Below are 57,671 nucleotides of genomic sequence, written 5' to 3'. Positions count from 1 at the left end.
CGTGCGCTCCGCGGCCTCGGTCATGTGCCTGGCCTTCTCGCGCATCTGCTGGGCTCGGCCGGTTTCTCCTGCAACGCTCATCGTCGCTCCTTGAACGGTAGGGAAGAGCGGGCCCTCCCAGAGAAGCAGCGCCGCGTGAGCAGTGCACCCCGAAGCGTCACGCACGGTGAGCGTGGCAGGTGGGGCGGGTGTGACGCCGGGTCGGCGCGATGCGGACACCGGGAGCGGAACCGGCGTGATCCGGGCCTCCGGACGCTGGCATGATCAGGGGTATGAACGAGCGCATGATCGCCGCGTGTGACGGGGCGTCGAAGGGTAATCCGGGGCCGGCCGCCTGGGCCTACGTGGTGGCCGACGCGGCGGGCAGGCCGCTGCGGTGGGAGGCAGGCCCGCTGGGCACCGCCACCAACAACGTCGCCGAGCTCACCGCCCTGCAGGAACTGCTGGAGTCACTCGATCCGGCCGTCGCGCTCGAAGTCCGGATGGACTCGCAGTACGCGATGAACGCCGTGACCAAGTGGCTGCCGGGCTGGAAGCGCAACGGCTGGAAGACCTCGGCCGGCAAACCCGTCGCCAACCGCGACCTGGTGGCCCGCATCGACTCCTTGCTGACGGGCCGGGCCGTGGAGTTCGTCCATGTGCCGGCCCACCAGGTGGACGGCGACCCGCTGAACGCCCTGGCCGACCAGGCCGCCAGTGAGGTGGCTGTCGCGCAGCGCGCGGCCGGCACCTCGCAGGGCTCCGCGGACCTGCCGGTTCCCGCACCCTCCCGTGCCACCGAAGGACGGCGGACCGGCGCCGCGGCCAAGAAGGCGGGGAGCACGCCACGGGCCGGAGCGACCATCCGCGCCAAGTTCTCCGGACGGTGCCACTGCGGAAAGCCGTACGCGGCCAAGGACATGATCGCCAAGAACGACCATGGCTGGGGCCACCCGGAGTGCCGTACCGCCACCGCCTGACGGGCACCCGGCGGGACGCCCTCCCGGCCGGTTCCCGGAGATCCCGCCCGCGCGGGGGGCGCGCGTGCCATGATGCGGCTCCGGCGGACGACTCCACGACGCCGCCGGAGCTGTGGGGAACGGCGACACGCTGGGGGGCGTATGGAAAGCACGGGCACGGTGCTGCGTGAACTGCGCGGGGCTCAGAAGTCGGCCAAGGGGGTGTCGCTCTACTCCCGGTACGTGAACCGGCCGGCCGGCCGGGTCTTCGCGGCGGTTGCGTACCGGCTCGGCATGACGCCCAATCAGGTCACCCTGGTGAGTGCGGCGTTCACCTTCGCCGCCATCGCGGCGGTGGCTCTGGCGCGTCCCGGCTGGGGGCCGGCGGCCCTGGTCTACCTGGGGCTCGCCGTGGGGTTCGCCCTCGACTCCGCCGACGGCCAGCTCGCCCGGCTGACCGGCCGCGGCGGCCCCGACGGCGAATGGCTGGACCATGTCGTCGACTGCGCGAAGATGATCCTCGTCCACACCGCCGTGCTGATCTCGTTCCACCGCTACTTCGGTCTCGGCTCCGACGCCTGGCTGCTGTTGCCGCTCGGCTTCCTGTTCGTCGCGGTGCTCACGTTCTGCGCCGGACTGTTGCGCGAGCAGCTGGGCAAGGCCGCTGCCCGGTCCGCGCCTGCCGGAGGAGCGTCGGCCGGGCCCGTCTCCCGGCTGCGGGCGGTAGTGCTGCTGCCGGCCGACTACGGCGTGTTCTGCCTGGTGTTCCTGCTGCTCGGCGACGAGACGGCGTTCCGGACCGGATACGCCGTACTCGCCGCCGTGCACGCGCTCTTCCTTGTGGCGTTCCTCGGCAAGTGGTTCAGGGAGCTGAGAGCGCTCCGGGCGGACTGACCAGCGTGTCCAGCGCCCGGCGCAGCTGGGTGCTGGACGTGTGCACGGTGTACGGGAAGTAGACGACCTCCACACCGACCTCGGCGAAGTCGCGTTCCAGCCGTTTTCCCTTCTCCGTGTCGCGCCAGTCGTCCCCCTTGAAGATGACGTCGAACCTGACCTGTTGCCAGGTCTCCACCTTGTCCGGGACGGTCTCGACGAAAGCGGCGTCCACGTATCGCACGCTCCGGACGATCTCCAGCCGCTCCGGCAGTGGTATGACCGGCTTGTGCCCCTTGGCGAGCGCAGCCATCTCGTCCGAGACAACCCCCGCTACCAGGTAGTCGCACTGACTGCGGGCATGCCGCAGGATGTTGAGGTGACCTATGTGGAACAGGTCGTAGACCCCCGGCGCGTAGCCGACCCTGTGCACCATCCGTTCTCTCCCCCCACGGTGTGAACGTGATGTCCGTGTCCCATCGGCTGGTGTCCGGACATGGCATCCGGTCCGGTGGGATATCGGTATCGGTGTTGATGGTGCAACGACCTTACTGTGAAGACCACTTGCGCATCACGTGAACGGATAAGCTCACTTTTGGGGCTGTTCCTTGGGGGGAACACAGGTGGCTCCGGGGGGAAGGCGATCGTCCGATGCCAGAAGAAGAGCACCACAAGCCGCTCGACGGCCGCCGTCTGCTGGTGGTCTCCACGAACTACGCGCCCGAGCTCACCGGTATCGGCCCGTATGCCGCTCAGCTCGCCGAGCACTGGGCCCGTTCCGGGGCCGACACGCATGTGCTGACCGGCATGCCGCACTACCCGTCCTGGCGGACGGAGGCGGCCTACCGGGGGGTGTGGCGCACCGAGGAGCAGCGGGCGGGCGTCACCGTCCACCGGCGAAGACACTATGTGCCGCCCCGCCAGAGCGCCCTGCGCAGGGCCGCTTTCGAGGCGAGCGTGCTCGCACACGGTCTCGCCGCCCCGCCCGCGCTGCGGCCCGACGCGGTGATCGCCCAGCTTCCGAGCCTGGCCGGCGGGGTCATCGGCGCCCGGCTGGCCCGCCGCCACGGCATCCCCTACATACCCGTCGTGCAGGACCTGATGGGCGCCGCCGCCGCGCAGAGCGGTATCCGGGGCGGGGGCAGGGCAGCCGCCCTGGCGTCGCGGGCCGAGCGGTACGCGCTGGGGGCCGCCACGCTGGTCGGCGTCATCCACGAGAGCTTCGTCCCCCGGGTCACCGCCTACGGAGTGGACCCGGAACGCATCCGGCTGGTTCCCAACTGGACCCACGTACAAGCCCCTTCGGCGGACCGCGCCACGACCCGGGCCCGCCTCGGCTGGCGCGAGGGCACACCCGTGGTGCTGCACTCCGGCAACATGGGGCTGAAACAGGGACTGGAGGTCCTCGTCGACGCGGCGCGGCTCGCCCCGGAGATACGCGTCGTCCTGATGGGGGACGGCAATCAGCGCGACGCCCTGCTGGCCCGTGCGGCCGGCCTGCCCAACCTCGATTTCCTGCCGCCCGCCGGCGCGGACGAGTTCACCGACGTCCTGGCCGCCGCCGACGTCCTCGCCGTGACCCAGCGCGCGTCCGTGCTCGACATGAGCGTGCCCTCCAAGCTGACCTCGTACTTCGTCTCGGGCCGCCCGGTCATCGCCTCCGTGGCCGACGGAGGCGGCACCGCCCAGGAGGTGCAGCGCTCGGGGGCCGGACTCCTCGTCGCACCGGAGGACCCGGCCGCGGTGCTCGCGGCGGTCCGCAAACTCGTCGAGGAACCCTCCGCCGCCGACGGAATCGGCTCCAACGGGCCGCGGTACGTGGCCCGCCATCTCGGCCGGGAAGCCGGTCTCGCCCGCTTCGACGCACTGATCACCGAGGTCCTTCAGGACGCCGAAGGGAGAGACCGCCGATGACCCACCCGATCCGCGCCCTGGAGGACCAGGACGAACCCGCGCTGCTGAGGGACCAGTTCCGTCAGCTCCTGCGCTACCGCACCCTGCTCGCGTGCGGGGTCGTCGTCGGACTGCTCGGCGCCGGCTGGCTGGCGCTGGGCGGCGAGGACACCTACACCTCCACCGGTGAGGTGTCCGTACGCTCCGCCACGTCCGACCCCTTCGCCGCAGGTGCCTCGGCCGACAAGGGCATCAACATCGGATCCGAGCGCCAGACCGCGGTCAGCGACGCGGTCGGCACCGTCGCCGTCGGCTCCCTCGCCAAGTCCGGCGACGCCGTGGACGTGGGGACGCTGCTCTCCGGGCTCCAGGTCACCAATCCGCCCAACACGCTGGTCCTCAGGTTCTCCTACACCGGCCGCACCCCCGAAGAGGCGAAGGCCCGCGCCCAGGCACTCGCCGAGGCCTACCTGGAGATACGCCGGGAACGCACCGAGAACAGCATCGACAACATGGTCGACGGCTATCGTGCCCAGCTGAAGCCGCTCACCGAACAGCGCGACAGGCTGGCCGAGCAGGAGACCGGCACAGTGGGCAACGACGTCACCAGCGCACGGGCCAACCTCATCGTCTCCATCTCCGAACTGAGCCAGAAGATCTCGGAGTTGCGGGCCCTGGACACCACACCCGGCTATCTCAACAAGAAGCCCGTCGCACCCGAGAAGCCCAGCGGCGCCGGACTGCCGCTGCTTCTCGGACTCGGTGGCGTCGTCGGACTCGCGCTCGGCCTGCTGCTGTCCTGGGTACGGCTCGTCTTCGACCCCGCCGTGCGCTCCACCCGGGAACTCGTCCGCTCGCTCGGTGCCCCGCTGCTCGGCACCCTGCCCAGGGAGCGTGCCGCGGCCGGACCCCTGCTCGCCATCGGACGGGGCGGCAGCAGACTGGCCGAGGAGTACCGGGCCGTGGCCTTCCGGCTCGCCTACGACCCCTCGTTCACCGAACGCCGCCGGATCCTCGTCACGGCGCCCCGCGGCGACAACGACATGGCGACGGCCGCGGCGGCCAACCTCGCAGCGGCCTTCGCCGAGATGGGGCGCGACGTCCTGCTCGTCGAGGCCGATCTGAGGGCACCGTCCCTGGCCGGGACGCTGGGCGCGGTGGGACGCGCGGGCAGGCCCAGCTGGGCCACCGAACGCGACGGGCGCGGCTGGCCGTCGGACAGCCGCACCAACGTGGACGTGCCCGGATCGGGGGCCTTCACCCTCATCGCGGGCCGCCGTACCGACAACGTGCCGCGCGCCCTGACCTCCGCCCCCGTCAGCCGCATCCTCGCCGAGGGCGGCAGGCCGGGAGCGGTCGTCATCGTGCTCGCCCCGCCCGTCCTCTCGTACGCCGACGCAGTGGCACTCATCGACCGCGTCGAGGGCGTCGTGGTGGTCTGCGACCCGCGTGAGGTGCACCGCAGCGACCTGGAGCGCATCCGCGAGATCATCGGCGCCGCGGGCGGAACCGTCCTCGGTACCCTGCTCCACCCCGGATACGGACGTCTGGAGCGCCGGGCCCGCCGGAAGGCGGCCAAACGCCGGGGCCGCGGCCGGCCGGCGCCCCCGGACGGCCGTGACGCCCACGACGACGCGGAGGCGGACGGCCTCGACCGGGCGGACGACGTCGCCCGCACCGGCGACCCCACCCAGACGCTCGGCCTGCGCACGCTGGACGGCGGCGGACACGGCGGCAACGACCACAGCAGCACCGCGGGACACAGATGAGGGCACGCACCGCCGTCCTCTGCTCGGTCGCGGACCAGGGGGTGGCGGCACTCACCAACATCCTGGTCCTGGTGGTGGCCGCCCGGCTCTCCACCGTGGCCGACTTCGCCCGCTTCTCCGCCGTCTACCTCGTCTTCTCCGTACTGCTCGGGGTGTCCGGCGCCTACACCGGACAGCCCCTGGTGCTGCGCCGGAACGCGGCGAGCGACGAGACGCGCGGAGCCTGCCGGTCCGCCCTCGGCTTCACCCTGCTCGTCTCGGCCGTTATCGGGGGCCTGCTCGCCGCGGTCTGCGCACTGCTGCCCGGGGAGACGGCACGCGCCGCGGCGATGCTCGGACTCGTGCTGCCGGTCGTCCTCGCGCAGGACACGGCCCGCTACGCCTTCGCCACACTGCACGCCCAGCACCTGGCGCTGGCCTCCGACACGCTTCGCCTGGTGTGCGTCCTCGGCGCGCTGGCCGTGCAGCCGCACGGCACCCCGGCAGCCCGGCTGGTCATCGTCTGGGGCCTCTCCGCCCTGCCCGCGCTCCTGCTGTCCGCGGCGGTACTGCACCGCAGGACGGCCGGCACCCCGGTGCGGCTGTGTCCCCTGCTGGGGAAGGGGCACCTGGGCCGCCGGTTCGTCGTCGAGTTCGGCGTGGGCAACGCGACCAGCCAGCTCTCCGTGCTCGGGCTCGGCGCCGTCGGCAACCCCCTCGTCGTCGGCGCCCTGCGCGGCGCCACCACGCTCTTCGGCCCGCTGAACGTGCTGTACACCTCGGCCACCGGCTTCGGCCCCCCGCTCCTCGGGCGGCTCGCCACCGACCGGCTCAGGGTGCGGGCCACCGCTGCCCTGGCCGCCGTCCTGGCGCTCACCGCCGCGTGCTGGGCCACCGTCCTCGCCCTGCTCCCCGGATCGGCGGGCCGTCATCTGCTCGGCGACACCTGGCCGACGGCGGCGGCGCTGCTCCCGGCGACCGGAAGCCAGTACGCGGCGATGGCCGTCGGGACCTGCGGACTGCTGGCGCTCAGGCTCCTCGACCCGCGCACCACGCTCTCCATCCAGGTGGTGTTCTCCCTCGCCGCCGTCGTCTTCCTCGCCGGCGGCTATCTGACCGGCGGAGTGACGGGCGCCGCCTGGGGGCTGTGCCTGGGATCCGTCTGCAAGGCGGTCGCCACCTGGACCCGGGTGGCCCGGCTCACCCGACGGGGCCGGCGCGGGCGCGCCCCGGTCAGTGCGACCGCCGTCGGCTCCGGCCCGTGAAACTCGTGATCAGTGCCAGGCACAGCGCCGCGATGGCGAGCTTCCCGACGGCTTGGAGCAGGGGACCGCGCAGCAGGATGAAGGTGTATCCCGCGATCAGTGGCGCCGTGATCGCCAGTACGCTGCCGGGCCCCGGGCCGTCCCGCGACACCGCCCGCGCATAGCGGCGGTCGGTGCGCGCCGTCGCGTAGCCGATCAGGGCGAACCCGCCGATCAGGCCCGGTGCCCCGAAGTCCACCCACAGCTCGGTCCACATCGGCGCGGAGAGATTCGTCATGTTCATCCCCATCCACTGCCCGACGCGCACCCCGGTGTCCTCCGGCTTCCCGCTCCACACCGCCCGGGGCACGAAGAAGAAGGCGGAGCCGGCGAGTTGGCGGCCGTACGTGTGACCGCGGGTGTCGACCCACGAGATGGTGTTGGCGAACATCACCGTCTGGTCGTAGTCCTTGGTGGCCAGCGGCTCGAACACCGATGACGACTGGACCGGGCGGTACCCGGAGTCGTCGTAGCGGAACCTGTCCGCGTACGGGAACAGCACCAGGGCGCCGACCACTCCCATGGCAAGCACCGAGCGGTACATGGCCGCACTGCTCGGGAACGCCGTGAACAACAGCGAGACCAGCACCGTCAGGAACCAGTAACGGGCATTGGATATGGGGTTGTTCACGACCAGGTTCACCACGGCCAGTGCGGTCCACACGAGGACGGTGGACGGCGAGCGCCGGGCCCGGCGCGAGGTCACCAGCCGGCGGGTGTAGAAGAGCAGCGCCAGCAGGGCCGGAACCGTGCCGAACCCCTTCAGGAACGCCGAGCCCACATTGGACTCACCGGACGCGACGCCGCTCTCCGCCACCGAGGCGCTGATCTCCTGTCGGCTGGAGAAGAACACGGCGGGCCCGCCGAGCTTCAGCACGTAGTAGCCGCTCGCCGCGAAGGCGAGCAGCACCAGCAGCCGCAGCCTGACCGGATGTGCCGTGGCCGGGCCGCCGCCGCCCCCGCGGGCCGTGGTGCGCCGTCGCAGCGGGCGCCGGGACGCCAGCAGCGCCCCCAGGTCGAAGGCGGCGCACCCGACCAGGATCAGGGCGATCGCCATGACCAGATCGGAGCGAGGCCCGACCACCGGCGTCGGCGTCTGGCCGATGACCGCCTGGGCGAACGGCGCCACCCCCATCGCGATGTACACGAACATCCAGAAGACGCCCTGCAGCAGCCGCCGCCGGGTGGAGAGGATCATGGTCGAGAGCCGGGCCCCGGCGTAACACGTCAGCACGAGCTGCAGCCAGTACGCCGTGTCCCGGGAACCGGTCCCGGGCTGGGCGGCGATCAGGGCCGGCAGGAAGCAGACCAGCCCCAGGATGAGCGGCACGGCCATCGCCCGCGACAGCATCGCCCAGGACATCGGCCTGGCGGGCGGCTCGACCGGATGGCGCGGACCGTCCCCCCGGAAGGGCGCGGACGGCGGTGCCTGGTGCACGGACGTCATCGTCTCCCCGTTCCGTGAGCCTGCGCGCCTGTGAACACCTTAGCGAATCAACCCACTTGAGGTGATGTGATGACTAGTCTGTGAACAGCCGGCCGAGGTCGAGGGGAACCCTGGTGAAGATCCTGCACATCGTCACACTGCACACCCCGGACCACGCCTTCGGCGGTCCGACCCGAGTGGCCCTGAACCTGTCGAAGGTCCAGCGCGCAGGGGGCGACGACGCCCGGATCATGGCCCTGGGCGACGGCTTCGACGGCCCGCTGCCCGGTGAGGTGGAGGGTGTGCCCGTCCACCTCTTCCAGGCCCGCCACGTGCTGCCGATGTTCGAGGTCAGCGGCATCACCTCGGGAGCCCTCCTGCGGACCGCGGTCCGCATGATGCGCGGCGCCGATCTCGTACACGTCCATCTGATGCGCGACCTGGTCACGCTGCCCGCCGCGCTCCTCGCACTGGCCACCCGGACCCCGCTCGTCGTGCAGACGCACGGCATGGTGGACCCCACCGAGAAGCGCGTGGCGCAGTTGACGGACCTGCTGGGCGTACGGAAGGTCCTGCGCGGCGCGGACGCGGTGCTCCATCTGACCGAGGCCGAACGGGCAGATGTGAACGCCGTCGCGGCCCCCGTCGCGCTCACCAGGACCGTGCGCCTGGTCAACGGCGTGCGCCCGCAGGAGTTCAAGCCCGCCCGCGACCCGGCCCGCCCGCCGACCGTGCTCTTCCTCGCCCGGATCCAGGAGCGCAAGCGCCCGGAGGACTTCGTGGCCGCGATGCCCGCGATCCTCGCGAAACACCCGGAGGCGCGTTTCGTCCTGGCCGGGCCCGACACCGGCGCACTCCCCGGCACCCTGCGACTGGCCGGCAGCCTGGGCGTGCTGGACTCGCTCGACCACGTCGGGCCGCTGGGCCACGAGGAGGTACTGGCTGCCGGACGGCAGGCCGATGTGTACGTCCTGCCCTCGATCGAGGAGCCCCTGGGCGTCTCGGTCCTCGAGGCGATGTCCGTCGGCACCCCCGTGGTCGTCACCCGCACCTGCGGCCTCGGCCCCGACGTGGCCCGGGCCGGAGCCGGCCGGGTGATCGACAGCCGGGTGGGTGAGGACGGGGCCAACGCGCAGAAGGTCGCGCAGGCGGTCCTGGAGCTGCTGGAGCCCGAGGCCAACGCGGAAGCGGGGAAGGCGGCCTGGGAGCTGGTGAACGAGCACTTCACCATCGACGTCGTGACCCGGACGCTCCGGCGGACCTACCAGGACGTGGTGGCCCGCCGGAAGCGCCGATGAGTCAAGGAGACGGCCTCTCCCGTGACTTGAGCGCGATCTGCCACCGGTAGAAGCTCATCGCCAGCGCGAAGTCGAGCCCCGCCCGCCCGTCCAGGAAGCCCCGCCGGTACACGTACATGTACGCGAAGGACACCAGCGGTTTGAACGGCGCCTTGTGGAACAGCTGCCCCTGCCGCGACTTGACCCGGCGCACCTGTTCCTTGACGTCGGGGTGGTGCTCAAGCCACGCCTCCCAGTCCGAGTACCTGTTGTGCCGCTCGAACCAGGCGGTCACCGGATCGAGGTCCTGGTGCTCGATCGGGTTGCGGAGGGACTGCGCGCTGTCCGCGACCGGCTGGTAGTGCCCCTCCACCTCGCCGATGCCCGGCGCGGCGAGATCGCCCACCTCCGGGTAGTGGCTGCGGGTGCGATCGGTCAGCGAGCGCTTGCGGATGGTGTATCCGTGTCGCAGCCGCTTCCCCGAGAACCAGTACCCCAGCGGGATGTCGTACGCGGCCGGCCGGGGCGCGTCCGGATCGGCGAAGATCTGCCGCAGTTCGGCCAGCAGACCCGGGCTCAGCCGCTCGTCGCCGTCGAGCAGCAGGATCCAGTCCAGGTCCGTGCGGACGTGGTCCAGGCACCACTGCTTCTTCCTGGGGTGCCCGCCGTCCCAGGTGTACATCACGACCTCGGCCCCGCACTCCGCGGCGATCTTGGCCGTGTCGTCGGTGCTGTGCGAGTCGACGACGACGACCGCCTCGAAGTGTCCGAGCACCGACTTCACCGCCTCGGCGATGTTGAGCCCCTCGTTCTTCGTGGGGATCGCCACGGCTATCGGCAGTTTGCTCATCCGTTGTCTCCTTCGGGCAGCCAGGCGTAGCAGCCTGTGGAGGTGAAGGCGCGGGCCGCCTCCGGGATCGTGATCACGGTCCGTCTGCCGTCGTCCGAGGACCCCGACACGAGGTTCCTGCCGTTCGCCCCGGTGACCTGCCAACTGCAGGTCCTGGTGGGGGAGACGTCGCGGTAGCGCCCCGCACGGAGCGCCTTGCCCTCGTGCGTGCCGTCGGCGTACCCCCCGGACGCCCGCTCCACCAGCTCCTTGTGCTGCGCGCACAGGTGCTCGACGGCGGGCTTCGCGTCGGCGATCTCACCGGTGACGATCGCGCCGACTGCCGTGTCCCGGTCCACCTTGACGAGATACGTCAGCCGGTCACAGGTCTCCTGGCCGGTCTGGAGCACGGCCGCGGGGTCCATCCCCCTGGGCACACGGTCGACGAGGTACTCCTTCTGCTTCTTCGTGAACGTGCCGGTGGCCGGGGTGAGTTCGCCGGCGGGAATCTTCGGTGGCTCGCTGGTCGCAGAGGCCCGCGGATCCGCGGCGGAAGGACTCCCGGATCCTGCCGCCGGCCCCGGCGAGGCCGCCCCCGACGAGGCCGCGGAAGCGGCTCCGGCCGTCTTCTCCCCGCCTTCGTCGTCGGAGGACGAACCGCAGGCGGCCAGCGCCGCCGTCATCACGACGACGGCGGCGCCGGCCAGGAACGGATACCTCATCCACCCGTCCTCAGCGCGTAATGGGCAGTGACCTTCGAGCTGCTCAGCACGGTCGGATAGACCGCCGTCTCGTCGATCTGTCCGGCGAAGAAGTTGCTCGTCGGACGGCTCGGCCAGCCGGACAGGTTGTCCCCGCCGACCCGCCAGTAGCCCTGGTAGTTCCTGTTGCCGGTGTACAGCGGATTGGTGGCGCGGAGCTGTCCGTCGACGTACAGCGCCACGCCCCCGGAGCCCTGAGTGGCCACCACATGGTGCCAGGCACCGTCGTTGTACGCGGCGGACGTGGCCACCGCCCGGTAGCCGCCGCTGTAGACGCCGAACGCCAGACGACCGTCATTGCGCATGTAGACGCTCTTGTCGTGCTGGCCGCTGTTCTCCATGGTCAGATTGCCGAACCCGAGAATGTTCCCTCCTCGGGTGGTCGTCGTCCTGATCCACGTCTCCACCGAGAACGTGCCCGGCGAGGCGCTCGGCCGGTTGCCGTAGGCGTACTCGTTCGTACCGTCGAAGCCGATCGCGGTGGACGGACCCGAGATCGCCGCCGGAGTCTGGCGGTAGGACGGCGCGTTGCGCAGGAAGCCGTTGTTCAGATTGCCGGAGGCGTCGGCGGCGAACGTCGAAGTCCCCTCGTCGTAGCGCCAGTACAGCGAGGACCCGTCCGCGATCACCCGGGCGGGATACGCCTCCGCCGCGGATGCCACGTCCGCTGTCACCGCTGGCGACTTGGCGCTGGTGTTGGTGCCGTCGCTCGCGCTGATCCGGTAGGTGTGCGTCTCGCCCGGTGCCACGTCCCGGTCCGTCCATGTGAGCTGCGGCCGGTTCCAGAACACCGAGTAGCCCGTGACGGTGTGCACGGGGGTGCTCGCGCCGTCCTTGTAGATCCGGTAGGTCAGCTCGCCGTCGTCGGTGTCGAAGCTGGTCTGCCAGTTCACGTCCACCTCGCCCGGGCGGACCGTGGAGACACTGGCGTTGGGCACCCACGGCGCCCCCGTGTCCGGGCCGTCCGCGAACCGGGTCAGACCCTGCTGCGCCGAGCCGTTGACCGTGGTGAACTCGCCGCCCACCCACAGATAGTGACGGCCGCCCTTGTCCGTCTGCGCCATCACCCGCGGACCGACGGGCTCCCCGATCCCGTCATTGGTGTCCGGGAACCACGGCAGCAGCTTCGGGTCGTCGACCGCCTGCGCCAGCAGGTGCTTGCGCGGCTGGTCGGGGAACTCTCCCATGGACGCGCAGTCATGGGCGTGACTGCCGCTGTACAGCACCCCGTTGTGCACCAGCAGGGCCTGGGTGGCACCCAGGCACGTGTCGCGCCAGACCTGGGAGAACGTGCTCAGGTCGAGGGCGATGCGGCCGTCGAAGACACCACCGCCGGTGCCTTCGTTGGCGGTGTAGAACTGGGTGGCGTCCGACGTCAGGTCCTGCACCGTCGAGGTGTTCGGAATGAATCCCGGATAGCTCTTGTCCAGGGCGCCCGTCGTGGCGTCCACCACGGCCAGCGCGTGCGAGTTCGTTCCGTTGACGGTGAAGAAGTCCCCGCCGATCACCACGTGCGAGCCGTCGGGGGTGACCTCCACGGCCCGGCCCACCTCGTCCGTGTTCGCGGTGAACGGCTTGAGCTGGGCGCCGGTGGTCACGGCCGCGAACTTGTTGCGGGTCTGCCCCGCGACACTGTTGAAGTCACCGCCGAGGTAGACGGTGTCATCCGTGACGGCGAGCGCCCGCACCGTCGCGGACACGGCGACCTTGAAGTCCTCGCGCGGGGTGCACGTGGCCGTGTCGACGGCCGCGATATTGCTGACCCCGACCCCGTTGACGGCGCCGAACTGACCGCCCGCGTACAGGGTGTCACCGTCCGGCGACAGGACGAGGGAGCGCACGGTCGCCGTTCCGGAGGAGAGGGTGAACGACAGACTGCACCCCGTCGGCGCCCCGCTCGCGGCGTCGAACGCGGCGAAGTTCACCGCCGGCTGCTCGGAGGTGCCGGCCGGTGCGTCCGGCGGCCGTACGGTGGAGAAGGTGCCGCCCGCGTAGACCACCCCGTCGGCGGAGGCGGCCATCGACCAGACGATGCCGTTGGTCTGCCACGTGGTCAGGTCGTCCGCGGTGATGGAGACCGGTGGGGTGAGGGCCGCTGCCGGGGAGCCCCCGGCGGCGGCGCTCAGGGCTCCGGCGAGGAGGCAGAGCGCGGCGGCCGCGGCACGCGCGCGGCCGTGGGCGCCGCGTCTGCGCCCCGTACTTTCGTTCATCATTCAGCTCCGAAGGTGAGAACGAGCTGCGGCCGGTAGGCCGCGGTTGCGACTTCGCCGGACCAGATGCGGAGACTGTCCGTCCCGCCGCTGGTCAGAGCGAGTGAGTAGGCGGAGCCCAGGGCCCCGCCCAGTACCGGCGCGTTCAGCTCCACCGAGTAGTCGGTGGAGACGGCGGTTGCGCCGGAGATCGTCCCCAGCACCGTCGTGGCGAGTGACGGGCGGGTGTTGTAGGTGACCGCCGACTCGGTCCACGCGCCGGTGACCGGCACGAGTGTGTGGGGTTCGGCCGAGCCCGCCGTGGCGTCCGACGAGGTACGGAAGGTGAGCCGGGCGCTCGTGAGCTGCTGCCCGGCGGGGGCGGCGGGCAGGGCGAAGCGGAGGTAGCCGACGTACGGCGTGGTCCCCCGGGAGGCGAGCTGGGTGTCGTTGTACGTGGTGTTCGCGGCGACCCCGTTGACGTACGCGTCCTCCGTCGGCGTCAGGGTGACCGTGGTGTCCCCGGGACCGGGCGGGGTGTCCGCCAGATCGTGGTGCGCGGCCACCTGGGCGGCGGTCAGCGCGGAGGGGTAGATGGCCGTCTCGTCGACCTGCCCCGCGAAGTAGGTGCTGGTCGGACGGTTGGGCCAGGCCGTGGCCATGGCGTCCCCGCCGACGCGCCAGTAGCCGTTGTACGAGCGGTTGCCGGTGGTGGTGTTGGTGCCGGCCTGCGCCCCGTCCACGTAGAGCCGCATGCCGGACGGGCCCTGGGTGGCGACCACGTGGTGCCAGGCGTTGTCGTTGTAGGACGCGGCGGAGGTGATCGTCGGTCGGCTGCTGGAGCTGCCGACCTGGACCCCGAAGGCGAGGCGCCCGTTGTCGGTGAGGTACAGGATCTTGTCGGAGATCCCGCTGGTGTGCCCCTGCGCGGTGCCGATGTTGCTGCCGTACCCGACGATGCGCCCGCCGCGGGTCGTGCTCGTACGGAACCACGTCTCGATGGAGTACGGGGTGGGTGAGGTGTAGTGATGCAGCCGGTCGCTGTAGACGTACTCGTCGGTGCCGTTGAGGGCGAGCGCCGTGGAGCCGGTCACGGCGGACGGTGTCGAACGGTACGACGGGGCGTTCGTGTACACCCCGCCGTCGTCGTTGTCCGAGGCGTCCGAGGCGAAGGCGCCGCCCGCCTCGTCGTAACGCCAGTACAGGTCCGCCCCGTCGGCGAGCACGCGCTCCGCGTACGGACTCGCCGAACCGGCCGCGGTGACCGAGGCGCCCGCGGAGAGCGCGCTGGTGTTGGTGCCGTCGCTCGCGGTGATCCGGTAGGAGTAACTGCGGCCCGCCACCACGTTCGTGTCGGTGAACGTCAGCTGCGGCCGGCTGAAGAAGAGCGAGGAACCCGTCGTCGTGTGGACCGGCGTCGAGCCGCCGTCGCGGTACATCCGGTAGGTGAGCCGGCTGTCGTCCAGGTCCAGGCTGGAGCGCCAGCTCACCCGTACCTCACCGGCCCGCGGCGCGGAGAGGCTGACCACCGGTGCGGACGGCGCCCCGGTGTCCGGCGAGTCGGCGAACCGGGTCAGGGCCTGCTGGGCGACCCCGTTGACCGTGGTGAACTCGCCGCCGACCCAGAGGTAGTCGTGTCCGTCGCGGGACGAGACGGTCAGTGCGCGCGGCCCCACCGGCTCACCGATGCCGTCGTTGGTGTCCGGCAGCCAGCCGAGCATCGCCGGATCGTCGACGGCCTGGGCGGTCAGGTGCTTGCGGACCTGGTTGGGGAAACCGCCCATGGTGGAGCAGTCGTGGACGTGGCTGCCCGCGTACAGCACCCCGCGGTAGACCCGCAGCGCCTGTGTGGCGCCCTGGCAGGTGTCCCGCCAGCGCTGGTCGAACGTGGTCAGATCCATGGCGAGCCGGCCGTCGAACGAGGCCCCTCCGGCCCCTTCGCCGGCCACGTACCAGCCGCCGGACGCGGAGTCCGTGACGATGTCCTTGATCACGGCGGACGACGGGATGAAGTTGTTGGTGTACGCGCGGGTCAGCGCTCCCGTGCCGGCGGCGGTCACCGCGAGCGCGTGCGAGTTGGCTCCGCCCACCGTGACGAAGTCCCCGCCGATCAGCACGCTCTGCCCGTCCGGGGTGACCTTCAGCGCCCGGCCGGGATCATCGGCGTCCGGGTTCCAGGCCGTCAGCGCACCGGCTGCCGTGACCGCGCCGAAGAAGCGGCGGGTCTGCCCGTTGACGCTCTGGAAGTCGCCGCCCGCGTAGACCGTGCCGTTCGCCGCCACGTCGAGCGCCCGCACGGTCGCCCCGAAGTTCGGAGCGAACCCCGAACGCAGGGTACAGGTGGCGGTGTTGACGGCGACCAGGCCGTTGGCCGGCGTCCCGTTGACCGCGTTGAAGTAACCGCCCGCGTACAGCGTGGACTTGTCGGGGGAGACCGCGAGCGCCCGTACCGTCGCGGTGCCGCTGGAGCGGGTGAAGGAGAGCGAGCAGCCGGTCGGCGCCCCGGTGGCCGCGTTGAACGCGGCGAAGTTGACGGCGGACGTGGTGTTGCTGCCCGCGGGGGAGCCCGCCGGGCGGACGTTGGTGAAGGTGCCGCCCGCGTAGACGACCCCGTTCGCCTCGGCGAGCGACCACACGATGCCGTTCGTCTGGTACGTGGCGAGGTGGTCGGCGGTGAAGCCGACCGGATCGGTGAGCGCGGCGGCCGGGGGAGCGGTCACCGCGGAAGCGGTCAGGACCCCGCCCGTGAGGGCGATGACGACGGCGAACACACCGCTGCGGCTGCGTCTGAGACGTCCGGGATAGCTCATCGGTCCACCCGCACGGCCGCTCCGGTGAGCTGATCGGCCAGCTGCCTGACATCGGCGTCGACCATGATCCGGGCCAGCTCCTGCGACTTCACGGCGGGCTTCCAGCCCAGCAGCTCCGCGGCCTTGGACGCGTCCCCGATCAGGGCGTCGACCTCGCTGGGGCGCTCGTACTTCGCGTCGTAGCGGACATGCTCGCGCCAGTCGAGACCGGCGTGCTCGAAGGCGTACTCCAGGAACTGCCGGACGCTGACACCCTCGCCGGTCGCCACCACGTAGTCGTCCGGGGTGTCGCACTGCAGCATGCGCCACATCGCGTCGACGTACTCGGGGGCGTACCCCCAGTCACGCACCGCGTCCAGGTTGCCCAGATGCAGATGCGTCTGCAGTCCCGCCTTGATCCGGGCCACACCACGCGTGATCTTCCGGGTCACGAAGGTCTCCCCGCGACGCGGTGACTCGTGGTTGAACAGGATGCCGTTGACCGCGAACATCCCGTACGCCTCACGGTAGTTGACGGTCGCCCAGTACGAATACACCTTGGCGACGCTGTACGGGCTGCGCGGATGGAAGGGGGTCTGCTCGTTCTGCGGCGGCGGATTCGCGCCGAACATCTCCGAGGAGGACGCCTGGTAGACCCGGGTGTCGATGCCGCTGGCCCGCACGGCCTCCAGCAGCCGGATCGTCCCGAGACCGGTGATGTCGCCGGTGTACAGCGGGGCGTCGAAGGAGACCCGGACATGCGACTGGGCGCCGAGGTTGTAGACCTCGTCGGGGCGGATGTCGCGGAGCAGGTTCACCAGGGCGACCCCGTCGGCGAGATCGGCGTGGTGCAGCACGAACGAGCGGTTCTCCTCCTCAGGCCCCTGGTAGATGTGGTCGATCCGCTCGGTGTTGAAGGTCGACGAGCGGCGGATGAGCCCGTGGACCGTGTATCCCTTCTGGAGCAGCAGCTCGGACAGGTACGAACCGTCCTGTCCGGTCACACCGGTGATGAGCGCGGTCTTCGCCATGTCTCCCCCTTCTGCGGCCGCCTGAGAGGCGGCCGGGCAACGCCGAAATTTCAGAGTTTGAGCGATCTGCGGCAAAACGTCACCGCGTCATACAGCTGCTGGCACAATCCGAGCCATGACGACTGATCTCCCCGGCCCTCCCCAGGAATCCGTCCCGTCCCTGCTACGTCCCGGCGCCCGCGTGTTCGTCGCCGGCCACCGCGGTCTCGTGGGCTCGGCGCTGGTGCGGCGCCTGACCGCCGACGGTCATGAAGTGATCACCCGCGGGCGCGAGTTCCTCGACCTGCGCGACGCCGAGCGCACCGGGGCCTTCCTGCGCGACACCCGCCCCGACGCCGTGGTGCTGGCCGCCGCCAAGGTCGGCGGAATCATGGCCAACAGCACGTATCCCGTGCAGTTCATCGAGGACAACCTGCGCATCCAGCTGAGCGTGATCGCGGGCGCGCACGCCGCCGGCACCGAGCGGCTGCTCTTCCTCGGCTCGTCCTGCATCTACCCCAAGCTGGCCCCGCAGCCCATACCCGAGTCCGCACTGCTCACCGGCCCGCTGGAGCCGACCAACGAGGCCTACGCCCTCGCGAAGATCGCCGGAATCGTGCAGATCCAGTCCTACCGCCGTCAGTACGGTGCCGCGTACATCAGCGCCATGCCCACCAATCTCTACGGTCCGGGCGACAACTTCGACCTGGAGACCTCGCACGTCCTGCCCGCGCTGATCCGCCGCTTCCACGAAGCACGGCAGGGCGACGCGCCGACCGTCACGCTCTGGGGCTCGGGCAGCCCCCGCCGGGAGTTCCTGCACGTCGACGACCTGGCCGCCGCCTGCGTACTGCTGCTGGAGCGGTACGACGGTGACGCACCCGTGAACGTGGGCTGCGGCGACGACCTGACGATCCGTGAACTCGCCTCCACGATCTCCGATGTGACCTCGTATCAGGGACGGATCGAGTGGGACACGGCCAAACCGGACGGAACGCCGCGCAAGCTCCTGGACGTGTCCCGGCTGTCCTCCCTCGGCTTCAAGCCGCAGGTCCCACTGCGTGACGGAATCGCCCGGACCTATGCCTGGTGGCTGGATCAGCAGGGCGCAGGGGCCTGACCGGCCTCCGGCGCCCGGGGCCCGGGCCGGGTGGGCGGCCGCGGCAGTGCGACCCTCCACCCGGCCCGCTCGCTTTCCGCTCATGTGTGCCGCCCGCTCTCAGTACGCCCCGCGGCCGTCGGTGACGGCGCGCAGCGTACGGGCCATGAGTCCCATGTCCGTGGCCACCGACCAGTTGTCGACGTACCACAGATCGAGTGACACGGTCTCCTGCCAGGACAGGTCGGACCGCCCGCTGACCTGCCAGAGCCCGGTCAGCCCCGGCCTGACGGCGAGCCGCCTCAGCTCATGTTCGTCGTAGTGCGACACCTCGTCGGGCAACGGCGGTCGTGGGCCCACCAGGGACATGTCACCCCGCAGCACGTTGAAGAGCTGGGGCAGCTCGTCGAGCGACGAGCGGCGCAGCAGCCGGCCGATGCGGGTCACCCGGGGGTCCCGGCGCATCTTGAACATCGGGCCGTCGTTCTCGTTCGCCGTCACCAACCGCGCCTTGTGCTGTTCGGCGTCCACCACCATCGTGCGGAACTTCCACATGGTGAACGGCTGGTTGTGCCGCCCCTGACGGATCTGCCGGTGGAAGACCGGCCCGGCCGAGGTGAACCGGACCGCGGCCGCGACCGTCACCAGCAGCGGGGCCAGTGCGATCAGGCCGAGCGCGGCGCCGGTGCGGTCCACCGCGGCCTTGAGAGCCTGCTGCGGGCCGCGCCGCAGTGGCGGCACTATGTGGAGCAGGGTCAGCCCGGCGGCCGACGAGGGCCGGACCCGGTTCTCGGCGATCTCCGAGAGAGGCGAGAGCACGGACAGGTCGAGCCCGCCGTCGTGCAGCCCCCACGACAGCTGCCGTATCCGCTCCTCGGCGAGCTGCGGCCCCGGCACCACCAGAGCCAGGTCCGCTTCGTGGGCGAAGGCCGCACCCAGCACCGTCGAGGCGTCGTCGTCGGCCGGCTGCGGCGCGAGCCGCCCCGGCACCGGAGCCTCACAGGTCAGGGTCGTCGTCCCGACGGGCACGGCAGCCACCACGAGGTAGCCGTGGTCCGCCCGGGCGGCGAGCAGTCGCACCGCCCGGTCCACCCCCGCGGCCTCGCCCACCACCAGGACACGCCGGACCGTCCCGCGCCGCCCGGACCACGGCAGCTGCCGCACCCCGGAGACCGTCGCCGTTGCCAGCAGGCCCGGTACCAGGGCCACCACGGCCGTCGCCGGGTCGATGGTGCCGTCGACAGCGGTCCAGAGCACCGCCATCAGCCCGATGAGCAGCAGCCAGTCACCCGCGGCGGTCAGCGCGCCCGGCGGCCGGCCCGTACCGCGGGCCGTGTACCGGCCGCGCACGGCCCGTACCCCGGACCACACCATCGCGGCGGCCGCCGCGCCGGCCAGGGCCCTGGGCTGTCCGTCGGTGCGCAGGACGAGCCAGGCGGGAACCCCCAGACCGAAGAGGTCGAAGCCGATGACGAGCGGCAGATACCGGCCGGGTCTGCTGTTCGGCCCGGGCCGGTCAGAACGGTCGCGCTGTACGGTCGGGCCCTGCCGCAGGCGGTCGAAGTCCTGTCGGCGAGGCCGGTGCGAAGCAGTCCGTGGACGAGGCGCCCCCGCCAGTCCCACGGGTCCTGATATTTCGGATTCGGGTAGCTCGACATGCCCCATGAACCCCCCAGTCACAGTTGCATTGCCACAAACGGGGCGCATCCGCCGATCCTGTGGACTGACGGATGCGCCCTCGCTCGGTGCACGATATCCACACACGTGCCATTTCGCTGGAGTTCCGGTGAAGTTCAGACAGGCCGTGCGCACCGGAACTCGTCCCGTTCCGTACGGGATCTCAGGTTCTGTGAGCGGCTGTTGGTATTTGGGACACCCCGGAATGGGAAGGTGTGCGGATATGTACGACCGTCCGCCAACTGCCCTCCGCGGTGGCAGGGTTGGGCGGAACGCCCTGCTCGCCGCCGTGGCACCCGCTGCCGTCTGGGAGAATGAGGTGCCGGGGGACAGCGCCCGGCACGAGCGAAAGAGGAACGCACGGTGACTCCCGCGGAGACGAACTGGGCCGGCAACATCACGTTCGGGGCGAGGCGGGTGTGCATCCCCGGTTCCGAGGCCGAACTGCGGGACACGGTCGCCGCCTCCAGCACGGTGCGCGCCCTGGGCACCCGGCACTCGTTCAACACGGTCGCCGACACCACCGGGGACCTCGTGTCCGTGGCCGGACTGCCGCGGGTGGTCGACATCGACCGGGAGGCGGGGGCGGTCACCGTCAGCGCGGGGCTCCGGTTCGGGGAGTTCGCCGCCGAGCTGCACGAGAGCGGCTTCGCGCTGCACAATCTGGGCTCCCTGCCGCACATCTCGGTGGCGGGTGCCTGTGCGACCGGAACCCACGGTTCGGGTGTGGCGAACCGTTCCCTCGCCGGCGCCGTCCGGGCCCTCGACATGGTGACGGCGGACGGCGGGACGGTCACCCTGCGGCGCGGTGACGCGGACTTTCCGGGTGCGGTGGTGTCCATGGGCGCCCTGGGCGTGGTGACCCGGCTGACCCTGGACCTGGTGGACGCGTTCGACGTACGGCAGTGGGTCTACGAGGACCTGCCCGAGTCCGTGCTGACCGGCCGGTTCGACGAGGTGATGTCGGCCGCGTACAGCGTCAGCGTCTTCACCGACTGGCGGCCCGGCCCCGTCGGACAGGTGTGGCTCAAGCAGCGGGTCGGGGACGAGGGGACGCGGCAGGCGCCGGCCGAATGGCTTGGTGCACGGCTCGCCGACGGCCCGCGCCACCCGATCCCCGGAGTGCCGGCCGGGAACTGCACCCGGCAGGAGGGTGTCCCCGGGCCGTGGCACCGACGGCTGCCGCACTTCCGGCTGGAGTTCACGCCCAGCAACGGCGACGAGCTGCAGTCCGAGTACTTCGTGGCCCGGGAGGACGCCGCCGCGGCGTACGAGGCGGTGGCCCGGCTCCGCGAGCGGATCACCCCGCTGCTCCAGATCTCCGAGATCCGTACCGTGGCGGGCGACGACCTGTGGCTGAGTCCCGCCTCCGGCCGGGACTCGGTGGCCTTCCACTTCACCTGGGTCCCCGACGGCGCGGCCGTCGCGCCGGTGCTCGCGGAGATCGAGGAGGCGCTGGCTCCGTTCGGTGCCCGCCCGCACTGGGGCAAGGTCTTCGGCACCGACCCCGGCGTGCTGCGCACGCTGTACGGGCGGTACGCGGACTTCGAGCGGCTGATGAACCGCTACGACCCGGCGGGCACGTTCCGCAACGACTTCCTGGACCGGCACTTCCGGCGGTGAACCCCGTCCGCCCCGGGTGGATCAGCGGCTCTCGCGTTCGTCCCTCGACCGGGACGGCCAGGCGGCCGCCGATCTCCCCGGGGCGAGCTGGTCCACCAGGTCGGCCAGTTCCTCGCAGGCATGCTCGATCCGGTGCCGGACGGTCTGCTGTTCTGCGACGAGGGCGGCCAGCAGGAGCGCGGTCAGTGCGACGGCCCCGTTCAGAACCGTGAGGTTGACCATGACCTCCAGCATGGTGTGGTCCATGAACGGGCCCACCCTGTCCGTCCCCGCGACCACCGCCAGGACCGAGATCAGCAGGGCGCACGGAGCGCTGCCCGCGAGCTGGAAGCGCAGCGCCGCCCAGACCAGGATCGGGAACACCAGGTAGAGCATCGACAGCGAGCTGCGGGTGGCGAGCAGCGTGCCCGGCACCGCGACGATCAGCAGGGCGGTCCCCTCCATCCACCGGTCGGTGAGCCGCGGCATCCGCAGGCGCCGCAGGACGAGCAGCAGCGGGGTGACCACGAGGACGCCCATGACGTCACCGGCCCACCACGCCGCCCAGACCGGCCAGAACCCGCTCGCGGGCAGTTTTCCGTCAGCCAGCAGTACGAGGGTTCCCGTGCTCGCGCTGATGGCCATGCCGGTCATCGCGCCCAGGAACACCAGGACGACACCGTCGCGCAGCCGTGCAAGTTCCGGACGGAATCCCACGCTGCGCAGCAGCAGGAAGGCGCAGACGGGCGCGAGCGTGTTGCCCGCCACGACGAGGGCGGTGGACGCCGACACCGAACCGCTGAGCGTGGCGATGACGAGCAGGGAGCCGAGTGCGATCCCGGGCCACACGCGCAACCCCATGACCAGCAGGGCACCCAGCGCGATTCCGGTCGGTGGCCACAGCGGAGTGACGACCGCCCCGCGGACAGTCACCTGCCGGAGCAGGCCCAGGTCCGCGGCCGCGTAGTAGGCACCGGCGACGGCCAGGACGCGCAGCAAAGTCATGGCCCTGCGTCGGTTCTGCTCGCTGTGGATCACGGTTCTCATGAGACACCGGCCGTGACAGGAGGCCGCTGCGTGACACGCGTCGCTCTCCCCGGCCTCATCCGGGGGCGGCGGGAAGCGCCCCGTGGCGCAGCACGAGTACGGCGGCGTCGTCCTCGTGCCCGGTATGTTCCGCGGTCCCCAGGATCGCGTCGGCCAGCTCGTCCGCATCGTCGCCGACGCGTGAGCGCACCAGCTGTACGACGGCGTCCAGTCCCTCGTCGATCGGGTAGGACGGCCCTTCGATCACGCCGTCGGTGAGCAGCACGAAGGCCCCGTCCGCCGTGAGCCGCCGGGTGGTCACCGGGTACTCCTCACCGCTCTGGACCCCGAGCGGCAGACCGCCCTCGTCCTCGGTGACGCCCGACCGCCCGTCCGCCGTGGCCCACACCGCGCCCACATGACCGGCGCGGGCACTCTGGAGTTCCCGGGTCCGCGGATCGAGCCGGACGAAGGTGCAGGTCGCCAGGAGACCGGAGCTGACGGCCAGCAGGAGGTCATTGGTCCGGGCCACCACTTCACCCGGATCGGCCGCCGTGGTCGCGAGCGCGCGCATCGCGATCCGGATCTGGCCCATGAAGGCCGCCGCCTCGACGTCGTGGCCCTGTACGTCCCCGATGGCGAAGGCCAGCGAACCGTCCGGCAGCAGGAATCCGTCGTACCAGTCGCCGCCGATGTCCAGGCCGCTGTGTGCGGGGGTGTACCGCGCGGCGGTCTGCAGGCCGGGCAGCGACGGAAGGGTGGCGGGGAGCATTCCGCGCTGCAGTGCCTCGGCCAGCTCCACCCTCGCCTGATGCAGCTCCACCTCCCGACGGGCCCGCGTGGTGAGGTCCTGGAGGGTGGTCAGCAGTTCGTCGGAACTGGCCGGGCGGGGAGGACGACGCCGGTTCATGGGCCGCTCCGCAGGGCAGGTGGTGGCCGTCCGCACCACAGGGGGGTGGTGCGTCGGGCCGAGAGATCGACGCCGGTGACCCGGAGGGCAGGAGCCCGGCCCGGCTGCTGCGGGCGTGGTCCCTGCATCCTATTTCGGTCCGGGCGACCTCGCAGGCCGAGCCGTGACGGGCGTGCGGGGCCGGTTGGGTGGATGCTGGAAGCGGAGCCGTACGGCGGCGGGCGTCCGCCTGCCGGTGCGGGCCGGGAGGTGCACGATGAACCGCACGATGGAGTGGACGGTCCGTGTCGATCTGTCGGAGGACGACGGGACGACGAAGGCGGAGGCGGTGCTGGATACCGGAACGGCGAAACTCACCGGCCACGGGGTCGCCCGATGCAGCCCGCAGGACCCGGACGTGCCCACCATCGGTGACGAACTGGCGGCGAGCCGCGCGATGCGCGATGTCGCGGGTCAGCTGATGAGTGTGGCCGACCGTGAGCTGGGCCGGGCCGGCGCGGGGTCCGGGGACGGGCCCGTGCCACCGCCGTACGCCTGGTCGGACGCGACGGCCTGAGGACCGGCCCGGCTCCCGCGACGGCAGGTCACGGCCGAGGGCCCGCCCGCCCCCGTGCCGGGGACGGGCGGGCCCGGCACGTCACCGGTGATCAGTCGACATAGGTGATGTCGGAGGTGGCGTACAGGCAGTTCGTGCTGTCCGGGCCGGTGCCCGTCTTGGTGGGCTCGCCGCTCGTCACACCCTTGTACTTGGTGCAGATGTCGATGTCACGGCCTCCGTCGTCGTAGATCGTCACGCCGGAGAGGCGGGCCGTGTCACCGTAGTTGGGGTTGATCCCCACGAGACCGTCGCCGGGCGCGGTGATCCAGACGTTCTGAACCTGGACGTGGCGGCCGTACTGGGTCGAGCAGTTGCCACAGGAGCGGTAGAGCTTGCCGAAGTCGCTGACCTGGAAGTTCTTGATGACCAGGGTGCCTCCGCCGTTGTGCTGGAACACCTTGTCGTCCGCCCGCTTCGCGCCGCCGCCGTCGATCGTGCGCACCAGCGAGGAGGAACCGCCGAGGAAGGTGGCGGCGTCCTCGCCCACGTCCTCCCACCACACGTTCTTCAACGTGCAGGCGCCCAGGCAGTGCACACCGTCCGCGGCGGGGGAGCCGAGGATGACGTTTTGCAGCGTGGCGCCGTCCGCCAGCTCGATCAGGGCCGGCTGGTTCTCGTCCTGTCCGTCACTGCCCAGGTCGCCGCTGCCGTAGAAGCGCTTGAGGCCGCCGTCGTAGGTGCCGGACACCTTCATCGTCGAGCTCACCGCCTGGCTGCTGGTGGCCGTCGGCCAGGCGGGCGGGGAGCCGGGGTTCGTCGGCGGGTCGGTCGGCGGGTCCGTGGGCGGGTCGGTGGGGGTCGATCCGGCCGCGGTGAACGTCCAGCGCTTGCTGGTCACCGAGTCGCAGGAGTTCTGCTGGACGAGGGCGCCGGCCGCGACCGAACTGTCCTTGACGTTCAGGCACTTGCCGCCGTTGGCGTTGACGACCTGGTACGTGCTCCCGCTGACCTGTGCCAGCGTCCACACCTGGCCGGCCCCGCCGGTGCAGCTCTGCTGCTCCACGGCCTTGCCCGCACTCGTCGAGGCGTCGCGGACACCGGCGCACTTGGCGCTGTGCGCGGCGGTCAGCGTGTAGCCGCTGCCGGAGCTCTTGAGCTGCCACGTCTGGTTCGTGGCGCCACTGCAGGACCGCTGGGCGAGCTGGACGCCGTCCGAGGTTCCCGCGCCGGGAACCTCCAGACACAGTCCGCTCGCGGCGTTCGACAGGCTGTACGAGCCGGCTGCGGGGGCTGCCGTCGCGGAGCCGGTGGCGAACAGCGCCGTGAGCCCTGCGAGCACGAGCGACGCTATCGCGACGAACGAGGCGGCTGCCCGTCCGCCCCTGCGTCTGGCATGCTGATTTCTGGTACGCACTGGGTATTCCTTTCACCGCCTGCGGTGTCCTCCGCAGGCACCAATGAGTGGTTTGGTGCGGTGGTAGGCAATCCCTCGACCATCGGAACCATGACTCATGGCGTTCCGTATGGTGAACCGAGTTCTTGTATGAGAACAGCGGTGACGGTACGTCAACGGCATGGACCGGTCAAGAAGCGGGAGTGTCATGATGCGGCACCCGCCGGGTCGGGCCGTAGCGTGACGGGGGAGCGGCCGCGGCCCGGACCGGTCGCCACGGACGAGAAACCCCTGGGTGACGCCATGTGCTGGAGTGCGACCGCCGACCTCGTCGCGGGCACGGCGATCTCGGCGATCGGTGCGGCGTGCGTGCTCCGCACCCGCCGGGCCCGGGACCTTCCGCTCGCGGCGCTGCCGCTGCTCCTGGGAGCCCACCAGGTCATCGAGTCCGTGGTCTGGCGCGCGGACGGCGGAACGGGGCCGGCCACCGTCGCGTGGGCGGTCATCGCCCTGCCGGTCCTGGCGCTGTGGGTGCCGCTGGGCGTGCTGTGCGCGGCTCCGCCGCGGGCCCGGCGCAGGCTCGCGGTGCCGGTGGCGGCGGGGGCGGCGACCTCGGCGGTCCTCGCGTACGGCCTGGCGGCCCGGCCGGTGACGGCGCAGATCCGTGGCCACACGCTCGGGTACGTCCTCGACCTGCCGCGGCCCGGACTGCTCGTGGCGGGCTACCTCCTGGCCACCGTCGGATCGCTGCTCCTGTCCGGCGACCGGGTGCTGGTGTGGCTCGGCGTGCTCGTCGCGGGCGGGGCCGCGGTCTGCGCCGCGCTGTGGCGGCTGGAGTTCATCTCCACCTGGTGCGCCTTCGCCGCGGTCTGCTCGGTGGTCCTGCTCGGCTGGTCCGGGAGGCGCCGGGCCGGGACCGCGGGCCGCCCTGCCCGCGCGGCCGGGGAATGACGGACGAGCCGGACGTGACCGGATCTCCGGACGATGTTCGAGGGAACCTTCGTGCTGCTTTCCCGGGGTAACGGAACGGGCGTTCAGATCCGGCCGTGACGTCGCTGTTACGGATGCCGGGCCCGGACCGGCCGGGCGCGGGTCCCGGTGCGGCGGGGGGCCCTTCCGGCGCCGGCTTCCGTCAACCCGGTGCCGTGCGGGTGGGTGCAGCGGCCAGTGATTGACAGGTACCCGGAGGTTTCGGTGCATGTCGCGTACAACCGCGTGTGACGGAAATGTCCGCATCTCGTAACACGGCTCCGGTTGGTCACCCGACACCGGGCAACCCGGTCAAAGTATGCCTTCCCGGTACCACGCCGGGGCCGAACAACGCCCGGACCGCATGGCCCGGGCCTGTACTTGAGGGGTCTTCATGTCCCGTTCCGCACGACGGATCACCGCTGCTGTTCTCGCTTCCGGCGCGCTGGTGGCCGCCGCCGCCCTCCCGGCGGTCGCAGACGACCACGACCACGGCTACGGCCACGGACGCGGTCACTCCCATCGCTCGGCCGTCGTTCTGGGCGAGATCCAGTACAACAGCCCCGGCCGCGACAACGGTTCGAACCGGAGCCTGAACGGCGAATGGGTCACCGTCACCAACACGAGCCGCCACTCGGTCAACCTGCGCGGCTGGACCCTCCGTGACGAGAGCCGCCGCACCTACCGGTTCGACCTGCGTCTGCCGGGCCGCTCCTCGGTTCGTGTGCACACCGGTATCGGCCGCGACTCCCGCACCGACGTCTACCAGGACCTCCGCCGCTACGTCTGGGACCGCAGCGACACGGCGACCCTGCGCGACGCGCACGGCCACAAGGTCGACTCCAAGTCCTGGGGTCACCGCCACGGCGGCCGCCACTGACCCGTCGGCTGCCGCCCACTGAACCCGGGGCGGCCGCCGGCGTCCTGACCGCGGCGCACCACGGCCCGACCTCCGTGGTGCGCCGCACCCCTGTCCGTCACGAGGCGCCGGCAGCCTCCGCCCGCTCCTCGTTGAGCGCCGCCACCGCCCCGCGGACATCGCCGATCGTCGTGTAGTCGACGGCGACGAAGTTCACCGGACTGCCTCGCTCCCGCTCGCACCGGTGGGCCCGGTCCAGCACCCAGTCACGGGCGTTGACCTTCCCCGCGTCCAGCCGGCTGCCGCCCGCGGCGGTGATGAAGTGGTTCAGCAGGAACAGCCGCTTGCCTGTGTCGCCGCGGTGCGGGACGCAGGTCATGTCGGCGGGGGAGCGGAACGCGAACGGCGTCTCCATCCCGTACCGGTAGAAGTTGCGGTACCAGGGCGCCGGCCCGTCGGCCTGCTCGGCGAAGACCACGAGCCGCCGGCCGCTGTCGACCATCTCGCCCAGCGTCGGCCACGCCTCGTCCGGGTCGGGGTCCGGCGTGTGGAGGAGGTCGTCCAGCCCCGCCTGCCGGAAGGCCCGTTCGGTCTCCTCGCCGCTGATCGCGTCCTGCACGATCAGCGTGACGACCTCGCTCGGATGCTGCCGCATCCAGGTGCCCAGCGCCGTGAGGGTCGGCACCAGCTCGATCGCCCCCGCCCGGCACACGGCGTGACACAGCCACAGGCCCTCGCGCGGAGGGTTGAGCCGGTCGATCGCCGAGGCGATGAGCCTTCGCTGCTCCGGGGAGAAGTCGGGGGTGTCCAGCCGCTCGGTGATCTCCCCGGAGGTCTCCCAGTGGTACGTGTCGATCTGCAGGGCCCGCGCACCGGCGTCGAGCTGCGCCGTGATGCCGGGGTCCTGCAGCGGCCCGATGAAGCGGTCGTACGTCGTCGCATTGGCGTTGTGTGAGGTCACGTACGCCACCTCGTCGTACCGCAGCTCGCACAGCCGGGCACTGCCCTGACAGGCGCGCGGAACGGACGGGTTCACGCCCAGCGGTACGAGCAGCACCCCCGCCATCGCCGCGCAGCCGGCCCCCGCGGCCAGGCCGCGGGCCCGGAGCGTCGTGAACGAGGCCCGGGGCCGCGCCCGGACGACCCGGCCCGCCGCCACCAGAAGCGCTCCGACGACGAGGAGAACCAGTGCGTCGGTCAGCGCGGTGACGGCGATCCGGTCGAAGGCGGCGTGCTGGAGGTCGTCCACCAGCACGGTGACGCCGGCCGGCCAGGAGCCCGGCGGGGTCACCACCCGTCCGCCCGTGAGCAGGCGTGCGAGCAGCACCACGAGCACCGTGAGGACGGCACCGGACGCGAGGGCCCAGCCCATCACCGCCAGCCGCCTGCCGGAACCGGCCGCGGAGGCGAACCACAGGACGACGAGGGACCCCACGCCCAGCACGGTGGCGATCGCCTCCACCAGACCGAGGCCCTCGTGCGTCACGGCCCGCACCCGGTGGACGGCGTCGAGACCGTTCCCGGACGCGGCGAGCGCCTGGGTCACGTCCCAGGTGCCGTCGCCGACCGTGGCCCGCAGCCCGGCCGCCGAGGCCCTGGTCCGTTCCGACACCGCTCCGGGTGCCACGGCCGCCAGCGCCGTGGCCACGTCTCCCTCGGCCAGTGCGACCGAGACCTCCGGGCGCAGCGCCGCCCTGCTCTCCGCCGGCACGGACCGCAGCAGCGCGTCCGTCGCCTGCTCGGCCTGTGCGGCCGAGAGCGGCAGCGCCGGCAGACCGTCCGGGATCCGCCCGGCCGCCAGACCCTCCAGCGCCCGTACGAGATCGGCCGAGAAGGCGGCGAAGTCGGGCTCGGCCCGGTTCTGCAGCGAGGCGACGAGATCGCCGAAGTAGATCTGGGTGAGGTCGTCGAGGTTGTCGGCGACCGGCCGCAGGTCCACGGTCAGGCTGAGCGTGTCGACGTCGCCGCGCAGGTAGCCGACCACGCTGTCGATCTGCTGGTGGGTCAGGTCCCGGACCTTCTCCGGCGGCAGCACCACCTTGATGTTCGAGGTGATGATCGCCTCGGGGACCGGCAGCCGCGCGAGGAGATCCCTGGTCACACCCGACGCCCCGGGATCGACGAGGACCTCGTCGTACAACCGGTCGTAGGCCTTCTGGTCGTCGAGCACCGACTGGTAGAAGGACGGCGAGACCAAGGTGGAGCGCGCGGTCGCGGTCAGGGCCATCACCAGCGTGCACAGGGCGGCCAGCACGAAGGCGACGGCGCGCAGGGGGTGCGGCTCCCCGCGGAAGGTCTCCATGCCCGTGCCCATGCCCTCATGCTCCGTCTCCCCGGGCGATGCTGCGAGCCGGAGCCTTCCACGGCCCCGTTCACGGCGCGTGCCGCCCCGTCAGGAAACGGCGTCGGGCGAGATCTCCTGCTCGGTCCACAGGGCCTTCCCGTCGACGCCGTACCGGGTGCCCCAGTGGGTGGCGAGCTGGGAGACGATGAACAGGCCGCGGCCGCCCTCGTCGACGGTGCGGGCGTGACGCAGATGCGGGGCCACCGGGCTCGTGTCGTGGACCTCGCAGGTGAGGGTGCGGTCCAGCAGGAGCCGCAGATGCAGGGGCGGGGTTCCGTAGCGGACCGCGTTGGTGATCAGCTCGCTCACGATCAGCTCGGTCGCCTCGATCGTCTCCTCACCGAGGTTCCAGCCTTCGAGCCGGTCGCGGACCAGGGTCCGGGCCATGGCGGGCGTGGTCCGGTCGTGCGCCAGCTCCCAGGTGGCGACCCGGTCGGGCGGGACGACGCCCGTCCGGGCGAGCAGCAGGGCGGCACCATCCGGGTGTACCTCGGCGGGGATGTTGTAGACGACGGCGTCGCACAGCTCCTGCAGAGGGCGGTCCGGATAGGCGAGCGCGTCCTGGACCCTGGTCACGGACCGGTCGTCGGAGAGCAGGGCACCGGTGAAGAACGCCAGCACACTGCCCTCGGCGAGTTCGACCGTCGCGGTGGCGAACGGGGCACTGTCGTCCGAGAACAGAGATGGCCCCTCGGGCACGTCGAGGGCGATCGGGCGGCCGTCCGGATCGACGGCGACCGGCGCCGGATGCCCCGCCCGCGCGACCGTGCAGGTCCGGGAGAAGGGGTCGTAGACGGCGTACATGCACGTCGCCGTCAGCGGCTGGCGGTGCAGCGAGTCACCCGGCGGGAGCGACCGGCGCTCCCGGGCGAGGCGGTCGGCCGTGTCGTTGAGGCGGGCCAGAACCTCGTCGGGATCCAGGTCGAGACCGGCCAGGGCGTGCAGCGCGGTCCGCAGTTGCCCCATGGTGATGGCGGTCTGGAGTCCGTGCCCGGCCACGTTCCCGATGATCAGCGCGGTCCGGGCGCCGGACAGCCCGATGGTGTCGAACCAGCAGCCGCTGTTGCGCCCCGGGAGCAGCACATGCGCGGTCTCGACGGCGATCCGGGCGCCGTTGTACTGCGGCAGCAGTCTGCGCTGGACCGTCGAGGCGATCACATGGTCGCGCGCATAGCGCCGCGAGGTCTCGATGCTCAGCGCCGTATGGGCGGCTGCCGTCAGGACGAAGGTGAGGTCCCTCTCTTCGAACGGCTCCGAGCCGGGGCAGCGGTACATGCTCACGAGGCCGAGGAAGGCCCCGTGCAGTTTCAGCGGAGCCACGATCAGGGAGTGGGCGCCGATCGCCCTGACCTGGTGCCCGGCGACCGGGTCCGAGTCCAGCCACGGGGTGTCCGGGCCGAGCTGGACGAGCCGGGGCCGCAGATCGTTGGCGGCGAGTGCGTACGGCGTGCCCGCGGGCAACTGCCGGGTCATGCCCACCGGGGTGTCCCCGCCGGTCCCCAGCTGCGCCGCGCGGCGCAGAGGGACATCGGAACGCAACGGGCTGAGCGGTGCGCTCGAACCGCGCAGTACGTCGTCCACCACCTCGACCACGGCGAAGTCCGCGAACCGGGGCACGAGTGCTCTCACGAACCCTTCGCAGATCGCTTCCATGTCGAGGGAGTGCCCTACATTCCTGCGGACGGCGGCCAGGGCGTCCACCCGCTCGCGCGACTTCTCCCGTTCGGTGACGTCGACGACGGCCGCCAGCAGTCCGAGCGGCCGGCCGGAGGGGTCGTCGAGGCGGTGGACCGTGACCGTCAGGCTGCGGTCGGGCCCGGGCGCGCCCATGAGCTGCCCGCGGATCCCATGGTTCAGGACCGGCACGCCGCTCTCCAGTACACCGCGCAGCAGTTCCTCCGACTCCTCGGGGGCATCGAGCCGGTACGCCTCGGTGAAGTGCAGTCCCACGATCCGCTCGGGCGAGACCGCGTCGGACAGGGAGTTGACCCGTTCCACGCGCAAGTCCGTGTCCAGCACGTGCAGTCCCACCGCGGACTGGCTGAACAGAGTGTCCAGGAGGGCGTCCGTCATCCCAACGGCCGAGGGCGTCCCCGGGACCGGTGCACCGGTGTCCGGCACGTCGCACCCCCATCTGGCTCCGCCGCCCCTGCGAATCGGCAGCTCTGCCGACAGCCTGCGGATACCCCGCCGGGCCCGCCACCGCACTGCGGCAGACGGGTGAAGCCGGACCGCCGCGCACATCCGGTGCGCCCCGACGGCAACCTTTCCGGGCCCTGCGGTGACTGAGGGGTACCCGACACCCCCACTCCGGAAGGCACGTACCGTGGCTCCTGAGCATCCCCGATCCCCCCGCGGCCGCCGCACCCGTACCCTGATCGGCGCCTTCACCGCAGGCGTGCTGGCCGCCGCCGGACTGATCGTCACCGGTCAGACCTCGCACGCCGCGACCGCGCGCCAGGCGGAGGCGCTGGACCGCGGCGTCGTCAGCGTCCACACCGACGCCGGCAACCTGATCAGCTGGCGCTGGCTGGCCACCGACGCCGACGACGTGTCCTTCAACGTCTACCGCGCCGGTACGAAGGTCAACGCCTCACCGGTCACCGGCTCGACGAACTACTTCCACGCCGGGGCCCCCAACTCGGCCGACTACACGGTGCGGGCGGTCGTCGGCGGCGTCGAGCAGAGCGACTCCGTGCACGCGATCCAGTTCCGCAGCGGCTACAAGGACGTGCCCATCAGCCCGCCCGCCGGCGGCACGACCCCCGACGGCGTCGCCTACACCTACGAGGCCAACGACGCCTCGGTCGGTGATCTCGACGGCGACGGCGCACTCGACTTCGTACTGAAGTGGCAGCCCACCAACGCCAAGGACAACTCCCAGTCCGGCTACACGGGCAACACGATCGTCGACGGCATCAAGCTCGACGGCACCCGGCTGTGGCGCGTCGACCTGGGCCGCAACATCCGCTCCGGCGCTCACTACACCCAGTTCCAGGTGTACGACTACGACGGTGACGGCAGGGCCGAGGTCGCGATGAAGACCGCCGACGGCAGCGTCGACGGCAGGGGAACAGTGATCGGCAGCGCGTCGGCCGACCACCGCAACTCCTCCGGCTACATCCTGTCCGGACCCGAGTACCTGACCATGTTCAACGGGCAGACGGGCGCCGCCATGGGCACCGTCGACTACGTCCCCGCGCGTGGCACCGTCTCCTCGTGGGGCGACAGCTACGGCAACCGCGTCGACCGCTTCCTGGCCGGCACCGCCTACCTCGACGGAGCCCGGCCCTCGCTGATCATGGCCCGCGGCTACTACACCCGCACGGTGATCGCCGCCTGGGACTGGCGGGGCGGGGCGTTCACCCGGCGCTGGACCTTCGACACCAACAGCTCCACCAACTCGGGCAAGGGATACGACGGCCAGGGCAACCACCAGCTGTCCGTCGCCGACGTGGACGCGGACGGCAAGGACGAGATCGTCTACGGAGCCATGGCCGTCGACGACAACGGCAACGCCCTGTGGACGACGAAGAACGGCCACGGCGACGCCATGCACGTCGGGGACCTGGACCCGTCCCGATCCGGACTCGAGGAGTTCAAGGTCGACGAGGACAGCTCGAAACCCTCGTCATGGATGGCTGACGCCAGGACCGGCCAGATCATCTGGTCGACGCCCGCCGCCGGCGACAACGGACGAGGCGTCAGCGACGACATCTGGTCCGGCAGCGCCGGCGCCGAGTCCTGGTCGTCGGCGGTCGACGGGGTACGCAACCCCAAGGGCGCCGTCGTCGCGAGCCGCAAGCCCTCCAGCGCCAACTTCCTGTCCTGGTGGGACGGCGACACCACCCGGGAACTCCTCGACGGTACCCACATCGACAAGTACGGCACCTCAGGCGACACCAGGCAGCTGACCGGGGCGTCGGTCCACTCCAACAACGGCACCAAGGCCACCCCCGCGATCTCGGGCGACCTGTTCGGCGACTGGCGCGAGGAAGTGGTCTGGGCGACGACGAACAACACCGCACTGCGCATCTACTCCACGCCGTACGAGACCGGCACGAAGATCACCACGCTGCTCCACGACACCACCTACCGCACGGCCCTGGCCTGGCAGAACACGGCGTACAACCAGCCCCCGCACCCGGGCTTCTTCATCGGCAGCGGGATGGCGACGGCGCCGCGGCCCACCGTGTCGACGCCCTGAGGAACGTCCTGGGCGCATGAGACGGCGGCTGCCGCGTACGGGTGCTCGGTGCCCTGCCGTTCCTGGCCGGCGGGGCTCGATGCGCGCCCGAGGGCGGGCCGTCTCCTGACCGGGAGGACCCGTGCCCTACGCCGCCCCGTCCGCCGTCCCGTCACCGGACGCCGGCGGGGCGGGCGGTGGGGCGTCGGACTCCCCGGTCTGCGGAGCCGCGGGCTCCGGGGCCGACTCCGAGGTCGGCGGGGGCTCCTCGGAAGTCGGCGGCGGTGACGGGGGCGGCTCCTCGGACGAAGGGGGCGGCGGGGGCGGCTCCGTCGACTCACCGGGCTCCGTCGGGGGTGACGACGGCTTCCCGGACGACGGGGCACGTGAGGAGGGATCCGACGGGCAGGGCTCGGCCGAACCGCCGCCGGACCGTGGCGGACACCGCGAGGAGTCCGATTCGGCGGGCGGACCGGTCTTCTTGTCGCCGGCACCCGTGTCGCCCGCGTCCCGCTCGAACCAGCCCTCGGTTTCGGGGTCGAACATGACGAACACGTTCACCGGCTGTGCGGCGGGTTCCACCACCACGACCTCTCCGGCCCGGTAGCCCGGCCACGCCTCGCCCTTCTGCTGCGGGTTTCCCCTCAGCGCGACCGGTGGCAACAGCGGGTTGCCGCAGGCGCACCGGACCCTGGGCACTCCGCGGTCGTCGATCAGTACCGCGGTGCCGGCCTGGAGGACCGCCTGGTAGCTCGTGGCGGAGCCGTTCTCGTAGCCGTGGTTGGTCACGCGGGTGTCGAGCCGCAACCGGACCGGAGTGAGGGCGCGCAGATAGGCCGGGACGCCCGACGGGGCGATGCCCTCGACCGAGGCGAAGGCCTTGTTCTTGGCCGGCTGGTCCGCAAGGGCGGTGATCTGCTTCTCCACGTCGCAGGAGGAGACCTTGCGGGTCCCGCCGTACAGGCCGGGGGCCGCACCGTCCACGCCCTGGGTGACGTTGGACCGGGCACGGGAGGCGCTCGCCACCGGACTCGGTACGGCGGTGGGCGTCGCGTCCCCGGCGCTGCTGCGTGCGGTCGAACCGGTGAACGGATCGGGGCCGGTCGATCCCGCCGCCTGGAGGAACACCTCCCCGCCCGCCTGGTCCGATCCGTCCGGCCGGGTGAGGACCACGGTCAGCACCACCGCCGCCACCAGGGCGACGGCGATCGTCGCCACCTTCGGCACCGACCGCCACCAAGGGGTACGCGGGGCGTTGCCCGGGCCCTGCGGGGTCTCGCCCGGGCCACCCGGACCGCCGGGACCGGGGGGTCCGTCATGGCCGCCGCCGGAGGGCGGACCCGCAGGCGGGCCGGACGGACGCTCGGGAGGCGGCGGGACGGGCCCCTCCTGCGAAGGACCCGAAAGCGGTCCCGACGGCGGCCCCGTGGGGCGGCCGGACGACGGCGGCTGGTCACTCACGGTTCTTCTTTCCCACGCCAGGATCGTTACCGAATTCTTCAGGTATCAGCCATTGTGTGCCCGCTCACCGCGCGACCCGCAAGCCGACGCGGTCGGCCCACCCGAGGGGCGGAGCGCCTGGCGCCTGCCTAGCGTGGGCCCGTGAGCACACAGGGATCGGACGGCCGGGACCGTACGGGAACGCGGTCTGCGCACGGCTGGGGCGACGCCTTCCTGACCGTCCTCGCCGGGCTGCTGGTCATGGGCGTCACCGCCGCCCTCGGCCTGTGGGCTGCGGGCGCCGCGGAACTGCCCGGCGGTTCCTTCCCCCGTGTGGTCGCTGCCGTGGTCGTCATGGCGGCGGGCGGATCGGTCGCCCTGTCGGGGAACGCGGGGGAACTCGCCAGGACGCACGCGGACATCTCGGTGCTGCCACTCTCGGTCACCCTCGTCGGCGCGCTCGTCCTCGCCGCCGGATTCCTTCGCCCGCTGCGTCACCGGGCCGTCGCCACCACCCGCGAACTCGCCGGATGGGCCGGCCGGATCGCCGCGCTGTGGCTCCTGGTGCTCATCGCGCTGTCCCTCCTGGCCCGGCAGACCTTCGAGGTTCCGGCGGCCGATCCGACGGGCGGCGTCATCGGCGACGTGCTCGACGCCTCGCCGCGGGTCGGGTTCCGCGCCGAGATCCCGCTCACCCTGGTCCTCGGCCTGCTCTGGCTGGCCGGCGTCCTCGTCCTGGCCCTGCTCGTCGCGAGCGGCGCGCCGCTCCCCGCACGGCTGGTGCGTTTCCAGGAAACGGTGCGCCCGGCCGCGTACGCGACGGTGGCACTGTTGCTCGCGTACGTGCTGGTGGGCCTGGTCATCGCGCTCGTCGTCGTGGTGACCCGCGGGCATCCCGCCGAGACGTTCGCGGTGATCCTGCTCGGACTGCCCAACCTCGTCTGGCTGGTGTTCACCCTGGGCCTCGGGGCGTCCTGGGAAGGCAAGGTGGACGGGCCGTTCGGACTGCCGATGCCGCAGGTACTGGACTCCGTCCTGCGGACACCGGACCTCTCCACGCTGAACGTCTCCACGCTCGCCGAGCAGGACGGCCGCGTCTGGTGGTGCGTCGTCGCCGCCGCGCTGTTCACCCTGGCGGCCGCGTTCCTGATGGCCACGCGTTCACCGGCCCGGACGCGTCCATGGCAGCACGCCGTGCACATGGCGGTGGCCCTCGGCCTCACCGTGCTCGCCGTGTGCCTGCTCGTCCGGATCTCGGCTCACTACGGTCTGTCCCTCCTCGGCCTCGGCGACCTCGGCGGCGGGCTGGGCGGCGAGGTGCTGTTGCGACCGCGGCTGTGGGGCGCGCTCGGGATCGCCGTGCTGTGGGGGCTCGTCACCGGCTTCCTCGGCGGGCTGCTCGCCGTCCGCGTCCACCGGCGCGGTGAGGTGGATCCGGAGAGCGCTTAGGGCCTCTCGCCGCCGAACACCGGCAACGCCCACCGCGGCGGGGCGGGCGGCGGCTCGGGCCCCGACTGCCAGGTGCCGACCCTCCGGTCCACCTGCGTCGGCGGATGGCCGTCCCTCACCCCGCCCCCCACCTCGCCCCGCGCCGCGGCACGCAGCGCGGCCACGAACTGGAGGCACGAGTCGTAGCGGTCGTCCGGGCTCTTGGACAGGGCCTTCGCCAGCACCCCGTCGATGGCCGCCGGCAGATCGGGGCGCAGCCCCGTCAGCGCCGGCGGCGGATCGAACTGATGGGCCCACAACAGCGCCATGTCGTCGTCGCGCTGGAACGGCGGGGCGCCGGCCATCGTCTCGTGCACGACACACGCGAGGCTGTAGACGTCGCAGCGCCCGTCCACCGGACGGCCCGAGATCTGTTCGGGCGCCACGTAGTCGAGCGTTCCGACGAACTGGCCCACGGAGGTGAACCCCGTCAGCGACAGCGACTTCTTCGTGAGGCCGAAGTCCGTCAGGTACACGTGCTCCGGATGGTCGCTGTCCGTGCCGGCCGCGACCAGGATGTTGCCCGGCTTGACGTCCCGGTGCACTAGATCGTGATCGTGAGCGGCATCGAGGGCGGACGCCACCTGGGCGGCGATCCGGACCGCGGTGCCCAGCGGGAGCGGCCCCTGCCGGTCGATGAGGGCGCGCAGATCCTGGCCGGCGACGTAGCGCATGGCGATGTAGAGGATGCCCTCGGTCTCACCCGCCTCGAAGACCGGGACGATGTGCGGGTGGTCGATCGCGGCGGCCACCCGCGACTCATGGGTGAAGCGCTTGCGGAAGGTGTCGTTGCGGGCGAGTTCCGGGGCGAGCAGTTTGAGGGCGACCGTGCGGTCCAGGCGCAGATCCTTGGCCCGGTAGACGACGGCCATCCCACCGCGCCCGATCTCGCCCTCCACCAGGTAGTCGGCGATCTGCCGGCCGATCAGGTCGGAGGGCCGCCCGGTGGGCAGCGCGGGATCGCCGGAAGGGCCGGTGGCGGGGGCCATCACCCGTCACCCGGCCGGGTCCGCGGATGCGTGCCGGGGTCGACGAGCCGGGTCGCTTCCGCACCGGAGCCGTCCGCCGGGGCGCTGCTCGGCCGGCCGGGGCCGGACCGCGCCGCGTAGGTGGTCAGCCGGGTCCCGTCCGTGTACACCCAGCGTTCGTGCTCCGCGTCGAACAGCCACACGGCCTCGCCGTCGACGACCACTCCGGCCCGCAGCCCCTGGGTGCGTCGGCGGAAGGTCTCGCCGTCGATACGGCCCTCGACGAGTTCCTCGGATGCCCGGCGGAAGCGGTCCAGCGACTCCTGGACGCGGGCGAGCAGCGGCCGGGGGTCCGCCGTGCGGGCCATCGGCTGTCCGGCCTGCGGCGGGTCGTGCGGTACGGAGACGAGCAGCCGGCCGTCGACCCAGGCGGACCAGCCGTTGGCGCACAGGACCTGGCCCCAGTCGCCGCGCCGGTCGAGCAGCTGCACGGGAAGCAGCGGGTCCAGGGGCTCGGCCGGCCGGGACACGTCGGGCGCCTCCCAGGCGGGCAGCCCGTCCTGGGGGACGACATGGGTGGGGCGGAAGTCCTCGGTCTCCATGGGCCGCTCCTACTTCCGCATGATGGCGGGCTCGTGCCGGCGCAGGAGCCGGGCCACCGCGAATCCGAAGACGACGGAGAGCACCACCAGCATCCCCATGTCGAGGAGCCAGATGCCGGCGGAGTGCTCGAACAGGGGGTCCGCGGTCAGCTTCCCGGGCACGATCCTCGACAGGCCGACCGTCCCCGCCATGGCGCCCAGCGCCCAGCGGGAGGGGATCAGCCAGGACAACTGCTCGATACCGGGCACACCGTGCAGCTTCAGCAGCGCGCCGCAGAAGACGACCTGGACGATCGCGAGGAGCACCAGGAGGGGCATGGTGACCTCCTCCTTGCGTACCAGCGCGGACACCAGCAGGCCGAGCATCATCGCGGTGAAGGACAACAGCGCCACCGTCAGGGTGATTTCGGCCAGAGGTGGCAGCAGCACCCCCTTCCCGCCCGGGGCGTTGAGATCGACGCCCACGAGACCGACCAGGGTCAGCACGACGGCCTGGAGCACCGTGATGGTGCCCAGCACCACGACCTTGGACATCAGATACGCGGATCTGGACAGGCCGACGGCTCTCTCGCGCTGGTAGATCACCCGTTCCTTGACCAGTTCCCGGACCGCGTTGGCGGCGCCGGTCAGGACGCCGCCGACACACAGGATGAGCAGGGCGTTCATCGCCGTCTCCTGGGTCAGCCTGCTTCCGGCCAGGGCCCGTGTCATGGCGCCCATCACGAACGGCAGCGCGATCATGATGACGAGGAACGTCCGGTCGGCGCCGAGCGCGGCCGCGTACCGCCGTACGAGGGTCCGCAGTTGCGCACCCCAGCTGCGGGTCTTCGGAGGCGGGGCGACCTCCGCGGCCGCGGCGTGCGGCAGGCGGGGCTGGGAGCTGGCGTTGGCGATGTACTGGCGGTGGAAGGGGGAGGCGGCGAACTCCTCGGCCCAGGGACGGTCGCGGTCGTTCTCGAACGCCTCGAACGCCTCCGGCCACTCGGCGAATCCGAAGAAGGCCAGCGCGTCCCCGGGCGGACCGTAGTAGGCGATCTTCCCGCCGGGCGCGAGGACCAGCAGCCGGTCGCACACGTCCAGGCTCAGGACGCTGTGCGTGACGACGATGACCGTGCGGCCGTCGTCGGCGAGCCCGCGCAACATGTGCATGACCGAACGGTCCATGCCGGGGTCGAGGCCCGACGTCGGCTCGTCGAGGAAGAGCAGCGACGGCTTCGTCAGCAGCTCCAGGGCCACGCTCACCCGTTTGCGCTGGCCCCCGGAGAGACTGTGGATCGGCTGGCCCGCGCGCTGTTCGAGCCCGAGCTCGCGCACCACCTCGGTGACGCGTTCCTGGCGCTCGGACTTGGCGGTGTCCTGCGGGAAACGGAGCTCGGCCGCGTAACCGAGCGCTCTGCGTACGGTCAACTGGGCGTGCAGGATGTCGTCCTGCGGCACCAGGCCGATGCGCTGGCGCAGTTCGGCGTAGTCGTGGTAAAGATCGCGGCCGTCGTAGAGGACGGTCCCCTCGTCGGCCGGGCGCAGTCCGGTCAGGGCGTTCAGGAGCGTGGACTTGCCCGCGCCGCTGGGCCCCACCACCCCCAGGAGACACTTCTGGCCGACCGGGAAGGCCACGTGGTCGAGCAGCGTCTTGCGTCCCCTGTCGACGGTGACCGCCAGGTCCTGGACGTCGAGCGACACCTCACCGGTGTCGACGAACTCCTGCAGCGTGTCCCCGACCAGGCAGAAGGCGGAGTGGCCGATGCCGACGATGTCTCCGGGGGAGACGGGAGCGCGGTCGGCCGGCTGACCGTTGAGGAAGGTTCCGTTGTGCGATCCGAGGTCGACGATCTCGTACGTGCCGTCCGTATGGGCCAGCAACTCGGCGTGGCGGCGGGAGACGCTCAGGTCGTCGACGACCAGGTCGTTCCCGGATCCGCGGCCGATCCGGACGGTGCGGGACGGCAGCGGCCGTACGGTGGTCGGCTGCCGGAACGTGCCGGTCGCGGCGGGCACGGAGACGGCGGACGGGCGGTCCGGCGCGGGCATGGGCGCCGGTGCGGGCCGGACCTTCAGTACGGCCCGCGGCCCGTCCTCCGGATGGCCGAAGCGGATGAGGGTGCCGGGGCCGACATCCGATGCGTGGATCCGCCGGCCACCGGTGTAGGTGCCGTTCGTGCTGCCCTCGTCCTCGATCGACCAGTGGCCGTCCGGCGCCCTGAGCACCGCGTGGTGCCACGAGACCCGGACGTCGTCGATCACGATGTCGCTCAAGGGGTCGCGTCCGACGTGGTACTCCCGGCCCGGACTCATCACCGTGGGTCCTGCATCGGTTTCGAGTACGAGTTCGGGTGCAGTCGGTGCGGCCGGCGGCTCTCCCATGCCCGAATTCTATCGACCGGTACGGTTATGTGCCCGACCAGTCGGCGGTGTGCGGGGCGTGCGGGCAAGGAGCCGCACCGTCTCCCTCCGCACCGGCCCGTGCGGAGGGAGACGGTTTCCGTCAGGCGTCCAGGGCTGCGGAGACGACGGCCTTCGCCTCCTCCTGGACACGGGCGAGGTGCTCCGTGCCGTGGAAGGACTCCGCGTAGATCTTGTAGACGTCCTCCGTGCCCGAGGGGCGCGCCGCGAACCAGGCGTTCTCCGTCGTCACCTTGATGCCGCCGATCGCGGCCCCGTTGCCCGGCGCCGAGGTGAGGACGGCGGTGACCGGGTCGCCCGCCAGGGTGTCGGCGCTGACCTGCTCGGGGGAGAGGCGTGCCAGTACGGCCTTCTGATCGCGGTCCGCGGGGGCGTCGATCCGGGCGTAGGCAGGCTCACCGAAGCGGGTGGTCAGCGCCCGGTAGTGCTGGGACGGCGAATCGCCCGTCACCGCGAGGATCTCGGAGGCGAGCAGGGCCAGCAGGATGCCGTCCTTGTCCGTCGTCCACACCGATCCGTCGCGGCGCAGGAACGAGGCCCCGGCCGACTCCTCGCCACCGAAGCCGAGCGACCCGTCGGCCAGACCGTCCACGAACCACTTGAAGCCGACCGGCACCTCGACCAGCCGCCGGCCGAGATCGGCGGCGACCCGGTCGATCATGCCGGACGAGACGAGGGTCTTGCCGATGCCCGCGCCCGCCGGCCACTGGTCCCGGTGCGTGTAGAGGTAGTTGATGGCCACGGCGAGGTAGTGGTTCGGGTTCATCAGCCCCGCGTCCGGGGTGACGATGCCGTGCCGGTCGGCGTCGGCGTCGTTGCCGGTGGAGATCTGGAAACGGTCGCGCTGCCCGATCAGCGAGGCCATCGCGTACGGCGAGGAGCAGTCCATCCGGATCTTGCCGTCCCAGTCCAGCGTCATGAAGCGCCAGGTGGGATCGGTGAGCGGATTGACGACGGTCAGGTCGAGCCGGTGCTGCTCGGCGATGCGGCCCCAGTACGCGACCGACGCGCCGCCCAGCGGGTCGGCTCCGATCCGTACGCCGGCCGCGCGCACCGCGTCCAGGTCGAGCACGGACGGCAGGTCCGCCGCATAGCTGCCCAGGAAGTCGTAGGTACCGGTCGAAGGCGCCGCCAGCGCCCGGACGTACGGCATGCGGCGGACGTCCTTGAGGCCGCCGGCGATGATCTCGTTGGCCCGCTCCTGGATCCAGCCGGTCGCCTCCGACCCGGCCGGGCCGCCGTTCGGCGGGTTGTACTTGAACCCGCCGTCGCCCGGCGGGTTGTGCGAGGGCGTCACCACCACCCCGTCGGCGAGGTGGGAGGTGCGGCCCCGGTTGTACGTGAGGATGGCGTGCGAGACCGCGGGGGTCGGTGTGTAGCCGTCGGCGGCGTCGATGAGCACGGTCACGTCGTTCGCGGCGAACACCTCGATGGCGGTCACCCGCGCGGGTTCCGACAGCGCGTGGGTGTCGGCCCCGAGGAAGAGCGGCCCGTCCGTGCCCCGCTGTGCCCGGTACTCACTGATCGCCTGGCTCGTCGCCGCGATGTGGTCCTCGTTGAACGCGGTGGCCGTCGACGACCCGCGATGCCCCGAGGTGCCGAAGGCGACCCGCTGCCCCGGTTCGGCGGGATCGGGGTGCAGCGTGTAGTACGCCGTCACCAGCCGCGCCACATCGGTCAGGTCTTCCGGGCGTGCCTGCTGCCCGGCTCGTGTCTGCGGCATCTGCCACTCCTCCGTATCGGTCGTTCCGTGCGATCTGCCCGCCCCGTCATTTTCGCCGCTCGCCCTCACGGGCGGGCGGCTGCCCCGCCGCGCGGACCGCCACCGCCGCCGCGTAGCCGGCAGGGACCCCGACGTCGGTGACCGTCCACCCCGCGGGGCCCGGCCGGGGGCGGGGACCGGTGCCCACGTGTTCGGCCGCGAGGCCGTCGGCCAGGCCGATGCCCTCACCCTTCAGATAGGCCTCCTTGCGGGTCCACACCCGGGCGAAGGCGGCGGGGCGCTGCTCCTCGGGAAGCTCCGCCAGTTCGCGGGACTCCGCCGGATGCAGTTGACCCGCTATCTCGGACACGGTTTCGGGCTTCGGGACGAGCTCGACATCCGCTCCCACGGGCGTGTCCGCGAACGCCAGCAAGGCCACCCCGCGGGTGTGCGAAAGGGAGAAGTGCACACCGCCGTCGGTCGCGGGACGGCCGTGCGGGCCACCGCAGGACGGACACGGCTCCCGGGTGAGGCGTACGGCGTCGGGAGTGACGCCCAGCCGCGCCCCGAGCAGCAGGCGCAGGGCCACGTGCGCGGCGACGTAGCACCTGCGGTCGGCCGGGACGACCAGGCGTGCGGCCCTGTCGAGTTCGCCGGCGTCCAGGATCCCCGGCGCGAGCAGCTGCGCCTGCCCGCTCTGCCGTTCCGCGTCCACCAGCCACAGCGCGGGCGAGCCGGGCGGGAAGTGGGGGGCGGGGATCCGGTGGCCGTCCTCGGGGAACGCGAACAGGTTGGGCTGGTACACCGTTGGGTCGATTCCTTCGCCGGGGCGGGCGCCGTGAGGACGTGTCACGGCGGAGCGGTCACCGATATCCTATGGAGATCCGGACAGGGGTGGACGTACGTTCGATCACAGGGTGGCCGGTTCACCCCGTCCGCGAGCCGCGGCGGACTCCCGGGTCGCCCGGCCCCTCAGGACAGGAGACCACGGATGTCGTCGGACAGCCCCCCGCACCCGGACGCGGCACTGCTGCGGGAGGCGCGGGTCGAGGACGCCGACCGCCTCACCCGCCTCTTCCTGGATTCGCGTGCCGCGGCCATGCCCTACCTGCCCAGGGTGCACAGTGACGAGGCGACACTTGGCTGGATGACCCATGTCGTCCTGCACGGCACGGACGTCTGGGTGGCCGAGGTCCGGGAGGGCGGGGGAGCGGCAGAGCCGGTCGGCTTCGTCTCGGTCGACGGTGATGAGCTGGAACACCTCTATCTGCGACCCGACATGCTGCGCCGGGGGATCGGCACCCTGCTGCTGGCGAAGGCGAGGGAGTGCAGCCCGCAGGGGCTCGCCCTGTACACCTTCCAGCGCAACTCCGGTGCGCGGGCCTTCTACGAGCGCCATGGATTCACCTCCGTCGGGTTCGACGACGGCAGCCGCAACGAGGAGAACGAGCCGGACGTCAGATACCGCTGGAGCCCGGCGGGCTGACGGGTGTGCACGACCGATGGCGAGGAGCGGGGTCCGGGGGTACGGGCCCCGCTCGTCGTGGAGGAGTGCCCGAACAGACCGGTCGGCCGGGCGGGTTGCGGCCCGGCCGAAGCCTCGGCGACGGCGAGGCCGCCGGTCCCGGGTCGGTGACGGCGTAGGAGCCGGTTCGTTCCGGGTACCGGGCAGATGATGCCGGTCAGGGCGATGCCCGGGCGGCCGGTGATGGCGGTGAGGAAGACGGCTGCGGCACCGGAGGTGCTGGGCAGCGTGCGGCAGGTCGCCGAGCCCTACCTCCCCAGTGAGCTGGCACCTTTCAGCGCCTTTCATGAATGCGCAAATGGCTTGCGTTGCGGAGATGCGGTCATCTCCTGATTGAGGTGCGCTCAAATGCCCGACCCATCAGGTGAGTTAGGGCGGAATGTGAGCGTCAGCCCGGTCTCCTTCCTGTGTCACAGCAGTGGACGAGGCGTCACTTCTCTGCAATTCTCTGACCGCAAAACGCAAAAGTCCATTCCCGTTGGTGCAGAAAGTCATGGCCAAGGGGTACGCAGACAGAGCCGCGCCTTGGTCGCGCCCTGCGCCGAGGCCGAAGAGATCGGGGACAAATGAGAACGCGACACCGCCGGTGGCGGATCCTTTCCGCCACCCTCACCACCAGCCTGCTGATGGTCGGCTGGCCGGCGCTCAACGCGTCGGCCGCCGGCGGCCCGAACATCGCCGCCGGTCACCGGACGGCCGCCAGCAGTGCGGGCAGCGGCAGGGACGCCGGGAACATCGCCGACGGAGAACAGTCGACGTACTGGGAAGGCTCGGGCAGTTCCCTTCCCCAGTGGGTGCAGAGCGATCTGGGCAAGGTCACCCGCATCGACCAGGTCACCCTGAAGCTTCCCGCGGACTGGAAGAGCCGCAGCCAGACCCTCTCGCTCCAGGGCAGTGCCGACGGCACGAGCTTCACCACGCTGAAGACCTCGGCCGCCTACACCTTCGCACCGGGCAGCTCCAACAAGGTGACGATCTCCGTCCCGGCCACCCGGGCCCGGTTCGTACGGGCGAACATCACCGCGAACTCCGCGTCGGAGAACGGCCAGCTCGCCGAGCTGGAGGTGCGCGCGGCGGCGGAGTCGTCGGTGAACCTCGCGACCGGCCGCACGCTCACGGCCAGCAGCTACACCGAGACGTACATCGCGGCCCACGCCAACGACGGCAACGCGGGCAGCTACTGGGAGAGCCGCAACGGTGCCCTGCCCCAGTGGATCCAGGCCGACCTCGGATCCTCGCTACGGGTCGACCGGGTGGTCCTTCGGCTGCCGGACGGCTGGGAGACCCGCAGTCAGACGCTGAAGATCCAGAGCAGCGCCAACGGCACCGACTTCAGCGACGTGACGCAGCCCAAGGCGTACACCTTCAGTCCCACGGCCGGTGAGACGGCGACGATCTCCTTCGACGCCACCACCACCCGCTACGTCCGCGTGCTCGTCAGCGCCAACACCGTCCAGCCGGGCGCCCAGGTCTCCGAACTGGAGATCTACGGACCCGAGTCGGGCGACACCCAGGCGCCCACCGCACCCTCGCAACTGGCGTACACCGAACCGGCCACCGGCCAGATCAGGCTGACCTGGAACGCGTCGACGGACAACACGGCCGTCACCGGTTACGACATCTATGCCGGCAACGCGCTGCTGACGAGCGTGGCCGGCGATGTCACCACGTTCACCGACACCCGCCCGGCCGGTTCCACCGTGTCGTACTACGTCCGCGCCAAGGACGCGGCGGGCAACGTGTCCGCGAACAGCAACACCGTGACCCGGACCGGGGACACCGGCGACACCCAGGCGCCGACCGCACCGGCCGGCCTGAGCTTCACCGAGGCGACCGCCGGTCAGATCAAGCTGGTCTGGCAGGCCTCCACCGACAACACGGCCGTCACCGGGTACGACATCTACGCCAACAACGTGCTGCGCAAGAGCGTCGCGGGCGATGTCACCACCTACACGGACACCCAGTCCGCAGGCACCACGGTCTCCTACACCGTCCGGGCCAAGGACGCGGCGGGCAACGTGTCGGGCGACAGCAACACCGTCACCCGCAACGGCAGCACGGGCACGGCGTCCAACCTCGCGATCGGCAAGCCCATCACCGCCTCGTCCGTGGTCCACACGTTCGTCGCGGAGAACGCCAACGACAACAGCGTGACCACCTACTGGGAAGGCGCCGGGGGCAGCTACCCCAACACCCTGACCGTGAAGCTGGGTGCCAACGCCGACACCGAGAGCGTCGTCGTCAAGCTCAACCCGGACAGCAGCTGGGGAGCCAGGACCCAGAACATCCAGGTCCTCGGCCGGGAGCCGAGCGCCTCGGCGTTCACCGGCCTGGTCGCGGCCAAGGACTACGCGTTCAGCCCGGGCAGCGGCAACACGGTGACCATCCCGGTCGGCGGCCGGGTCGCCGACGTCCAGCTGAAGTTCAACTCCAACACCGGCTCGGGCGCCGGCCAGGTCGCGGAGTTCCAGGTGCTGGGCGCCCCGGCGCCCAATCCGAACCTCCAGGTCAGCTCGGTGACGTCGGCTCCGGCCGCGCCCGTCGAGTCGGACCCGGTCACGCTCACCGCGACGGTGCGCAACAGCGGTTCGGTCGCGGCACCGGCGAGCAAGGTCGAGTTCCGGCTCGGCGGCTCCAAGGTCGCCACCGCGTCCGTGGGCGCGCTGGCGGGCGGGGCCTCCGCCCAGGTCAGCGCCGACATCGGAGCGCGTGACGCGGGCACGTACGCACTGAGCGCGGTCGCCGACCCGGGAGGCGAGGTCATCGAGCAGAACGAGACCGACAACACCTACACGAGCACGACCGGTCTGGTCGTGAAGCCGGTCGCCAGCTCGGACCTGGTCTCCACCGGGGTCAGCACCTCCCCGTCGGCCCCGTCCGCCGGTCAGAACGTCACCTTCTCCGTGGCCCTCAAGAACCAGGGCTCGGTGGCGTCCGCCTCGGGCGGCCACGCCATCACACTGACCCTGCTGGACTCCAAGGGCGCCACGGTGAAGACCCTCACGGGCACCTACACCGGGGCGATAGCCGCGGGTGCGACGAGCGCCCCGGTGAATCTGGGGAGCTGGACGGCGGCCAACGGCTCGTACTCCGTGAAGACGGTCATCGCCGACGACGCCAACGAGCTCCCGGTGAAGCGCGAGAACAACACCACCACCAGCTCGCTCTTCGTCGGACGCGGCGCGAACATGCCGTACGACATGTACGAGGCGGAGGACGGGGTCACCGGCGGCGGCGCGCAGGTCGTCGGACCGAACAGGACCGTCGGCGACGTCGCGGGCGAGGCGTCAGGACGCAAGGCCGTCACCCTCAACAGCACCGGCAACTACGTGGAGTTCACCACCAGGGCGAGCACCAACTCCCTGGTGACCCGCTTCTCCGTCCCGGACTCCGCGGGCGGCGGGGGCATCGACTCCAAGCTGAACGTCTACGTGGACGGCACCTTCCTCAAGGCGATCGACCTCACCTCGAAGTACGCGTGGCTGTACGGCGCCGAGACCGGTCCGGGCAACTCCCCGGGCTCCGGTTCGCCGCGGCACATCTACGACGAGGCGAACATGCTGCTGGGCAGGACCGTCCCGGCCGGCAGCAAGATCCGGCTGCAGAAGGACGCGGCGAACACCAGCACGTACGCGATCGACTTCGTCAGCCTGGAACAGGCGACCCAGATCCCGAACCCGGACGCGGCCGCCTACACCGTTCCCGCGGGGTTCACCCACCAGGACGTCCAGAACGCCCTGGACAAGGTGCGGATGGACACCACGGGCAAGCTGGTGGGCGTCTACCTGCCGGCCGGCGACTACCAGACCGCGAGCAAGTTCCAGGTCTACGGGAAGGCCGTCAAGGTCATCGGCGCGGGGCCCTGGTACACCAGGTTCTTCGCACCCTCGTCCCAGGAGAACACCGACAACGGCTTCCGTGCCGAGGCCAGTGCCAAGGGTTCGACGTTCGCGAACTTCGCGTACTTCGGGAACTACACCTCGCGCATCGACGGACCCGGCAAGGTGTTCGACCTTTCCAACGTCTCGGACATCGTCATCGACAACGTCTGGAACGAGCACCAGGTGTGCCTCTACTGGGGCGCGAACACCGACGGCATCACCATCAGGAACTCCCGCATCCGGAACACGTTCGCCGACGGCATCAACATGACCAACGGCTCGACGGACAACCACGTCGTGAACAACGAGTCCCGGGCGACCGGAGACGACAGCTTCGCGCTGTTCTCCGCCATCGACTCCGGCGGCGCGGACATGAAGAACAACGTCTATGAGAACCTCACGTCGCTGCTGACCTGGCGTGCCGCGGGCGTCGCCGTCTACGGCGGCTACGACAACACCTTCCGCAACATCCTCATCGCGGACACCCTGGTCTACTCCGGTATCACGGTCAGCTCGCTGGACTTCGGCTATCCGATGAACGGCTTCGGGACCGGTCCGACCACGGTCGAGAACGTCTCCGTGCTCCGTTCCGGAGGCCATTTCTGGGGGTCGCAGACCTTCCCCGGCATCTGGCTGTTCTCCGCCTCCAAGGTCTTCCAGGGCATCCGGATCAACCATGTGGACATCGTCGACCCGACGTACAGCGGCATCATGTTCCAGACCAACTACGTGGGAGGCCAGCCCCAGTTCCCGATCAAGGACACGATCCTGACCGACATCTCGATCTCCGGCGCACGCAAGAGCGGTGACGCCTACGACGCCAGGTCCGGCTTCGGACTGTGGGCCAACGAGATGCCTGAGGCCGGCCAGGGGCCCGCTGTCGGCGAGGTGACCTTCAACGGTCTGAGGCTCAGCGGCAACGCCCTGGACGTGAAGAACACGACGTCCACCATGAAGATCAACATCAACCCGTAACCGGCACCGAAACCAGGGGCGCCGTCCGGTCCGCCGGACGGCGCCTCGTGCTGCGTGCGCACCGGACCCCGCACGTGGCGTGCGAAGTGCTGTCAAACTTTTACGAAAACTGCGCGAGATATTGCGCTCACATGTCGGCGCTGGTTGAGTGTGCCTCGCCCCGGCAGAGAGTCGGCCGAGGGCCATCCACGCTCATGCCCAAAGGGGACCATCGATGAGAAGTGCTGGGTTGCGCCGCACACGCCGTATCAGCCGTGCCTCCGCGGCTGCCCTTGTCACCGCACTTGCCCTGACCTCGCTCGCCTCCTGCGGAACGAGCAGCAGCAAGGACGAGGACACGAACAGCGCGTCCAAGGGATCGTCCGACCCTTCCGCCCCGCTCGATCCGAAGACGAAGGTGACGATCTCGATCGACTGCATGCCGCCGGCGGCCAAGGCCGCGGAGCTGCGCGAGTGGAACGAGGACATCAAGACGTTCAACAAGACCTACCCGAACGTCACGATCAACGGAAAGTCCACCCCCGGCCAGTGCAACGAGCCGCCCCGCTTCACCGCCATGCTGAAGGGCAAGTCGCAGCCCGACGTCTTCTACGCCTACTTCAGCGACCTCCAGCAGGTGCTGGACAACGATGGTGCCGAGGACATCTCCGCGTACGTCACGGACAAGACCGTGCCCGCGCTGGGGGACATACAGACCCAGGTCGTCGACGTGGCGCGCAAGGACGGCAAGCTCTACGGTCTGCCGACCAGCAACTACACCATGGGTCTGATGATCAACCGGAAGCTGTTCACCGAGGCCGGTCTCGACCCGAACAAGCCGCCGGCCACCTGGGACGAGGTCCGCACCGCGGCCAAGAAGATCGCGGGCCTGGGCAAGGGCATCTCCGGCTACGGCGAGTACAGCGCGGGCAACAACGGCGGCTGGCACTTCGCCGCCACCCAGTTCGGCCTCGGCGGTGACGTCGTCGACGCGTCCGGCAAGAAGGCGGCCTTCAACGACGCCTCCGGCAAGCAGGTCCTCCAGCAGCTGCACGACATGCGCTGGGAGGACGACAGCATGGGCAAGACCCAGCTGCTGAAGTGGGGCGACCTCCAGAAGCAGATCGCCAGCGACAAGCTCGGCATGTTCCTCGCCGCCCCCGACGACATCGCCTACATGGTGCAGCAGCTCGGCGCCAAGTACGAGACCTTCGGCCTGGGCCCGATCCCCGGCGCCAAGGGCACTCTCTTCGGCGGCAACAACTACCTGATCAAGAAGGGCAGTTCGCCCGACCAGATCAAGGCCGGCATCGCCTGGCTCAACTTCAAGAACCTCACGGTCGGCAAGGGCCAGTTCGACTGGGCGCGTACCAAGGCCGACCAGCTCCCGGTCGGGCTGCCGCAGCCGAACTTCTTCCTCGGCGAGAGCAAGACCAAGGACGACGCCGCGCGCGCCGCGAATGCGACGATGCCGGTCGAGAACTTCAAGGCCTTCATGGACAACCCGGTTCCGGGCAAGGCCGAACCGCCGAAGGCGCAGGAGATCTACAAGATCCTCGACAACGCCATGTCGGGTGTGCTGACCAACAAGGACGCGGACATCGACAAGCTGCTCTCCACCGCCGAGCAGCAGGTCAACCAGGTTCTGGCGAACCAGTAACGGACGCGAGGGGCCGGGTCACGCGGACCCGGCCCCGCCTCCGGCCCCCCTGAGTTCACCGGCACCGAGGAGACACACCATGTCGGCCCCTACCCTGTCCTCCCGCAAGGCGACCGCGCCCGGCCCAGGACATTCACGCCCCGCCCGCCGGGACTCCGCCCGCGAGGACTTCCTGCGAGCCGTGCGCCGCAACATCTCCGCACACGGCTTCCTGATCGGAGCGGTGCTCTGCTTCTCGCTGTTCTCCTGGTATCCGATGGTCCGGGAATTCATCCTGGCGTTCCAGAAGACAGAGGACGGCAAGACCACCTGGGCCGGCTGGTCCAACCTGACCTACGTCTTCAACGACCCGGCGTTCTGGCAGGCCTGGCGCAACACCCTGCTGTTCACCGTGCTGGCCCTGCTGCTCGGTTTCGTCGTCCCGTTCGTCGTCGCCGTCGTCCTCAACGAGTTCCGGCACGGGCAGGGCTACCTGCGCCTGCTGGTCTACCTCCCCGTGATGCTGCCGCCGGTCGCCTCCGTGCTGCTCTTCAAGTACTTCTACGACCCCGGATACGGACTCTTCAACCGCATCCTGGACGTCTTCCACCTGCCCGCCCAGCAGTGGCTCCAGGACACCGACACGGCCATGCTCTCGGTCGTCATCGCGGCGACCTGGATGAACATGGGCGGCGCCACCCTGATCTACCTGGCCGCCCTCCAGGGCATCCCGGGCGAGCTCTACGAGGCGGCCGAACTCGACGGCGCCGGACTGCTGCGCAAGGTCTGGCACGTCACCATCCCGCAGACCCGGCTCATCCTCTCCCTGCTGCTCCTCATGCAGGTCATCGCGACGATGCAGGTCTTCACCGAGCCGTTCCTGCTCACCAACGGCGCCGGCCCGGAGGGCTCCACCACCACCGTCGTCTACCTCATCTACCAGTACGCCTTCAACTTCAACAACTACGGCAGCGCGGCGGCACTCGGCCTCGTCCTGCTCGTCGTCCTCGCGGGCTTCTCCGCGGTGTACGTACGACTGAGCCGCAGCAGCGAAGACTAGGACGGGAGCACGACCATGGCATCGAACACGCTTGTCTCCCGGCGCGGGAGCGACGTACGCAAGTCCGCACGGCGCAGGGCCGAACGAGGCGCCGACGCCGGGCGCCAGCGGACCCTGATCTCGCCGGCCCAGCTCGGCAGGCCCCGTGGCAAGGCCTTCTACTGGATCGTCTTCACCCTGGTCATCATCCTCTTCACGGTCGCCTTCCTCGGGCCGCTGTACTGGATGGTCACCGGCGGACTCAAGACCACCCAGGAAGTCGTGCAGAGCCCGCCCACCGCCTTCCCCAGCTCGCTCCACACCGAGAACTACAGCCAGGCCTGGACCGTGATGGACCTGTCCAAGCTGCTCTTCAACACCCTGTACTACGCCTTCGGCGCGCTCGCGTTCCAGCTGATCTTCGACGTCGCGGCCGCCTACTCGCTCTCGAAGCTGCGGCCGGTCTTCGGCAAGGTCATTCTCGGCATGATGCTGGCCACACTGATGATCCCGGCCACCGTGCTGGTCGTCCCGCAGTACCTCACGGTGCTGGACGTGCCGATCTTCCAGCGCAACCTGGTCAACTCGCCCTGGGTGATCTGGCTGCCGTCGGTCACCAACGCCTTCAACATCTTCCTGCTGAAGCGGTTCTTCGACTCCATCCCGCGCGAACTCCTCGACGCCGCCTCCATCGACGGCGCGTCGCCCCTGCGCACCCTGCGCTCGATCGTCCTGCCGATCTCCCGGCCGATCCTCGGCGTCGTCTCCATCTTCGCCGTCGTCGGGGTGTGGAAGGACTTCCTCTGGCCGATGCTCACCCTGCCCGACCCCAGCAAGCAGACGCTCAACGTGGGCATCTACTCACTGGCCAGCGGCGTACCCGAGAACGTGCTCATCGCCGCGCTCACCATCGCGTCGATCCCGACGCTGCTCATCTTCCTGCTCTTCCAGCGCAACATCATGAGCGGTCTGACCGCGGGCGGCCTCAAGGGATAGCACCCCTCCCAGGACCGCGCCCCGCCCGTCCGGCGCGCCGTCCGGCCGTCCTCCCCTCAGCACTCCGCCGCCGGCCCTCCCATCCTGCCCCGCTCGCCGGGCCGGCGGCGGAGTACCTCCTGCCCGAAAGGAACGTCACGTGGCAGCCAACCGTCCGTCCGAGGCCACCGCGAACTGGTGGCGGGACGCCGCCATCTACCAGATCTACGTACGCAGCTTCGCCGATGGCGACGGTGACGGCACCGGCGACCTCGCGGGGGTCCGGGCCAAACTGCCCTACCTCGTCGAACTGGGCGTGGACGCGCTCTGGTTCACCCCCTGGTACCTGTCACCGCTCGCCGACGGCGGCTACGACGTGGCCGACTACCGCGCCATCGACCCCGCGTTCGGCACCCTCGCCGAGGCCGAGAAACTGATCGCCGAGGCCCGGGGGCTGGGCATCCGCACCATCATCGACATCGTGCCCAACCATGTCTCCGACCAGCACGCGTGGTTCCGGGCCGCCCTCGAAGCGGGCTCCGGCAGCCCCGAGCGCGACCTCTTCCACTTCCGCGCCGGCCGCGGCGTGGACGGTGAGATCCCGCCCAACGACTGGGTCTCCGAATTCGGCGGCACACCCTGGACCCGGCTGGACGACGGGGAGTGGTACCTCCACCTCTTCGCCACCCAGCAGCCCGACCTCAACTGGGCCCACCCGGCGGTCCGCCAGGAGCACGAGGACGTGCTGCGCTTCTGGTTCGAGCGCGGGGTCTCGGGCGTACGCATCGACTCGGCCGCCCTGCTCGCCAAGGACCCCGCACTGCCCGACTTCACCGTGGGCCAGGACCCGCACCCCTTCGTCGACCGCGACGAACTGCACGACATCTACCGCTCCTGGCGCGCCATAGCCGATGAGTACGACGGTGTCTTCGTCGGTGAGGTGTGGCTCCCCGACACCGAGCGGTTCGCCCGGTACCTGCGGCCCGACGAACTGCACACCGCCTTCAACTTCAACTTCCTGGCCTGCCCGTGGGACTCCGCACTGCTGCGGACCGCGATCGACGACACCCTCGCCGAACACGCCTCGGTCGGCGCCCCTGCCACCTGGGTCCTGTGCAACCACGACGTGACCCGCACCGTGACCCGCTACGGCCGTGCGGAGACCGGCTTCGACTTCGCGGCGAAGACCTTCGGCACCCCCACCGACCTCGCGCTCGGCACCCGCCGGGCCCGTGCCGCCGCCCTCCTCTCGCTGGCCCTTCCCGGCGCCGCCTACCTCTACCAGGGCGAGGAGCTCGGACTGCCGGAGGCCGACATCCCCCTGGACCGCATCCAGGACCCGATGCACTTCCGCAAGGGCGGCACCGACCCGGGACGCGACGGCTGCCGGGTGCCGCTGCCCTGGGCGGCGGGCGAACCGTACGCCGGATTCGGCGCCACCACCGCACCCTGGCTGCCGCAGCCGGCCGACTGGTCCGCGTACGCGGCCGACCTCCAGAGCGACGACCCGGACTCCATGCTCAGCCTGTACCGCGAGGCCCTGCGCCTGCGCCGGAGCGAACCGGGTTTCGAGACCGCGGGACAGCCCGGGATCAGCAGACTGACCTGGCTGGACACGGCCCCCGAGGTGCTCGCCTTCACACGGACCGAAGGCCTCGTCTGCGTCGTCAACCTGGCCGCCGAGCCCGCCGAGCTGCCCCTGCACACCGCAGTGCTGCTGGCCAGCGGCCCCCTCGACCCTACGGGGAGGCTGCCGCAGGACACCGCGGTCTGGCTGCGCGTGTGACGGTCCCGCCGAAGGCGTACCTGTTGAGGGACCCGGCCGTACGTGGTGCACGGCCGGGTCCGGCAGGATCGCGGGGGAGCGAGGGCTGCGGCACAGTGGGGCGTATGGACGCACCGAACGATCTGAACGCCCTTGCCGACGAGCACCTGGCCGCGGCCCGCACCTCCCCGCACGGGCGCAGCGCCCACCTGCTGCTCCACGAGGACCCGCTGCGCCAGACCGTCATCGCGCTGGCCTCGGGCCGCTCCCTCGACGAGCACAACGCCCCGCCCGCAGCCTCTCTCCAGGTGCTGCGCGGCTCCGTCCGGCTCACCGCCGCGTCGGGCGACGTGGAACTGGCCGCCGGGCAGCTGCACCCGATCCCCCAGGAACGGCACGGACTGCTCGCCCTGGAGGACGCCGCGGTGCTGCTGACGGCCGTCAACGACTGACGGACGAGGGGGCGCGGCTATCGCGGGAATGCCCGCGCCCCTCTTGTGGGAGCGCTCCCAAGGTCGGCAGGATGAGGAGGTGACCCTGCTTCCCGGCCTGCGGGCCTACCGATCCGGCGACCGTGACGCCCTCGCCGACATCTGCGTCCGGACCGCCGACAACGGCGGCGACTCCCGGCACCTGTACCCGGACCCGGAGCTGATGCCGTCGATCTTCGCCGCGCCGTACGCCCACCTCGAACCCGATCTGGCCTTCGTCATCGACGACGGAACCGGCCGGGCGGTCGGCTACATCCTGGGAACGGCCGACACCCCACGCTTTGTGACGGAGTTCCGCAGGCGCTGGCTGCCCCTGGTCGAGGACCGCTATCCGCGGCCGGAGGCGGCACCGAGCGGCCCCAGCGACGAGATGATCGCCCTCCTGCACAACCCCGAGCGCATGGTCCTTCCCGAACTCGCCGCCCACCCCGCCCACTTGCACATCGACCTGCTGCCCGACTGGCAGCGCAAGGGGTACGGGAGGGAGCTGATGCGTGCCTTCCTCGCGGCCCTGGAAGCCAAGGGGGTCAAGGGCGTGCATCTGTGCATGCTCACGGCCAACACCCGGGCCAGGGCCTTCTACGACCGGCTCGGATTCACCGAGACCGAGGTGCCCGACCCGGGGCCCGTCACCTATCTCGTGCGCTCCACGGCGCCGGACCTGTAGTCCGTCGCCGGAGCCGCGGGTGCCGCGCGGGTTCGCTGGGCAGGTACTCCTGGAAGACCGCTACGGGGGGCGGGCAACCAGTGGCGAGAGGTGTGACGTGAGGGAGCGGACCGTGTGGGAATTCTGCGACGACCGAGGGCAGGTGTCGACCGCGGGGAGGCGCCCGGCACGGGTGCTCGCCTATGTCCAGGCCGGTGCGACGTTATGGGACCACGGCATCCGCCCGAGCGGGATATTCGGCTCGGGGCACGACGACCCCGCGGTGCCGGACGCGGCGAAGACCGGATCGCTGCCCCTGGACGGCGTCGCGTACGCCGGGGCGGGTGCCACGCTGGACGTGGACACGCTGCTCGGCGGCGAGCCGGACCTCGTGGTGGCCGTCAGCTACGGCGGCGGCCAGGTCTACGGCCTCGACCCGGAGACGGCCAAGCACCTGGAGGGGCACGTTCCGGTCGTGGTCATCGACGTGGGCCAGGCGCGCACCCTGACGGAGATCGGTGACCGGTTCGCCGGGCTGGCGCGTTCACTCGGCGCCGAGGAGCCCGCGGCGGCCACCCAGGAGCTGGACGCGGCCCGGGACCGGCTGCGCGCGCTCACCTCGGGCCCGGACCGGGCGAGGGTCCTCGCCCTGTCACCGGCGGGCCAGGAGCAGGTGCATCTGGCCCGCCCCCGCATGTGGCCCGAACTGCGGGTGCTGGCCGAGCTCGGCGTCGGCCTGGTGGAACCCGCCGAGGGCCCCGGCGCCAACTGGTCCACGGTCGGCTGGGACCGGGCCGCCGCACTGAGACCGGCCGTCGTGCTCGCGGACATCCGGGCCCACGCCACCGCGCTCGACGAGCTCCGGACCGACGGGCCGTGGGCGCCGGTCGCCGGATCCGTGCGGGTGGTGCCCTGGAACCCCGAGCCGGTGTGCAGCGCGCGGGCTCATGCGCGGTTCCTCGCACTCGTGGCCGACGCGCTGGAGGCGTAGCGGGCGCGGGACGGTTCCGGGGCGCGTCGCCCCACGCCGACGGCTCGGCGCCACCGGAGCGGGCCGCACAGGGCAGGATCGGGGTCGACGCGTTCGCAGGCAGTGCCGTGACGTCTGCCGGGACGCCCATGCCACCGCACAACAGGAGACATCACCCTCATGCCCGACAGACTCGACCTGCTGGTCATCGGCGAGTGCGTCGCCGACATCGTCCGGGAGCCCGGCAGGGCCGACCGGGTCCATCCGGGCGGCAGCCCGGCCAACGTCGCGTACGGGCTGGCCCGGCTCGGACACGGCGCGACCCTGCTCACCCAGCTCGGAGCGGACGGGAACGGGCGGCTGATCCGCGACCACCTCACCGCGGCCGGGGTCGACGTCCGTACCGACGGCTCCACCGCCCCCACCCCGTCCGCCGTCGTGACCCTGGACGGCGCGGGGCGGGCGGCGTACGCCTTCGAGATCACCTGGTCGCTCGGCGCGGTCTCCCTGGAGCGGACGCCCGCCCATGTGCACACCGGCTCGATCGCGGCGGTCACGGAACCCGGAGCGTCCGCGGTCCTCGCCGCCGTTCAGTCGCTGCGGGCCGCCGCGACGGTCAGCTACGACCCCAATGTGCGACCGGAGCTGATGGGGGACCACGAGGCCGCCGTGCGCAGGGCCGAGCTCTGCGTGGCGCTCAGTGACGTCGTCAAGGCCAGCGACGAGGACCTGGAGTGGCTGTATCCGGGCGAGGACCCGGTGAAGGCGGCAGAGCGGTGGCTCGCCACCGGCCCGGCCGTCGTCCTGGTCACCCGGGGCGCCGACGGGGCGTGCGCGGTCCTGCCCGGCGGGCCGTTGACCGTCGAGGCGCTGCCGGCCGAGGTCGTCGACACGGTGGGGGCGGGGGACGCCTTCATGTCCGGCACCCTGCACGCACTGGCCGCGCACGGACTGCTCGGGCCGGCCGGGCGGGAGCGGCTGCGCGAACCGGACCGGGACACCGTGACGGACGTCCTGCGCCGGGCGGCGGCTTCGGCGGCCGTCACCGTCGCCCGGGCCGGCGCCAACCCGCCCGACGAGGCGGAACTGGACGCGGCACTCGCCCGGACGTGAACGCGGCGGTGCCACCGGCACCCTCTACGGGGACGGCGGCACCGCCATCACGCCGACGAGGAACTGCCGGGCCCGGTGGCCCGGAGACGCTGCCCGTGCCTCTGCGCCCGGCTCTCACCGGCGCGGCACCGTTGGACCCACCGCCCGTTGTCCGGGCATGACACGGTGACCCTGCGGCAGCCGGGCTACGCCGGCGCCGCCAGATGCGGTCTGCTGTCGTCGTCGAGGAACTCGACGACCGCGAGGACGAACAGGGCACACAGCGCGATCCAGACCGTGACCAGGCCCGTCGGCCTGTCCCACGCCAGCAGCACCGCGACGGCCACCACGACCACCGTCCAGTTCAGCGGGCGCCTCGCCCGGTGCACCCAACGGCCGACCGGGCCACCGGTGAAACCCGCCGCGTCCCGTACGGCCCCGATGCCACCGGTCC

At 71.2% G+C, this 57,671-nt stretch carries 44 protein-coding genes (2 of these 44 only partly in view); 23 read left to right on the top strand and 21 right to left on the bottom strand.

Annotated features, from left to right (window positions below):
* Window positions 1-81, bottom strand: the 5' portion of a protein-coding gene (locus OG446_RS01540; RefSeq protein ID WP_148017364.1) for a DUF6381 family protein. Its footprint begins 102 nt before the window's first position; only the first 81 of its 183 coding nucleotides appear in the window; the start codon lies at window positions 79-81; its stop codon lies off the left edge, out of view.
* A gap of 191 nt (window positions 82-272) precedes the next feature.
* Here OG446_RS01540 and OG446_RS01535 point away from each other — a divergent pair, with 191 nt between their 5' ends.
* Both OG446_RS01535 and OG446_RS01530 read left to right on the top strand, forming a co-directional pair.
* Window positions 273-959: a ribonuclease H family protein gene (locus OG446_RS01535; RefSeq protein WP_328892281.1), complete on the top strand. Its 687-nt coding sequence runs from the start codon at window positions 273-275 to the stop codon at window positions 957-959.
* Between the two features lie 141 nt (window positions 960-1,100).
* Complete coding sequence (locus OG446_RS01530) at window positions 1,101-1,832, top strand: CDP-alcohol phosphatidyltransferase family protein (protein ID WP_328892280.1); 732 nt, start codon at window positions 1,101-1,103, stop codon at window positions 1,830-1,832.
* On the opposite strand, the gene OG446_RS01525 is transcribed toward OG446_RS01530, so the two are convergent.
* Window positions 1,801-2,247: an adenylyltransferase/cytidyltransferase family protein gene (locus tag OG446_RS01525; RefSeq protein ID WP_148017367.1), complete on the bottom strand. Its 447-nt coding sequence runs from the start codon at window positions 2,245-2,247 to the stop codon at window positions 1,801-1,803. The genes OG446_RS01530 and OG446_RS01525 overlap by 32 nt on opposite strands.
* Before the next feature lie 215 nt (window positions 2,248-2,462).
* On the opposite strand from OG446_RS01525, the gene OG446_RS01520 reads away from it, so the two are divergent.
* From OG446_RS01520 to OG446_RS01510, 3 genes are read left to right on the top strand one after another with little or no spacing between them, the layout of a single operon-like run.
* Complete coding sequence (locus OG446_RS01520) at window positions 2,463-3,725, top strand: glycosyltransferase (protein ID WP_328892279.1); 1,263 nt, start codon at window positions 2,463-2,465, stop codon at window positions 3,723-3,725.
* Window positions 3,722-5,473, top strand: coding sequence for a lipopolysaccharide biosynthesis protein (locus OG446_RS01515; protein WP_328892278.1), 1,752 nt, complete (start codon window positions 3,722-3,724; stop codon window positions 5,471-5,473). The genes OG446_RS01520 and OG446_RS01515 overlap by 4 nt, the downstream gene beginning before the upstream one ends.
* Window positions 5,470-6,717 (top strand): hypothetical protein, encoded by a 1,248-nt coding sequence (locus OG446_RS01510; RefSeq protein ID WP_328892277.1) that lies wholly within the window; start codon window positions 5,470-5,472, stop codon window positions 6,715-6,717. The genes OG446_RS01515 and OG446_RS01510 overlap by 4 nt, the downstream gene beginning before the upstream one ends.
* On the opposite strand, the gene OG446_RS01505 is transcribed toward OG446_RS01510, so the two are convergent.
* Window positions 6,686-8,203 carry a hypothetical protein gene (locus tag OG446_RS01505; protein ID WP_328892276.1) on the bottom strand — a complete coding sequence of 506 codons (1,518 nt, stop codon included), beginning with the start codon at window positions 8,201-8,203 and terminating at the stop codon, window positions 6,686-6,688. The genes OG446_RS01510 and OG446_RS01505 overlap by 32 nt on opposite strands.
* A gap of 113 nt (window positions 8,204-8,316) precedes the next feature.
* Between OG446_RS01505 and OG446_RS01500 the strand changes: the two genes are divergently transcribed.
* Complete coding sequence (locus OG446_RS01500) at window positions 8,317-9,480, top strand: glycosyltransferase (RefSeq protein WP_328892275.1); 1,164 nt, start codon at window positions 8,317-8,319, stop codon at window positions 9,478-9,480.
* 1 nt (window position 9,481) lies between these two features.
* Here OG446_RS01500 and OG446_RS01495 read toward each other — a convergent pair whose 3' ends face one another.
* The 5 genes from OG446_RS01495 to gmd are packed head-to-tail and all read right to left on the bottom strand — an operon-like array spanning window position 9,482 to window position 17,058.
* The gene (locus OG446_RS01495; protein WP_328892274.1) at window positions 9,482-10,309 is read right to left on the bottom strand and encodes a glycosyltransferase family 2 protein; all 828 of its coding nucleotides are present in this window, start codon (window positions 10,307-10,309) and stop codon (window positions 9,482-9,484) included.
* On the bottom strand, window positions 10,306-11,010 hold the full coding sequence (locus OG446_RS01490) for a hypothetical protein (RefSeq protein ID WP_328892273.1): 705 nt from the start codon (window positions 11,008-11,010) through the stop codon (window positions 10,306-10,308). The genes OG446_RS01495 and OG446_RS01490 overlap by 4 nt, the downstream gene beginning before the upstream one ends.
* A complete protein-coding gene (locus OG446_RS01485) occupies window positions 11,007-13,262 on the bottom strand; it encodes a LamG domain-containing protein (RefSeq protein ID WP_328892272.1) in 2,256 nt (751 codons plus the stop codon). Before OG446_RS01485 ends, OG446_RS01490 begins: the two co-directional genes overlap by 4 nt.
* Complete coding sequence (locus OG446_RS01480; protein WP_328892271.1) at window positions 13,259-16,048, bottom strand: LamG-like jellyroll fold domain-containing protein; 2,790 nt, start codon at window positions 16,046-16,048, stop codon at window positions 13,259-13,261. The genes OG446_RS01485 and OG446_RS01480 overlap by 4 nt, the downstream gene beginning before the upstream one ends.
* Window positions 16,045-17,058: a GDP-mannose 4,6-dehydratase gene (gmd, locus tag OG446_RS01475; RefSeq protein WP_328892270.1), complete on the bottom strand. Its 1,014-nt coding sequence runs from the start codon at window positions 17,056-17,058 to the stop codon at window positions 16,045-16,047. The genes OG446_RS01480 and gmd overlap by 4 nt, the downstream gene beginning before the upstream one ends.
* Before the next feature lie 115 nt (window positions 17,059-17,173).
* Between gmd and OG446_RS01470 the strand changes: the two genes are divergently transcribed.
* On the top strand, window positions 17,174-18,157 hold the full coding sequence (locus OG446_RS01470) for a GDP-L-fucose synthase family protein (protein WP_328892269.1): 984 nt from the start codon (window positions 17,174-17,176) through the stop codon (window positions 18,155-18,157).
* Window positions 18,158-18,256: 99 nt separating this feature from the next.
* Here the strand turns inward: OG446_RS01470 and OG446_RS01465 are convergent, their stop codons facing one another.
* Window positions 18,257-19,759 carry a sugar transferase gene (locus OG446_RS01465; RefSeq protein WP_328892268.1) on the bottom strand — a complete coding sequence of 501 codons (1,503 nt, stop codon included), beginning with the start codon at window positions 19,757-19,759 and terminating at the stop codon, window positions 18,257-18,259.
* 417 nt (window positions 19,760-20,176) lie between these two features.
* Here OG446_RS01465 and OG446_RS01460 point away from each other — a divergent pair, with 417 nt between their 5' ends.
* Window positions 20,177-21,436, top strand: coding sequence for an FAD-binding protein (locus OG446_RS01460; RefSeq protein ID WP_328892267.1), 1,260 nt, complete (start codon window positions 20,177-20,179; stop codon window positions 21,434-21,436).
* A gap of 21 nt (window positions 21,437-21,457) precedes the next feature.
* On the opposite strand, the gene OG446_RS01455 is transcribed toward OG446_RS01460, so the two are convergent.
* Entirely contained in the window at window positions 21,458-22,453 is a 996-nt protein-coding gene (locus OG446_RS01455) for an MASE1 domain-containing protein (RefSeq protein ID WP_328898167.1), read from the bottom strand.
* Window positions 22,454-22,517: 64 nt separating this feature from the next.
* Complete coding sequence (locus OG446_RS01450; RefSeq protein ID WP_328892266.1) at window positions 22,518-23,351, bottom strand: PP2C family protein-serine/threonine phosphatase; 834 nt, start codon at window positions 23,349-23,351, stop codon at window positions 22,518-22,520.
* 256 nt (window positions 23,352-23,607) lie between these two features.
* On the opposite strand from OG446_RS01450, the gene OG446_RS01445 reads away from it, so the two are divergent.
* Entirely contained in the window at window positions 23,608-23,907 is a 300-nt protein-coding gene (locus tag OG446_RS01445; RefSeq protein WP_328892265.1) for a DUF1876 domain-containing protein, read from the top strand.
* A 91-nt stretch (window positions 23,908-23,998) separates the two neighbouring features.
* Here the strand turns inward: OG446_RS01445 and OG446_RS37125 are convergent, their stop codons facing one another.
* Window positions 23,999-25,228: a pectate lyase gene (locus tag OG446_RS37125; protein ID WP_443050259.1), complete on the bottom strand. Its 1,230-nt coding sequence runs from the start codon at window positions 25,226-25,228 to the stop codon at window positions 23,999-24,001.
* A gap of 357 nt (window positions 25,229-25,585) precedes the next feature.
* On the opposite strand from OG446_RS37125, the gene OG446_RS01430 reads away from it, so the two are divergent.
* A complete protein-coding gene (locus OG446_RS01430) occupies window positions 25,586-26,233 on the top strand; it encodes a DUF6629 family protein (RefSeq protein ID WP_328892264.1) in 648 nt (215 codons plus the stop codon).
* 412 nt (window positions 26,234-26,645) lie between these two features.
* Window positions 26,646-27,131 carry a lamin tail domain-containing protein gene (locus tag OG446_RS01425; RefSeq protein ID WP_328892263.1) on the top strand — a complete coding sequence of 162 codons (486 nt, stop codon included), beginning with the start codon at window positions 26,646-26,648 and terminating at the stop codon, window positions 27,129-27,131.
* 97 nt (window positions 27,132-27,228) lie between these two features.
* Here the strand turns inward: OG446_RS01425 and OG446_RS01420 are convergent, their stop codons facing one another.
* The gene (locus tag OG446_RS01420) at window positions 27,229-29,424 is read right to left on the bottom strand and encodes a hypothetical protein (RefSeq protein ID WP_328892262.1); all 2,196 of its coding nucleotides are present in this window, start codon (window positions 29,422-29,424) and stop codon (window positions 27,229-27,231) included.
* A gap of 78 nt (window positions 29,425-29,502) precedes the next feature.
* Window positions 29,503-31,575 carry a SpoIIE family protein phosphatase gene (locus OG446_RS01415; RefSeq protein ID WP_389257058.1) on the bottom strand — a complete coding sequence of 691 codons (2,073 nt, stop codon included), beginning with the start codon at window positions 31,573-31,575 and terminating at the stop codon, window positions 29,503-29,505.
* 205 nt (window positions 31,576-31,780) lie between these two features.
* Here OG446_RS01415 and OG446_RS01410 point away from each other — a divergent pair, with 205 nt between their 5' ends.
* A complete protein-coding gene (locus OG446_RS01410; RefSeq protein WP_328892260.1) occupies window positions 31,781-33,661 on the top strand; it encodes a rhamnogalacturonan lyase in 1,881 nt (626 codons plus the stop codon).
* A gap of 126 nt (window positions 33,662-33,787) precedes the next feature.
* On the opposite strand, the gene OG446_RS01405 is transcribed toward OG446_RS01410, so the two are convergent.
* Window positions 33,788-35,101, bottom strand: coding sequence for a DUF6777 domain-containing protein (locus OG446_RS01405; protein WP_328892259.1), 1,314 nt, complete (start codon window positions 35,099-35,101; stop codon window positions 33,788-33,790).
* A 141-nt stretch (window positions 35,102-35,242) separates the two neighbouring features.
* On the opposite strand from OG446_RS01405, the gene OG446_RS01400 reads away from it, so the two are divergent.
* Window positions 35,243-36,529, top strand: coding sequence for a streptophobe family protein (locus OG446_RS01400; RefSeq protein ID WP_328892258.1), 1,287 nt, complete (start codon window positions 35,243-35,245; stop codon window positions 36,527-36,529).
* On the opposite strand, the gene OG446_RS01395 is transcribed toward OG446_RS01400, so the two are convergent.
* The 5 genes from OG446_RS01395 to OG446_RS01375 form a co-directional block, all read right to left on the bottom strand.
* On the bottom strand, window positions 36,526-37,557 hold the full coding sequence (locus tag OG446_RS01395) for a serine/threonine-protein kinase (RefSeq protein WP_328892257.1): 1,032 nt from the start codon (window positions 37,555-37,557) through the stop codon (window positions 36,526-36,528). The genes OG446_RS01400 and OG446_RS01395 overlap by 4 nt on opposite strands.
* Entirely contained in the window at window positions 37,557-38,138 is a 582-nt protein-coding gene (locus OG446_RS01390; RefSeq protein ID WP_328892256.1) for a hypothetical protein, read from the bottom strand. Before OG446_RS01390 ends, OG446_RS01395 begins: the two co-directional genes overlap by 1 nt.
* Window positions 38,139-38,147: 9 nt before the next feature.
* Window positions 38,148-40,499, bottom strand: a complete 2,352-nt coding sequence (locus OG446_RS01385; protein WP_328892255.1) for an FHA domain-containing protein — start codon at window positions 40,497-40,499, stop codon at window positions 38,148-38,150.
* A gap of 121 nt (window positions 40,500-40,620) precedes the next feature.
* Complete coding sequence (gene pgm / locus OG446_RS01380) at window positions 40,621-42,261, bottom strand: phosphoglucomutase (alpha-D-glucose-1,6-bisphosphate-dependent) (RefSeq protein ID WP_328892254.1); 1,641 nt, start codon at window positions 42,259-42,261, stop codon at window positions 40,621-40,623.
* A gap of 46 nt (window positions 42,262-42,307) precedes the next feature.
* A complete protein-coding gene (locus tag OG446_RS01375; RefSeq protein ID WP_328892253.1) occupies window positions 42,308-43,045 on the bottom strand; it encodes a 4'-phosphopantetheinyl transferase family protein in 738 nt (245 codons plus the stop codon).
* Window positions 43,046-43,231: 186 nt separating this feature from the next.
* Here OG446_RS01375 and OG446_RS01370 point away from each other — a divergent pair, with 186 nt between their 5' ends.
* The 10 genes from OG446_RS01370 (at window position 43,232) to OG446_RS01325 (ending at window position 57,238) form a co-directional block, all read left to right on the top strand.
* On the top strand, window positions 43,232-43,726 hold the full coding sequence (locus OG446_RS01370; protein ID WP_328892252.1) for a GNAT family N-acetyltransferase: 495 nt from the start codon (window positions 43,232-43,234) through the stop codon (window positions 43,724-43,726).
* Between the two features lie 605 nt (window positions 43,727-44,331).
* Window positions 44,332-48,621 carry a discoidin domain-containing protein gene (locus OG446_RS01365; protein ID WP_328892251.1) on the top strand — a complete coding sequence of 1,430 codons (4,290 nt, stop codon included), beginning with the start codon at window positions 44,332-44,334 and terminating at the stop codon, window positions 48,619-48,621.
* A 214-nt stretch (window positions 48,622-48,835) separates the two neighbouring features.
* Window positions 48,836-50,260 carry an extracellular solute-binding protein gene (locus tag OG446_RS01360; RefSeq protein ID WP_328892250.1) on the top strand — a complete coding sequence of 475 codons (1,425 nt, stop codon included), beginning with the start codon at window positions 48,836-48,838 and terminating at the stop codon, window positions 50,258-50,260.
* A gap of 79 nt (window positions 50,261-50,339) precedes the next feature.
* Complete coding sequence (locus OG446_RS01355) at window positions 50,340-51,299, top strand: carbohydrate ABC transporter permease (protein WP_328892249.1); 960 nt, start codon at window positions 50,340-50,342, stop codon at window positions 51,297-51,299.
* 15 nt (window positions 51,300-51,314) lie between these two features.
* On the top strand, window positions 51,315-52,274 hold the full coding sequence (locus OG446_RS01350) for a carbohydrate ABC transporter permease (RefSeq protein WP_328892248.1): 960 nt from the start codon (window positions 51,315-51,317) through the stop codon (window positions 52,272-52,274).
* 139 nt (window positions 52,275-52,413) lie between these two features.
* Window positions 52,414-54,039: a glycoside hydrolase family 13 protein gene (locus OG446_RS01345; protein ID WP_328892247.1), complete on the top strand. Its 1,626-nt coding sequence runs from the start codon at window positions 52,414-52,416 to the stop codon at window positions 54,037-54,039.
* Between the two features lie 104 nt (window positions 54,040-54,143).
* Complete coding sequence (locus OG446_RS01340; RefSeq protein WP_328892246.1) at window positions 54,144-54,470, top strand: cupin; 327 nt, start codon at window positions 54,144-54,146, stop codon at window positions 54,468-54,470.
* A gap of 79 nt (window positions 54,471-54,549) precedes the next feature.
* Entirely contained in the window at window positions 54,550-55,176 is a 627-nt protein-coding gene (locus OG446_RS01335; RefSeq protein WP_328892245.1) for a GNAT family N-acetyltransferase, read from the top strand.
* A gap of 97 nt (window positions 55,177-55,273) precedes the next feature.
* On the top strand, window positions 55,274-56,146 hold the full coding sequence (locus OG446_RS01330; RefSeq protein ID WP_328892244.1) for an ABC transporter substrate-binding protein: 873 nt from the start codon (window positions 55,274-55,276) through the stop codon (window positions 56,144-56,146).
* Window positions 56,147-56,305: 159 nt separating this feature from the next.
* Window positions 56,306-57,238, top strand: coding sequence for a carbohydrate kinase family protein (locus tag OG446_RS01325; RefSeq protein WP_328892243.1), 933 nt, complete (start codon window positions 56,306-56,308; stop codon window positions 57,236-57,238).
* A gap of 185 nt (window positions 57,239-57,423) precedes the next feature.
* Here OG446_RS01325 and OG446_RS01320 read toward each other — a convergent pair whose 3' ends face one another.
* A protein-coding gene (locus tag OG446_RS01320) for a hypothetical protein (protein WP_328892242.1) crosses the window boundary here: on the bottom strand, window positions 57,424-57,671 show its end. Its footprint extends 1,045 nt past the window's final position; the window shows 248 of its 1,293 coding nt (coding positions 1,046-1,293); the start codon falls outside the window, past its right edge; its stop codon occupies window positions 57,424-57,426.

It is taken from the genome of Streptomyces sp. NBC_00236 (assembly GCF_036195045.1).
In the GTDB taxonomy this organism is placed as follows: Bacteria; Actinomycetota; Actinomycetes; order Streptomycetales; family Streptomycetaceae; genus Streptomyces.
The sequence above is the reverse complement of the archived record's forward strand: the minus strand, read 5'-3'. Positions and strand labels throughout refer to the sequence as shown.

What these genes read in the sequence shown, in the direction of transcription:
- gmd (WP_328892270.1), bottom strand. Translation starts at nt 17,058, where the DNA reads ATGGCGAAGACCGCGCTCATCACCGGTGTGACCGGACAGGACGGTTCG.
- OG446_RS01365 (WP_328892251.1), top strand. Translation starts at nt 44,332, where the DNA reads ATGAGAACGCGACACCGCCGGTGGCGGATCCTTTCCGCCACCCTCACC.
- OG446_RS01355 (WP_328892249.1), top strand. Translation starts at nt 50,340, where the DNA reads ATGTCGGCCCCTACCCTGTCCTCCCGCAAGGCGACCGCGCCCGGCCCA.
- OG446_RS01520 (WP_328892279.1), top strand. Translation starts at nt 2,463, where the DNA reads ATGCCAGAAGAAGAGCACCACAAGCCGCTCGACGGCCGCCGTCTGCTG.
- OG446_RS01525 (WP_148017367.1), bottom strand. Translation starts at nt 2,247, where the DNA reads ATGGTGCACAGGGTCGGCTACGCGCCGGGGGTCTACGACCTGTTCCAC.
- OG446_RS01450 (WP_328892266.1), bottom strand. Translation starts at nt 23,351, where the DNA reads ATGAACCGGCGTCGTCCTCCCCGCCCGGCCAGTTCCGACGAACTGCTG.
- OG446_RS01530 (WP_328892280.1), top strand. Translation starts at nt 1,101, where the DNA reads ATGGAAAGCACGGGCACGGTGCTGCGTGAACTGCGCGGGGCTCAGAAG.
- OG446_RS01505 (WP_328892276.1), bottom strand. Translation starts at nt 8,203, where the DNA reads ATGACGTCCGTGCACCAGGCACCGCCGTCCGCGCCCTTCCGGGGGGAC.
- OG446_RS01325 (WP_328892243.1), top strand. Translation starts at nt 56,306, where the DNA reads ATGCCCGACAGACTCGACCTGCTGGTCATCGGCGAGTGCGTCGCCGAC.
- OG446_RS01490 (WP_328892273.1), bottom strand. Translation starts at nt 11,010, where the DNA reads ATGAGGTATCCGTTCCTGGCCGGCGCCGCCGTCGTCGTGATGACGGCG.
- OG446_RS01395 (WP_328892257.1), bottom strand. Translation starts at nt 37,557, where the DNA reads ATGGCCCCCGCCACCGGCCCTTCCGGCGATCCCGCGCTGCCCACCGGG.
- OG446_RS01350 (WP_328892248.1), top strand. Translation starts at nt 51,315, where the DNA reads ATGGCATCGAACACGCTTGTCTCCCGGCGCGGGAGCGACGTACGCAAG.
- OG446_RS01340 (WP_328892246.1), top strand. Translation starts at nt 54,144, where the DNA reads ATGGACGCACCGAACGATCTGAACGCCCTTGCCGACGAGCACCTGGCC.
- OG446_RS01515 (WP_328892278.1), top strand. Translation starts at nt 3,722, where the DNA reads ATGACCCACCCGATCCGCGCCCTGGAGGACCAGGACGAACCCGCGCTG.
- OG446_RS01485 (WP_328892272.1), bottom strand. Translation starts at nt 13,262, where the DNA reads ATGATGAACGAAAGTACGGGGCGCAGACGCGGCGCCCACGGCCGCGCG.
- OG446_RS01535 (WP_328892281.1), top strand. Translation starts at nt 273, where the DNA reads ATGAACGAGCGCATGATCGCCGCGTGTGACGGGGCGTCGAAGGGTAAT.
- OG446_RS01495 (WP_328892274.1), bottom strand. Translation starts at nt 10,309, where the DNA reads ATGAGCAAACTGCCGATAGCCGTGGCGATCCCCACGAAGAACGAGGGG.
- OG446_RS01390 (WP_328892256.1), bottom strand. Translation starts at nt 38,138, where the DNA reads ATGGAGACCGAGGACTTCCGCCCCACCCATGTCGTCCCCCAGGACGGG.
- OG446_RS01360 (WP_328892250.1), top strand. Translation starts at nt 48,836, where the DNA reads ATGAGAAGTGCTGGGTTGCGCCGCACACGCCGTATCAGCCGTGCCTCC.
- OG446_RS01430 (WP_328892264.1), top strand. Translation starts at nt 25,586, where the DNA reads ATGTGCTGGAGTGCGACCGCCGACCTCGTCGCGGGCACGGCGATCTCG.
- OG446_RS01385 (WP_328892255.1), bottom strand. Translation starts at nt 40,499, where the DNA reads ATGGGAGAGCCGCCGGCCGCACCGACTGCACCCGAACTCGTACTCGAA.
- pgm (WP_328892254.1), bottom strand. Translation starts at nt 42,261, where the DNA reads ATGCCGCAGACACGAGCCGGGCAGCAGGCACGCCCGGAAGACCTGACC.
- OG446_RS01470 (WP_328892269.1), top strand. Translation starts at nt 17,174, where the DNA reads ATGACGACTGATCTCCCCGGCCCTCCCCAGGAATCCGTCCCGTCCCTG.
- OG446_RS01445 (WP_328892265.1), top strand. Translation starts at nt 23,608, where the DNA reads ATGAACCGCACGATGGAGTGGACGGTCCGTGTCGATCTGTCGGAGGAC.
- OG446_RS01420 (WP_328892262.1), bottom strand. Translation starts at nt 29,424, where the DNA reads ATGGGCACGGGCATGGAGACCTTCCGCGGGGAGCCGCACCCCCTGCGC.
- OG446_RS01480 (WP_328892271.1), bottom strand. Translation starts at nt 16,048, where the DNA reads ATGAGCTATCCCGGACGTCTCAGACGCAGCCGCAGCGGTGTGTTCGCC.
- OG446_RS01370 (WP_328892252.1), top strand. Translation starts at nt 43,232, where the DNA reads ATGTCGTCGGACAGCCCCCCGCACCCGGACGCGGCACTGCTGCGGGAG.
- OG446_RS01425 (WP_328892263.1), top strand. Translation starts at nt 26,646, where the DNA reads ATGTCCCGTTCCGCACGACGGATCACCGCTGCTGTTCTCGCTTCCGGC.
- OG446_RS01510 (WP_328892277.1), top strand. Translation starts at nt 5,470, where the DNA reads ATGAGGGCACGCACCGCCGTCCTCTGCTCGGTCGCGGACCAGGGGGTG.